This window comes from Ramlibacter sp. (genome assembly GCF_035627355.1).
Classification (GTDB): Bacteria; Pseudomonadota; Gammaproteobacteria; order Burkholderiales; family Burkholderiaceae_C; genus Ramlibacter.
On the sequence record NZ_DASPLW010000048.1, the window covers coordinates 1 to 57,671 of the forward strand.

General features: G+C 69.7%; 45 protein-coding genes and 1 pseudogene (1 of these 46 running past the window's edge). 27 read left to right on the forward strand and 19 right to left on the reverse strand.

Features of this window, described 5'->3' with window-relative positions; translation table 11 throughout:
- Positions 1 to 14,218 (reverse strand): DUF4347 domain-containing protein (locus VEC03_RS12060; RefSeq protein WP_324915503.1); only part of this gene is annotated, 14,218 nt, incomplete at its 3' end.
- A gap of 156 nt (positions 14,219 to 14,374) precedes the next feature.
- Between VEC03_RS12060 and gspF the strand changes: the two genes are divergently transcribed.
- On the forward strand, positions 14,375 to 15,592 hold the full coding sequence (gene gspF / locus VEC03_RS12065) for a type II secretion system inner membrane protein GspF (RefSeq protein WP_324915505.1): 1,218 nt from the start codon (positions 14,375 to 14,377) through the stop codon (positions 15,590 to 15,592).
- Between the two features lie 19 nt (positions 15,593 to 15,611).
- Positions 15,612 to 16,511: a 5'-nucleotidase gene (locus tag VEC03_RS12070; RefSeq protein ID WP_324915507.1), complete on the forward strand. Its 900-nt coding sequence runs from the start codon at positions 15,612 to 15,614 to the stop codon at positions 16,509 to 16,511.
- Positions 16,512 to 16,527: 16 nt separating this feature from the next.
- Here the strand turns inward: VEC03_RS12070 and VEC03_RS12075 are convergent, their stop codons facing one another.
- On the reverse strand, positions 16,528 to 17,475 hold the full coding sequence (locus VEC03_RS12075; protein ID WP_324915509.1) for a DMT family transporter: 948 nt from the start codon (positions 17,473 to 17,475) through the stop codon (positions 16,528 to 16,530).
- A gap of 339 nt (positions 17,476 to 17,814) precedes the next feature.
- Between VEC03_RS12075 and VEC03_RS12080 the strand changes: the two genes are divergently transcribed.
- Together VEC03_RS12080 and groL are read left to right on the forward strand one after the other, a co-directional pair.
- Complete coding sequence (locus tag VEC03_RS12080; protein ID WP_324915511.1) at positions 17,815 to 18,108, forward strand: co-chaperone GroES; 294 nt, start codon at positions 17,815 to 17,817, stop codon at positions 18,106 to 18,108.
- A gap of 89 nt (positions 18,109 to 18,197) precedes the next feature.
- Positions 18,198 to 19,841 carry a chaperonin GroEL gene (gene groL, locus VEC03_RS12085; RefSeq protein ID WP_324915513.1) on the forward strand — a complete coding sequence of 548 codons (1,644 nt, stop codon included), beginning with the start codon at positions 18,198 to 18,200 and terminating at the stop codon, positions 19,839 to 19,841.
- A gap of 160 nt (positions 19,842 to 20,001) precedes the next feature.
- On the opposite strand, the gene VEC03_RS12090 is transcribed toward groL, so the two are convergent.
- Genes VEC03_RS12090 through tal form a run of 3 tightly spaced genes read right to left on the reverse strand, consistent with a single transcriptional unit; the run spans position 20,002 to position 22,936 of the window.
- Positions 20,002 to 20,370: a DUF805 domain-containing protein gene (locus VEC03_RS12090; RefSeq protein ID WP_324915515.1), complete on the reverse strand. Its 369-nt coding sequence runs from the start codon at positions 20,368 to 20,370 to the stop codon at positions 20,002 to 20,004.
- A gap of 56 nt (positions 20,371 to 20,426) precedes the next feature.
- Positions 20,427 to 21,986, reverse strand: a complete 1,560-nt coding sequence (gene pgi, locus VEC03_RS12095; protein ID WP_324915517.1) for a glucose-6-phosphate isomerase — start codon at positions 21,984 to 21,986, stop codon at positions 20,427 to 20,429.
- A 2-nt stretch (positions 21,987 to 21,988) separates the two neighbouring features.
- On the reverse strand, positions 21,989 to 22,936 hold the full coding sequence (gene tal / locus VEC03_RS12100) for a transaldolase (protein WP_324915519.1): 948 nt from the start codon (positions 22,934 to 22,936) through the stop codon (positions 21,989 to 21,991).
- 124 nt (positions 22,937 to 23,060) lie between these two features.
- Here tal and zwf point away from each other — a divergent pair, with 124 nt between their 5' ends.
- Positions 23,061 to 24,521 carry a glucose-6-phosphate dehydrogenase gene (gene zwf / locus VEC03_RS12105; protein WP_324915521.1) on the forward strand — a complete coding sequence of 487 codons (1,461 nt, stop codon included), beginning with the start codon at positions 23,061 to 23,063 and terminating at the stop codon, positions 24,519 to 24,521.
- 89 nt (positions 24,522 to 24,610) lie between these two features.
- Here the strand turns inward: zwf and VEC03_RS12110 are convergent, their stop codons facing one another.
- From VEC03_RS12110 to VEC03_RS12150, 9 genes and pseudogenes are all read right to left on the reverse strand, one after another.
- On the reverse strand, positions 24,611 to 25,675 hold the full coding sequence (locus VEC03_RS12110; protein ID WP_324915523.1) for a dipeptide ABC transporter ATP-binding protein: 1,065 nt from the start codon (positions 25,673 to 25,675) through the stop codon (positions 24,611 to 24,613).
- Entirely contained in the window at positions 25,672 to 26,664 is a 993-nt protein-coding gene (locus VEC03_RS12115; RefSeq protein WP_324915524.1) for an ABC transporter ATP-binding protein, read from the reverse strand. The genes VEC03_RS12110 and VEC03_RS12115 overlap by 4 nt, the downstream gene beginning before the upstream one ends.
- Before the next feature lie 17 nt (positions 26,665 to 26,681).
- On the reverse strand, positions 26,682 to 27,593 hold the full coding sequence (locus VEC03_RS12120; protein WP_324915525.1) for an ABC transporter permease: 912 nt from the start codon (positions 27,591 to 27,593) through the stop codon (positions 26,682 to 26,684).
- Between the two features lie 68 nt (positions 27,594 to 27,661).
- Positions 27,662 to 29,236, reverse strand: coding sequence for an ABC transporter substrate-binding protein (locus VEC03_RS12125; RefSeq protein WP_414708488.1), 1,575 nt, complete (start codon positions 29,234 to 29,236; stop codon positions 27,662 to 27,664).
- 34 nt (positions 29,237 to 29,270) lie between these two features.
- Complete coding sequence (locus VEC03_RS12130; RefSeq protein ID WP_324915526.1) at positions 29,271 to 30,500, reverse strand: M20 aminoacylase family protein; 1,230 nt, start codon at positions 30,498 to 30,500, stop codon at positions 29,271 to 29,273.
- Positions 30,500 to 31,480: an ABC transporter permease gene (locus tag VEC03_RS12135; RefSeq protein WP_324915528.1), complete on the reverse strand. Its 981-nt coding sequence runs from the start codon at positions 31,478 to 31,480 to the stop codon at positions 30,500 to 30,502. The genes VEC03_RS12130 and VEC03_RS12135 overlap by 1 nt, the downstream gene beginning before the upstream one ends.
- A 202-nt stretch (positions 31,481 to 31,682) precedes the next feature.
- Positions 31,683 to 33,265 (reverse strand): annotated as a pseudogene (locus VEC03_RS12140) (ABC transporter substrate-binding protein).
- Between the two features lie 100 nt (positions 33,266 to 33,365).
- Complete coding sequence (locus VEC03_RS12145; protein WP_324915530.1) at positions 33,366 to 34,061, reverse strand: DUF3047 domain-containing protein; 696 nt, start codon at positions 34,059 to 34,061, stop codon at positions 33,366 to 33,368.
- Positions 34,062 to 34,225: 164 nt separating this feature from the next.
- Positions 34,226 to 35,314: a porin gene (locus VEC03_RS12150; protein WP_324915531.1), complete on the reverse strand. Its 1,089-nt coding sequence runs from the start codon at positions 35,312 to 35,314 to the stop codon at positions 34,226 to 34,228.
- A 295-nt stretch (positions 35,315 to 35,609) separates the two neighbouring features.
- Here VEC03_RS12150 and coq7 point away from each other — a divergent pair, with 295 nt between their 5' ends.
- Positions 35,610 to 36,227: a 2-polyprenyl-3-methyl-6-methoxy-1,4-benzoquinone monooxygenase gene (gene coq7, locus VEC03_RS12155; RefSeq protein WP_324915533.1), complete on the forward strand. Its 618-nt coding sequence runs from the start codon at positions 35,610 to 35,612 to the stop codon at positions 36,225 to 36,227.
- Here coq7 and VEC03_RS12160 read toward each other — a convergent pair whose 3' ends face one another.
- Positions 36,228 to 36,677 carry an OsmC family protein gene (locus VEC03_RS12160; RefSeq protein WP_324915535.1) on the reverse strand — a complete coding sequence of 150 codons (450 nt, stop codon included), beginning with the start codon at positions 36,675 to 36,677 and terminating at the stop codon, positions 36,228 to 36,230.
- Between the two features lie 229 nt (positions 36,678 to 36,906).
- On the opposite strand from VEC03_RS12160, the gene ilvA reads away from it, so the two are divergent.
- Complete coding sequence (ilvA, locus tag VEC03_RS12165) at positions 36,907 to 38,451, forward strand: threonine ammonia-lyase, biosynthetic (RefSeq protein WP_324915537.1); 1,545 nt, start codon at positions 36,907 to 36,909, stop codon at positions 38,449 to 38,451.
- A 12-nt stretch (positions 38,452 to 38,463) separates the two neighbouring features.
- On the opposite strand, the gene VEC03_RS12170 is transcribed toward ilvA, so the two are convergent.
- Entirely contained in the window at positions 38,464 to 38,922 is a 459-nt protein-coding gene (locus VEC03_RS12170) for a type II secretion system protein N (RefSeq protein WP_324915539.1), read from the reverse strand.
- A 41-nt stretch (positions 38,923 to 38,963) separates the two neighbouring features.
- Here VEC03_RS12170 and gspG point away from each other — a divergent pair, with 41 nt between their 5' ends.
- Genes gspG through VEC03_RS12220 form a run of 10 tightly spaced genes read left to right on the forward strand, consistent with a single transcriptional unit; the run spans position 38,964 to position 48,045 of the window.
- Entirely contained in the window at positions 38,964 to 39,404 is a 441-nt protein-coding gene (gene gspG / locus VEC03_RS12175; protein WP_324915541.1) for a type II secretion system major pseudopilin GspG, read from the forward strand.
- On the forward strand, positions 39,379 to 39,855 hold the full coding sequence (locus tag VEC03_RS12180) for a prepilin-type N-terminal cleavage/methylation domain-containing protein (RefSeq protein ID WP_324915543.1): 477 nt from the start codon (positions 39,379 to 39,381) through the stop codon (positions 39,853 to 39,855). Before gspG ends, VEC03_RS12180 begins: the two co-directional genes overlap by 26 nt.
- Positions 39,852 to 40,214: a type II secretion system minor pseudopilin GspI gene (gene gspI / locus VEC03_RS12185; protein ID WP_324915544.1), complete on the forward strand. Its 363-nt coding sequence runs from the start codon at positions 39,852 to 39,854 to the stop codon at positions 40,212 to 40,214. The genes VEC03_RS12180 and gspI overlap by 4 nt, the downstream gene beginning before the upstream one ends.
- A 1-nt stretch (position 40,215) precedes the next feature.
- On the forward strand, positions 40,216 to 40,917 hold the full coding sequence (locus tag VEC03_RS12190; RefSeq protein ID WP_324915546.1) for a PulJ/GspJ family protein: 702 nt from the start codon (positions 40,216 to 40,218) through the stop codon (positions 40,915 to 40,917).
- Positions 40,914 to 41,894: a type II secretion system minor pseudopilin GspK gene (gene gspK / locus VEC03_RS12195; protein ID WP_324915548.1), complete on the forward strand. Its 981-nt coding sequence runs from the start codon at positions 40,914 to 40,916 to the stop codon at positions 41,892 to 41,894. The genes VEC03_RS12190 and gspK overlap by 4 nt, the downstream gene beginning before the upstream one ends.
- A 54-nt stretch (positions 41,895 to 41,948) precedes the next feature.
- The gene (gene gspL, locus VEC03_RS12200) at positions 41,949 to 43,157 is read left to right on the forward strand and encodes a type II secretion system protein GspL (RefSeq protein WP_324915550.1); all 1,209 of its coding nucleotides are present in this window, start codon (positions 41,949 to 41,951) and stop codon (positions 43,155 to 43,157) included.
- Entirely contained in the window at positions 43,154 to 43,636 is a 483-nt protein-coding gene (gene gspM, locus VEC03_RS12205) for a type II secretion system protein GspM (protein ID WP_324915551.1), read from the forward strand. Before gspL ends, gspM begins: the two co-directional genes overlap by 4 nt.
- Positions 43,637 to 43,652: 16 nt before the next feature.
- Positions 43,653 to 44,447 (forward strand): type II secretion system protein N, encoded by a 795-nt coding sequence (gspN, locus tag VEC03_RS12210; protein ID WP_324915553.1) that lies wholly within the window; start codon positions 43,653 to 43,655, stop codon positions 44,445 to 44,447.
- Positions 44,448 to 44,452: 5 nt separating this feature from the next.
- Positions 44,453 to 46,651: a type II secretion system secretin GspD gene (gene gspD, locus VEC03_RS12215; protein WP_414708489.1), complete on the forward strand. Its 2,199-nt coding sequence runs from the start codon at positions 44,453 to 44,455 to the stop codon at positions 46,649 to 46,651.
- Entirely contained in the window at positions 46,651 to 48,045 is a 1,395-nt protein-coding gene (locus VEC03_RS12220) for a GspE/PulE family protein (protein WP_324915555.1), read from the forward strand. Before gspD ends, VEC03_RS12220 begins: the two co-directional genes overlap by 1 nt.
- A gap of 6 nt (positions 48,046 to 48,051) precedes the next feature.
- On the opposite strand, the gene VEC03_RS12225 is transcribed toward VEC03_RS12220, so the two are convergent.
- Positions 48,052 to 48,297: a hypothetical protein gene (locus VEC03_RS12225; RefSeq protein ID WP_324915557.1), complete on the reverse strand. Its 246-nt coding sequence runs from the start codon at positions 48,295 to 48,297 to the stop codon at positions 48,052 to 48,054.
- 174 nt (positions 48,298 to 48,471) lie between these two features.
- Here VEC03_RS12225 and VEC03_RS12230 point away from each other — a divergent pair, with 174 nt between their 5' ends.
- Positions 48,472 to 49,377, forward strand: coding sequence for an EamA family transporter (locus VEC03_RS12230; protein ID WP_414708490.1), 906 nt, complete (start codon positions 48,472 to 48,474; stop codon positions 49,375 to 49,377).
- Positions 49,378 to 49,405: 28 nt separating this feature from the next.
- On the opposite strand, the gene VEC03_RS12235 is transcribed toward VEC03_RS12230, so the two are convergent.
- Positions 49,406 to 50,164, reverse strand: a complete 759-nt coding sequence (locus VEC03_RS12235) for a hypothetical protein (protein WP_324915559.1) — start codon at positions 50,162 to 50,164, stop codon at positions 49,406 to 49,408.
- Positions 50,165 to 50,431: 267 nt separating this feature from the next.
- On the opposite strand from VEC03_RS12235, the gene VEC03_RS12240 reads away from it, so the two are divergent.
- Genes VEC03_RS12240 through VEC03_RS12270 form a run of 7 tightly spaced genes read left to right on the forward strand, consistent with a single transcriptional unit; the run spans position 50,432 to position 55,404 of the window.
- On the forward strand, positions 50,432 to 50,827 hold the full coding sequence (locus VEC03_RS12240) for a group III truncated hemoglobin (protein WP_324915561.1): 396 nt from the start codon (positions 50,432 to 50,434) through the stop codon (positions 50,825 to 50,827).
- A complete protein-coding gene (locus tag VEC03_RS12245) occupies positions 50,827 to 52,473 on the forward strand; it encodes a cbb3-type cytochrome c oxidase subunit I (protein WP_324915562.1) in 1,647 nt (548 codons plus the stop codon). Before VEC03_RS12240 ends, VEC03_RS12245 begins: the two co-directional genes overlap by 1 nt.
- On the forward strand, positions 52,463 to 53,074 hold the full coding sequence (locus tag VEC03_RS12250; RefSeq protein ID WP_324915564.1) for a cbb3-type cytochrome c oxidase subunit II: 612 nt from the start codon (positions 52,463 to 52,465) through the stop codon (positions 53,072 to 53,074). The genes VEC03_RS12245 and VEC03_RS12250 overlap by 11 nt, the downstream gene beginning before the upstream one ends.
- 18 nt (positions 53,075 to 53,092) lie before the next feature.
- Entirely contained in the window at positions 53,093 to 53,692 is a 600-nt protein-coding gene (locus VEC03_RS12255; RefSeq protein WP_324915566.1) for a cytochrome c, read from the forward strand.
- A gap of 16 nt (positions 53,693 to 53,708) precedes the next feature.
- Entirely contained in the window at positions 53,709 to 54,164 is a 456-nt protein-coding gene (locus VEC03_RS12260) for an Rrf2 family transcriptional regulator (protein ID WP_324915568.1), read from the forward strand.
- Positions 54,164 to 54,796, forward strand: a complete 633-nt coding sequence (locus VEC03_RS12265; protein WP_324915570.1) for an SCO family protein — start codon at positions 54,164 to 54,166, stop codon at positions 54,794 to 54,796. Before VEC03_RS12260 ends, VEC03_RS12265 begins: the two co-directional genes overlap by 1 nt.
- The gene (locus VEC03_RS12270; RefSeq protein WP_324915572.1) at positions 54,796 to 55,404 is read left to right on the forward strand and encodes a hypothetical protein; all 609 of its coding nucleotides are present in this window, start codon (positions 54,796 to 54,798) and stop codon (positions 55,402 to 55,404) included. The genes VEC03_RS12265 and VEC03_RS12270 overlap by 1 nt, the downstream gene beginning before the upstream one ends.
- Positions 55,405 to 55,651: 247 nt before the next feature.
- Here VEC03_RS12270 and VEC03_RS12275 read toward each other — a convergent pair whose 3' ends face one another.
- On the reverse strand, positions 55,652 to 55,870 hold the full coding sequence (locus tag VEC03_RS12275) for a hypothetical protein (RefSeq protein WP_324915574.1): 219 nt from the start codon (positions 55,868 to 55,870) through the stop codon (positions 55,652 to 55,654).
- 518 nt (positions 55,871 to 56,388) lie between these two features.
- Here VEC03_RS12275 and VEC03_RS12280 point away from each other — a divergent pair.
- Together VEC03_RS12280 and VEC03_RS12285 are read left to right on the forward strand one after the other, a co-directional pair.
- Positions 56,389 to 57,354 carry a radical SAM/SPASM domain-containing protein gene (locus VEC03_RS12280; protein ID WP_324915575.1) on the forward strand — a complete coding sequence of 322 codons (966 nt, stop codon included), beginning with the start codon at positions 56,389 to 56,391 and terminating at the stop codon, positions 57,352 to 57,354.
- Positions 57,351 to 57,671, forward strand: partial view of a phosphopantetheine-binding protein gene (locus tag VEC03_RS12285; protein WP_324915577.1) — the start only. It continues 672 nt past the right edge of the window; only the first 321 of its 993 coding nucleotides appear in the window; the start codon lies at positions 57,351 to 57,353; its stop codon lies beyond the right edge, outside the window. Before VEC03_RS12280 ends, VEC03_RS12285 begins: the two co-directional genes overlap by 4 nt.

The following is a 57,671-nucleotide window of genomic DNA, read 5'->3' on the forward strand; positions in this document are numbered from 1 at the left end:
CCGTCGCCCCAACGTCCGCAAACCCCACCGGGTTGTCCGAGGCGTCCGCGTCCGTGATCGTCAGCGTCCCGCTGGCCGTCAGCGTCCCGTCCTCGGCCACCGTGCCCGTCACCACGCCGCCCAGCACCGGCGCGTCATTGAGGGCAGTCACCCCTATCGACGAGACAACTCCTAAGCTTGTGGTGTCCAAACCGCCACTACCCACCCCCCCGCTATCCCTCAGCTGGGTGATCGTGAACGTCCGGCCCCCCTCCGTCGGCGAATCGACGTTGGTGTTCTGATACTGCAGCCCGTTCACCAGGGCCGACATGACGCTGGGCGAAACTCCCGCGGGCTTGCTCAGCACGATGGTGGCGGTGCCGCCACCGCCGAGGGTCACGGTGTAGCCGAAGCCGTTGGTGGCCGTGGTGCCGCTGCCGGTGGCGCCCAGGGAGATCTGGGTGCCGTCGATGTACAGCGTCTCGCCGCTGCCGTCCTGCAGGCCGGTGGCCGTCAGCGTCAGCTCGATGATGTTCTGGCCGCTCTCGACGGTGGACGTCACCGCGCCCGTGAACAGGTTGACCGCCGCGCCCTGGCTGCTGCCGGTGCCTTCGGTGAAGGTGCCGCCGCTGCCGCCCACGGTCAGCGTCGGCGCGTCGTTCACCGGCGTGACCGTGACCGTGCTGTCCAGCGCCGCGCTGGTGTTGCCATCCGCATCGGTGACCGTGAAGCGGATGGTGCGGCTGGCACCGGACGGGTCGTCGCTGTTGTTGTGGAAGGTGACCGAGCGCAGCACGGCCTGGTACTCGGCGAGGCTTCCCGTGCCGGAGAGCACCAGCTCGCCGGTCGATGCATCGAAGCTCCCGCTGATGGCACCGACGGCCGTGAAGTCCAGGACATCCTGACCCTGCACATACCCCGACGCGATGCGGATAACGGCGCCGTCGATGTCGGTGCCGTCATTGTCCGAGAGCGTGAGCACGCCGTTGACGACCTGGGGTCCCTGGCCTTCGATGAAGGCCAGCGTGCTACCGCCCGCCAGCACCGGCGGGTAGCTGTCGTAGGTGGCCAGCGTGAGCGTGCGCTCGGTGGTGTCGGTGTTCGCGCCGCCGGTGGAAGTATCCCCGTCGTCCCGCACCAGGAACTTGAAGCTGGCTGAGCCGGCCGAGGCGCCCGCCGTGTAGACCAGCTTGCCAGCCGCCAGGTCGGCGGCGGAGACCACCAGCGGGCTGCCGAGGGTCGCGGTGACCGCGACGCCATCGAAGGTCAGCGTGCCGCCCGCGAGCACCGAAGTGATGAGCACCGCGTCGAAAGCGTCGGCCGGGCTGTCGCCGGGGTCGCTGAAACCGAAATCCGCCGCGGTCAGCGGCCGGGCTTCGGCGACCAGCAGCGTGATGGTGCCGCTCGTGCCGACCGGCGCGTCGGCCACGGACGTCACCGTGATCGCCGCCGTCGCCGTCGCACTCGAGAACGCCGTCGTGCCGCCGTTGTTGGCGCCGCCGGTATCGGCCGTGCCGCCATTGCTGCCGCTGGTGCGATCCCAGGCGCGGAAGGTCACCGCCGGGTCGACCAGGCCGTTCAAGTCGGCACCCGGCCGGTAGTACAGGCGCGAGTTGCCGTCCGCCGCCAGCAGCAGCGCGGCCGCCTCGCCGGGCGCCGAGCCGACCTGCATCCAGCTCAGGCCGTTGTTGGTCGTGTAGTACCAGGTGCCGCCCTCCACCCCGGTGCCTCCCAGCGCGGTGATGGCGATGCCCTTCAGGGCCCCCGCGCCATCCACGTCGCTCTGGCCGGCCACGAGGTCGGCCACCGACGTGCCCACGGCGCCGCTGGGCGCGCCCGCGTCCTCCAGCACGCTGTCCAGCGAGAGCCCGGGCACGTCCGCGAGCGCCGGCGCGTCGTTGCGCGCGGCGACGGTGATGGACAGGTTGACGGTCGAGCTGTTGTTGGGCGTGGGCTCGTCGTCCTGCAGCACCACGCTGACCGTGCGGGTGGCTGTGCTCGGCGCGTTGCTCGTGTTCTGGTAGGTGACCGAGCGCAGCACCTGCTGCCACTCGACCTTGCTGGCCACGCCCGTCAGCGTGAGCGTTCCCGTGCCGGCGTCGAAGCTGCCGCCGATGTTCGCCGTGCCGGTGAAGGCCAGCAGGTCCTGGCCGTTGGCGTAGCCGCCGGTGATCGTGATGGTCGCCTGCTTCAGGCTGGCCGAATCGTCGTCGCTGACCGTCACCAGCGGCAGGATGCCGACCGCACCGTCATCCTCGGTATAGGCCGTGTTGCCGGCGCTGCCGAGCACCGGCGGGTCGCCGGCCGTGACCGAGATGCCCATCGTCCGGCCGACCGGATCGGTATCGACGCCGCCGTCCGCCGTGCCGCCGCTGTCGCGCACCTGGAAGCTGAACGACGAGGAAGCCGGCGTGCCCCCCGCGGTGAACCGCAGGTTGTTGCCGCTCATGTCGACGAAGTCGCCCACCACCACCGCGACCCAGCCCGACCCGTCCCACCGCTCCAGGGTGCCGCCCGCCGGAAGCGACCCGATCACCACGCCGGCGAAGCCATGGCCCTCGAGCGGGTCGCTGAAGCCGAACTCCGCCGGGCCGAACACGTGCTGGGTGCCCTGCTTGAGGGAGAACGCGTTGTCCGTGCCCGAAGGCGAGTCGTTCACCGGTGTCACGGTGATCGTGATCGCCGCACTGTCGCCCTGCTGCGGGCCGCCGGTCCCGGTGTTGCCGCCGTCGTTGAGCGTGTACACCACCGTTCGATCGGCGGTGGAGGGCGCATCCGAGACGTTGCTGTACGCGATCGCGCGCGCCAGCGCCTGGGTGGCGGCCACGCTCGCGCCGGCCGTCAGGTTGATGCGCAGCGACTGGCCGCCGACGCCATCGAGCGTGGCGTCGATGCTGCCGATGACGTTGCCTTCGTAGGTGATCGTGCTGCCGACCACGCCGATCTGGCCCGCTCCGGTGCCCGCATGCAGCACCGTGAGGCGATCCTCGGCGCCGCTGCCGGACGTGAAAGCCACCTGCAGCCAGCCGCCACCGAAGGTGAACGGAAGGTCCGGGTCCGCGATCACGATGCCCGTGTCGATCGCGGTCGGGGCCTGGTTCTCCACGTACGCCAGCCCACCGCCGGGCGCGGAGAGGGTCGGCGCATCGTTCTCGCGATCGACCGTGATGGTCGCGGTGACGACGTTGGAGTCCTGCGTGCCGTCGTTGACGATGAAGGAGATGAAGCGCTCGACCGTGTCCGGCGCGTCGCTCTGGTTGATGTAGGTGACGGCGCGGAAGGCCGCTTCCCACTGCGCGTGCGTGGCCGTGCCGCCGGCCGACGTGAGGTTCAGGATGCCGTTGACCTCGTCCCAGCTCGCCGTGATGTTGCCGTAGAGCGCGGGATCGTCATTGGTGAAGGCGAGCACGTCTTCGCCGGAGACGAAGCCCAGGCTCATGATCACCTGGCCCGACTCCAGCGTCGCGTTGTCGACGTCGAACACCGAGATGTTCGGGTTCACCACCTGCGGCACGGGCGGCGTCTGCTCCTCGTACACCAGGTTGTTGCCGCCCGACAGCGTGGGCGCCTCCTGGCTGCCCACGTTGAACAGCATGGCCCGCTCGGTGGTATCCAGGTCCACCCCGGCGTCCGCCGTGCCGCCGCTGTCCTGCACCTTGAACTTGAAGAAACCCAGGCCCAGCCCGGTTTCGCCGGGCGCGGCGGCGAACTTCAGCTTCCCGGCAGCGATATCGGCGGCCGAGACGAACTCGCCGGCGCCCACGGCCACCCAGCCCGAGCCCGTGTCCCGCAGCAGCGTGCCGGCGCCGGCGGCCGGCGCGACGGTGACCTGCACGGCCAGGAAGCCGTGGCCGGCACCCGGATCGTCCGGGTCGCTGAAGCCGAATTCGGCCAGGCCGAAGACGTGCTCGCCGTTCTTGGCGACCCAGATGACGTTGTCGGTGCCGACCGGCGCGTCGTTGACCGCCGTCACGCTCACGTCGATCACGTCGGTCGCCGCCGAGAAGGGGCTGCTGCCGCCGTTCACCGAGGCGTCGAAGCGGCCGCCGTTCACGCCGGCGCTGCGGTCCCAGGCACGGAAGGTCACGGCACCGGGCATGGCGCCGTTGAAGTGGTCGGCCGGGCGGAAGTACAGGCGGTTGCCGGCCTCCGCCGAAAGCAGCAGCACCGAGCCGTCGCTCGGCGCGGCCGTGATCTCGACCCAGCTGGCCCCGTTGTCGCTGGTGAAGTACCAGCGGCCGTGCGTGAAGTCCAGGCCGGTGATCGCCACGCCCTGCTGCGTACCGTCCACGTCGGTCTGCTGCCCGGCGACCAGGCTGGAGATGGCGATCCCCACCGCGCTGCCCGCGGGCGCGCCCGCGTCCTCCATCACGTCCAACGAGTGGCCGACCGGACTGAGCACGGGCGCGTCGTTCACGGCCGTGACCAGGACCGTGCCGGTGCGCACGTTGCTGCTGTCGGTGCCGTCCGTCACCTCGAAGGTGACGGTGCGCGGCGCCGTCGATGGGTCCTCGCTGGTGTTCGAGTACGTGATGGACCGCAGCGCGGCCTGGTAGTCGGCCACGCTGGCCACGCCGCTCAGCGTCAGCACGCCGGTCGCCGCGTTCCAGCTGCCGGTGATGCCACTCTGGTTGGTGAAGACCAGCTGGTCCTCGCCCGGCGTGAACCCCACGCTGATGCGGACGGTGGCGCCGGCCATCTGCGCGTCGTCCAGGTCCGACAGCGTGAGGGCGGAGTCCACCACCACGGCCGCGCCGTTCTCGGTGTAGCCCAACGGGGCCGACACGCCGCCCAGTACCGGGGCGTCGTTCACCGGCTGGACCGTCACCGTGGCCGTGACGGTGTTGGAGTTGCCCGAACCGTCGTTGACCGTGTAGCTGATGGTCCTGGCGGCGGCGGCCGGATCTTCGCTGCTGTTGCGGTAGGCGACCGCGCGCAGCGCAGCCTGCCACTCCTCGGGCGTGGCAGTCGCGCTGGCCGAGGTGAGCGTCAGCACGCCCGTCGCGGCATCGAAGCTGGCTGCGATGTTGCCCATGGTGCCGTCGTTGACGAACGACAGCACGTCCTGCGACGCCACGTGGCCCGCCGTGATGCTGACCGTGGCGCTGGCCAGCCCTTCGCTGTCCAGGTCGGCCACGGTGATCGATCCGTCGATCGGCGCCGCCGCCCCGTTCTCCACGTAATCCAGGTTTCCGCCACCGCCGCCGAGCACCGGCAGGTCGTTGGCCGGCGTGACGTTGACCGTGGCGGACAGCGTGTTGGAGGTCTCGGTCCCGTCGCTCACCTGGTAGCGGATGGCGCGCGGCGTCGCGGACGGGTTGTCGCTGCCGTTGGCGTAGGTGATGGACCGCAGTGCCGCCTGGTAGTCGGCCAGGCTGGCCGTGCCGGTCAGGGTCAGCACGCCGGCGACGGCGTCCCAGCTGCCGCTGATGCCGTTCTGGTCGACGAAGCCGAGCACGTCCTGGCCGGCGACGAAGTTCTGGATCCAGACCGTGGCCGATTGCAGGTTCGTTGAATCCAGGTCCGTCAAGCCCAGCGACGCGCTGATCGGCACCGGCGCGCCGTTCTCGGCATAGCCCACCGTGCCGCCGTTGGCGAGCACGGGGGCGTCGTTGACCGAGACCACCGCGACCGTGCTGCTGGCCACCACGTTGGAGGCACCGTCGGCGCCGCCGTCGTCGACCTGGAAGCTGATCGTGCGGCCGGCAGTGACCGGGTCCTGGCTGGCGTTGCGGTACAGCACCGACCGTAGCGCCGCCTGGTAGTTGGCGACCGACGAGCTCCCCGACAGGGTGAGCACCCCGGTTCCCGCGTCGTAGCTGCCGGTGATGCCGTTCTGGTCGGTGAAGACCAGAACGTCCTGGCCCGGCTGGAAACCGCCGGTGATGGACACCGTCGCACCCGAGAGATTGGCGTTGTCGGCATCCGAGAGGGTGATCACCGTGTTCACGGCCACCCCGGCGGCATCCTCGACGTAGGTCGCGGTCGTCGCATCGGACGCGACGATCGGGCTGTCGTTGGCGCCAACCACGTTCACGGTGAGCGTGCGGCTGTCCGAGCCGCCCGCGCCGTCGGAGACGGTGAAGCTGAAGTTCTCGCTCGGGTTGGCGCCGGCCTGCACCGCGTTGATGGCGGCGTCGTTGGGCACGAAGCTGTACGCACCCGTGGCGCTGTTCAGGTACAGCGTCCCGTAGGTGCCCACCCGCTCCACGTCCATGCCCGTCGGCGCGCCGGCACCGGCGGGCACGCCGCCCGCGATGCCGTAGATCGCATCCGGCCCGTCCGCGTCGGCGGCGGTCAGCACGCCCGTGACGGCGAAGAAATCCTGCGGAGCCTGGTTGTCGTTGAACGTCAGCGGGCTGGGCGCCGACAGCGTGGGCGCGTCGTTGACCGCGGTCACGTTGATGGTGCTGGCCAGCGGGTTGGACAGGCTGCCGTAGGCGGATCCGTCGCTGACCTGGAAGACCACGGTGCGCGCGGTCGTGTCGGGGTGGTCGCTGGTGTTCGCGTAACGGATGCTGCGCAGCGCCGCCTGGTAGTCCGCCACGGTGGCGGAGCCGCTCAACGTGAGCACGCCCGTGACGGCATCGAAGCTGCCGGTGATGCCGTTCTGGTCGGTGAAGGACAGCACGTCCTGGCCGGCCACGAAGTTCGCGATGCGGACGGTGGCGCCCGCCAGGCTGCTGCTGTCGCTGTCGGCGATCGTCAGCGATCCGCTGATGACCGCGGCCGGGTCGTTCTCGACGTAGTCGAGCGTCGCCGGGATCGACAGCACGGGCGGGCTCGTGCTCGCCGCCGCCGCACCGATGTTGATCGTGGTGGCGAGCGTGCCGGAGTTGGCCGTGCCGTCGTTCACCACGAAGTTGACCGTGCGCACCGTCGTGTCGGCGCCGCTGGCGTTGAACGTCACGGCCCGCAGCGCGGCTTCCCATTCGGCCAGCGTTGCGGTGGCGCCAAGCGAGCGCAAGGTCAGCACCGAGCCGGGGCTGCCCACCAGCTCGATGTTGCCCATGGTCGCGGCATTGATCGCGATGTCGAGCGTGTCGCCCGCCTGCGGGTTGGCCAGCGTGATGGTGGCAGTGGCGTTGTTGCCGGCCGTGGCGTCGTCCAGCCCCCCCTCGAGATCCGACAGGCGGATCCAGGGGTTGATCGGCGCCGGGCTGCCGGGGGTGTAGTCCAGCGAATCCGCGCTGCTGGTGAGCGTCGGCAGGTCGTTGAGGCCCGCGACGGTGAGGGTGCTGCCCACGGCAGCGCTCCAGTTGCCCTGGGCATCGTTGGTGAGCACCTGGACAGCGAAAGTTCGTGTCGCGGTATCCGGGCTCTCGCTGCTGTTGCTGTAGGTGACCGCCTTGATCGCGGCAGCCATCTGCGCGTTGGTGAAGCCGCTCGCCCGGAAGAGCGTCAGCGTCCCTCCGCTGTAGGTGACCGTGATCGTCCCCGCACCCATGGTGGTGGTGTTGTGGGTGAAGGACAGCAGATCCTGGCCGGGGACGAAGTTGGCCGTGATCCCGATGACGGCCGTGGTGTAGGTCGTGCCCGCCGAGAGGCTCACCGAGGCGTCGACCAGCGCCACGGCGGCCCCTCCCTCCGTGAACGCCTTCGCAGAAATATTGGTATTGGTCCAGGTGGGCGTCGTGAACCCGTTGTTCGTGATGGTGATCGTGGCTGACGATGAAGTGTTCGTCAGGGGATCGCCACTGTCGTCGCGCACCGTGAAGCTGATAGTGCCGGTCTTGCCGGCGCCGTTATGCGCCACGAAACGGAGACGGCCAAGTGCGATGTCTTCGTACGTGACCTCGGTGCCGGCCGTGTAGTTGCTGAAGTTGACGCCATCGCTGCTGTATTGCAGGAACCCGTCGCCAGAAGGCTGGGCAATCACGGCGTGAGGCTTGGAGTCGACGTCGTTGAACGGGAAGTCCGCCACGGTGAACACATAGGTGCCGCCCTTGCTCGTGCTGATCGTGCGGCCGGCGGTGGTGGGCGTGTCATTGACCGGTGCGACCGTGATGGTCGTCAGCGCCTCTCCCGACAGGTTGGAAACGGCCTGCCCGTCGTCCACCTGGAAACTGACGGTCCGGGCGCCAGCGGTCGGCGCTTGGGTATTGCTGTTCGCGTAGGTGATCGATCGCAGTGCGTCCTGGTAATTGGCGACGGACGCCGATCCCGTGAGCGTCAGCACCCCGGTGGTGGCGTCCCAGTTGCCGGTGATGCCGTTCTGGTCGGTGAACGCGAGGACGTCCTCGCCCGCCACGTAGCCGCTGATCCGCACCACGGCGCCGGCCAGCGTGCTGCCGTTGTCCGTGATGGTCAGCGCGTCGTTGACCGCGGTAGCCGAGTCGCCTTCGTTGAAGGTCCAGGCGTTCGCGCCGCCCAGCACCGGCGCTTCGTTGTACAGGAAGGTGTCAATCGACTGGCTGGCCAGCAGGTTCGAACTCGCCGCGCCGTCGTTCACGCGGAACGTCAGCGTGCGCGTGGCGGTACCGGGGTTGCCCGTGTTGTCGAAGGTGACCGAGCGCAGCGCCGCCTGCCACTCAGCCAGTATGGCCGTGCCGCCCGCCGAGCTCAGGCTCAGGACACCCGTCGCAGCGTCGTAGCTGCCCGTGATGTTGCCCATGGTCGACCCGTCGTTGCTGAACGAGAGTCGATCGTTGGCATCGCGGTTGGCGCTGATGCTGACGGTCGCGGTCGACAGCGTGGCGTTGTCCAGGTCGGAGACGAGCAGCGAACCGTTGACCACCAGCGGCGCGCCGCCCTGGACGTAGGCCAGGTCCACGGCCGGGCTGGTGAGCACCGGCGCGTCGTTCACCGCCGCCACGGTGACCGAACTGGACAGCGCTTCGGAGAACTCCACCCCGTCGCTGACGCTCCAGCTGATCGCGCGGGTCGCCGTCGAGAGGCTGTCGCTGCTGTTCGAGTAGGTGATCGAGCGCAGCGCCGCTTCCCAGTTGGCGCGCGTGGCCGACCCGCTGAGGGTCAGCACGCCGGTGGCGCTGTTGTAGACGCCGGTGATGCCGTTCTGGTCGGTGAAGTTCAGGACGTCCTGGCCGGGCGCGAAGTTGCCGCTGATGCGCACGATGGCGCCCGTCATGTTGGCCGAGTCCGGATCGGTGATCGACAGCGCGCCATGCAGCACGACGCCGGTGCCGTTCTCCACATAGGCCGCCGTCGGCGAGCCGCCACCCAACACAGGGGCCACGTTGAAGATGCCGACCTCCAGCGTCAGCACGTTCGACGTCGGGTCCGTGTCGACGCCGCCGTTGGCGGTGCCGCCGCTGTCGCGCACCTGGAAGCCGAAGCTGGCGGTGGCCGTCCCCGCGGGCGTGTACAGCAGTTCCCCGCTGGCCAGTTGCGCCGCCGTGACGAAGGTGACGCCGGCGACCACCGGCGAACCGTTCAGGGTCAGGGTGCCGGTCGCCGGCAGGCTGGTGATCAGCACGCCCGCCAATGCATGCGCGCCGCCGTCGGTGGCATCGCTGAACCCGAAATCCGCCGCCGCGAAGGCGTACGACGCCCCCTGCAGGATGGTGAGCGTGCGATCGGCGCCGGCAGGTGCATCGTTGACCGCCGTCACGGTCACCGTGCTGGTGAGCGGGTCGGAGTCGTTGATGCCGTCGGTGACCGTGAAGCGGACGGTGCGGTCGGCCGTGCCCGGCGCGTCGCTGGCATTGCGGTAGCTGACGCTGCGCAGCGCGGCCTGGTAGGCCGCGACCGAAGCCGTGCCGCTGAGCGTGAGCACGCCGGTGGCGGCGTCGTAGCTGCCCACGATGCCCGACTGGTTGGTGAAGGCCAGCACGTCCTGGCCCGCCACGAAGCCGCCGGTGATGGCGACGCTCGCGCCGGTCAGCATGGCGTTGTCGACGTCCGACAGCGTGATGGCCGTGTGGATCGCCGTCCCGGCTCCGTTCTCGACGTAGCCCGCAGTGGGGTTGCCTCCGCCCAGGGCCGGCGGCGCGTTCAGGGTGACGACGCGCACGGTGGACGCCAGCGCGAGGTTGGCCGTGTTGCGGTCGGGCAGCGTGCTGGATCCGCTGTCCTGCAACTGGGTGACGGTCACCGTGCGGTTGCCGCCGATCGGCGCGACCGCGTTGTTCGAGTAGGTGATGCCTTCGACCAGCGCCTTGGCGCCGGCCGGGGTCAGCGACAGCCCGCTGACGGTGACGGTGGCCGTGTTGCCGGAAACCACCACCGCGTACGTCACGCCGCCCACCGTGAGCGAGCCCGACGCCAGCCCGATGTCCTGGCCGTTGATCGACAGCACCTCGGAGGCGCCGTTGCGGACGTTGCCGACGGCCAGCACCAGCGCGCTGATGGCCTGGCCGGCTTCGATGGTGTCGAACGTGGCGTCGGCGAAGAGCGCGACGGGCGCCCCACCCTGGTTGAAGGTCGGGTTGCCGACCGTCAGCGTCAGCGTGGGCGCGTCGTCGACCGGAATGACATCGATGGCCAGGGTGGCGACCACGCTGTCGTCGCCCGCGCTGGACGCGACGAAGCTGAGGGTGCGCACCTGCGACGAGGGCGTCTCGCTGGTGTTGCGGTAGGTCACGGAGCGAAGCGCCGCCTGGTACTGCGCCAGCGAGGCGCTGCCCGTCAGGGTCAGCGTGCCGGTGACGGCGTCGAAGCTGCCGGTGATGCCCCCCTGGTCCACGAAGGCCAGCAGGTCCTGGCTGGGCTGGTAGTTGCCGGTGATCTGCACCGTCGCGCCTTCCAGCGTCGCCGGCCCGGACAGCGACAACAGCGGCGCCACGGCCGTGGCGGGGTCGTTCTCGACGTAGCCGAGGTCGGCCAGGCCGGAGATGCCCGGCACGGGACCGCGGATGTCCAGCGTCAGGACATCGGTGTCCTGGATGGGGACGCCGTTGATCGAGGCCTTGCCATCCGTCGTCTCCATGGTCACGGAGCCGGCGCCCTCGTAGCCGGCATCCGCCATGAAGCTCAGGGTGGCCAGTGCTGCGTTCAGCTGGGCCTGCGTCCCGGTGACCTGGACGATCGTGTCGTCGGTTCCGTCGCCGGCCGTGAACGTCAATCCGGTCACGGTGCCCAGGCTCAGCGTGCCCTGGGTCGCCGTGAGCGTGACCGTCAGCGTCGGGCTGTCCGAGTCGGCGACACCCGCCGCAATCGCCATCGGCAGGTTGTTGCCACCGGAGAGCAGCGCCGGCAGCGTGTTCACCGGCGCCATGTCGATGACCAAGTCCTTCTGGCCGCCCAGCGAGCTGGCGCTGCCCGGCGCCGGCAGCGCCAAGTTGGCGTTGTTGCCGGCCGAGTCCTTGATGCTCCCGCCGTTCAGCGTGAGCGAGCCGGCGCCCACGTAGTCCAGGTCGGGCGTGCTGTCGCCCGGCTGGATGGCGTACGAGAAGATCAGCGTGTCGGCGCCCGAGCCGCTGACGTAGTTGACCGTGCGGGTGACGCCGCCGGCCAGCTGCAACTGCAGCTGCGGCGTGCCGGTCACGTAGACCTGCTCGGAGAAGCGCACCGTCACGAAGATGGTGTCGCCCTGGATCCAGGTGCCATCCAGGTTGGCGGCCGACACGCCCGAAACCGTCGGCGCGACCGTGTCGACGCCGGTCTTGAAGTTCAGCGGATAGGCGCTGCTCACCCCCTGGTTCAGCGGCTCCATCCCGGCGTAGCGGTTGCCCGAGCCGTCCTGCAGGGCGGTGCCCTCGATCACCACGTAGTAGTCGGTGTTCTGGTCCAGGTCCGAGACCGGATTGATGGTGAGCGTCTTGCCGTCCGCGCTGTAGCCGACCTGCTTGGTGTCGGCGGAGCTGATGCGCGCCTCCAGCGCGCCGTCGGAGCTGCGCCGGATCTCGATGTAGCCGTTGTCCGGGAAGACCGCTTCGCTGAAGTTCAGCACCAGGTTGCTGGTGACGCTGACGTTGGTGGCGTTGTCGGCCGGGCTGGCCGTGCTGCCGTCCGAGCGGGTCAGCGCGGAGGACACCAGCGTCGGCGGCGTGCCGTCATTGAGCTGGTTGGAGCCGGTCGTGAAGTTCCACTTGTAGGTGGCGCCCGGGTCGGTGTCGTTGACGCCGGCCGGCGCGCCACCGGTCATCAGGGGGGCGCCGCCGGTGCTGTCCAGCGCCACGAAGGTATTGCCGGCCAGGTCCTGGAAGGCCGTTGCGCTGATCTCGACGTAGTACGCGGTTCCGGCGGCCAGGTCGAAGATGGGGTTGACCGAGACGGTGTTGCCGGAGAAGCGCACCTGGTCGCGGTCGTTGACGTCGATCTGGCGCACGATCGCGCCGGTGCCCGCGTGGCGGATGTAGATGTAGCCGGTCCCCGGCTGCACCGCCTCGCTGAAGCGCATGAACAGGTTGGCGTTCGGCGCGATCCCGGTGGCGCCGTCGGCCGGCGTGATGCCGGTGCGCAGGTCCAGTTCGGGACGGGTGTTGTCCGGCTCGGCGACGATGCTGACCAGCAGGTCCTGCGTGTCCAGGCCGCCTTTGGCCTGGGTGGCGCCCGCGTCGGAGTAATCGCGCACGCCGACCGTGACCTCGTAGCGGCCGTCGCCGTCGGCGTCGGTCGGCGCGGTCACGCTGGGTGTGAACGAGGGATGCAGGCTCAGCACCCCCGTGATCGCATCGATGGTGAACTTGCCGGCGTCCGCCCCGCCGGTGATCTCGTAGCGCAGCGTGTCGCTGCCGTCGGGATCCCGGGACGTGATGGTGGCAACCTGCGTCGCGCTGGCGGCGACGGTGTAGCTGGCCGTCTGGCCACCGCCGCCGCTGGTGATGATGGGCGGCGAGTTGGAGGCGCTGACGACGGGCGAGTACGCGCCCAGCTGCTCCCAGGTGAGCGTGGACTTATTGGCGCCGATCACGCCCCCGATGTCCCCGTTGAGCGAGTTGTCCTGGGTGGCGGTCGCGAGGATGAACCGCAGCGGCGAGAACCGGTCGATCGCGATGCCCTCGGCCGGGTTGCCGGTGACGTTGGTGCGAGCCAGTTCGGCCTTCAGGTCGGCGAAGCTGATGCGGAACGAGACGAAGTAGTCGAGCTTGCCGCCCTGGTCGATGTCGGTGTTCCCGTCCCAGGATTCGGGCGGCTCGCTTCCGGCGCCCACGGCCGTGAACGCGTAGTTGGACGCATCCAGGGTGTAGATGCGGCCCGGCGCCGCCGTGTAGCTGGTGGTGCTGGGCGACTGGTTCAGCCCGGCGCCCGGGTTGTACAGGCCGACGGTGGCACCCTGCTTGTCGTCGGCGATCAGGAAGATGTCGACGTCGCCGTTGAGGTCGGCGTCGATGCCGATGATCCCGTAGGCCCCGAAGCGCCCCTGGCTGTTCGGTCCGCTGACGCGGAAGCGGAACATGATGCCGTCGTCCGCCTCGCTGTCGGTGCCGCCGTCGTCGTAGGCATAGAACAGCGTCGGGTGGATGTGGTCGCCGACCACGTCGGTGCTGGCCGCGGCGGCCTGCATGTCGCCCGCGGGGTCCTGCCGGCTGCCATACAGCAGCGGGGTCCAGCCGGTGTTGCCGGCCAGGTCGATGGTCGGGAGCACCGCGCCGTAGGCGCGGCCGTCGGCGTCCGACAGGAACGGCAAGGCCGTGACGGCACCCGTGCTGTACTCGAACAGCCAGTTGCCGTTGCGTGCCGCCCCGCCGGTGGCGTCGCGGGAGGCCGCCACGTCGGCGCCGGTGAGCTGGCCCAGCCGGTCCACGTAGCGCTCGCCGACGGCCGTGGACGCGACATCGCAACCGTACAGCAACAGGTCGCCCGAGGCGGTGAGGCTGGCGCCGATGGCAGCGAGGTCGGCCGCGCGGCCTTCCAGTTGCGCGGCATCGAGGTTGGTGCTGCCCAGGCGGACGAAGCCGGGGGCGCCGTGGCTGACGATGTGCAGCACGTCGGCCGGCCGGCCGTCGGCGGCCAGGGCCTGCCGGATCTGGGCCAGCCCGTCGGCCGACGGGTCCAGCACCAGCACCTGCATGCCGGGACGGGCCTGGCTGGCCAGGGTGGAGGCGTCCGGCACGCGGCCGTCGATGATCAGCCACTCCACCGGGGCCGGCGCGCCGGTTGCGACGGGGGCCTCGCCCGCCGTCGCGAGCGCCAGTTGGGCCAGTGCCGCGAGGTCGGGGTGCAGGTCGGCGGGAAGGTCGGCGTGGGCAGCGGCGTCGGTGGCCTGGGCCACCTGGGCGGCATCCAGGGCCTTGGGCAGGGCCGCGGCGGTATCGACCAGCGCCCCGTCGAACAGGACGCGCGGTTCCAGGGCCAGAAGCCGGCTGCGCCGCTTCTTCGGCACCTTCTTCGACATGCTTACACTCCTCTCGGGGACCGGCCGATCCCCGGCGCTGATCTTGCAATACGCCGCAACGCACGGCAACGTTTTGAAACAATTATCCGACAGGTGAACCGATCCGCCGGAGGGACGGCTGGCTGGTCGTTTCGCTTGGCGCGATGGGATCCCTCAATGCCCGCGTACGCTTTCGAAGCACTGGACGCGCAGGGCGCCACCCGGCGCGGCGTCATGGAAGCCGATACCGCCAAATCGGCGCGCGGGCAGCTGCGCTCGCAGTCGCTGGTCCCGCTGGACGTGCGGCCCGTGGCCGCGGGCGGCACCGGCAGCGGGCTGGGCAGCCGCTGGCGCCGGCGGGTGTTCGGCGACACCCAGCTGGCGGTCTGGACCCGCCAGCTGGCCGGGCTGGTGGCGTCGGGCCTGCAGCTGGAGCGGGCGCTCACCGCGCTGTCCGAGGAAGCGCCGAGCGAGGCCGAGCGCCTGCTGGTGGCCGCCTTGCGGGCGGAAGTGAACGCAGGCTCCACGTTCGCCTCGGCCCTGGCCCATTTCCCACGCGAGTTCTCCGACATCTATATCGCGGTAGTCAGCGCCGGCGAGCAGAGCGGCCACCTGGGGATGGTGCTGGAGCGGCTGGCGGACGACCTGGAGAACCGGCAGGCGCTCAAGGCCAGGCTGACCGGGGCGGCGCTGTACCCGGCGATCGTTACGGTGGTGGCCCTGGCCATCGTCGTCTTCCTCGTCACTTACGTCGTACCCCAGGTGGCGAACGTGTTCGCCGGAACGAAGCGCGGGCTGCCGTTCCTGACCGTGGCCATGCTGGGTTTGAGTGCTTTCGTTCGCGAGTGGGGCTGGATCGTCGCGGTGCTGCTGCTGGGCGTGGGAATTGTCCTACGGACCCTGCTCAAGAATGAGCGATTTCGTGAGAGATTCGACGCCGGCTGGCTTTCGCTGCCGGTCCTGGGGCGTTTGTCCCGCGGCTACAACAGTGCGCAGTTCGGCAACACCCTGGCCATGCTCACGGCCGCCGGGGTGCCGATCCTGAGGGCGCTGCAGGCGGCCGCCGAAACCCTGAACAACCGAGCCATGCGAGCCGACGCCATGGATGCGCTGGTGCTGGTGCGCGAGGGCGCGCCGCTCGCCTCGGCGCTGGCGCAGAAGAAGCGCTTCCCTGGCCTGCTATCGATGTTCGCCCGCCTCGGCGAGCAGACCGGCCAGCTGCCGGTGATGCTGCAGCGGGCCGCCAACCAGCTCGGCAACGAGGTCCAGCGCCGCGCCATCCAGCTCGCCACCGTGCTGGAGCCGCTGCTGATCGTGAGCATGGGCCTGGTGGTGATGCTGATCGTGCTGGCCGTGCTGCTGCCCATCATCCAGCTCAACCAGCTGGTGCGTTGACGACGATCCGGAGGGGACCTTGAGCGTGTTTTCGGATGACCGGCTGGTGGTGGCGATCTCCTCCCGGGCGCTGTTCAACTTCGAGGAGGAGAACCGCATCTTCGAGAGCGGCGACGCCCAGGCCTACATGGCGCTGCAGCTCGAGCGGCTGGACCAGCCGGCACGGCCCGGCATCGCCTTCTCGCTGATCCAGAAGCTGCTGGCCTTCAACGACACCACGGCCCAGCGGGTCGAGGTGGTGATCCTGTCGCGCAACGACCCGGTCTCGGGCATGCGCATCTTCCGCTCCGGCCACGCCAACCGCATCAAGCTGGAGCGCGGCGTGTTCACCCAGGGCCGCTCGCCCTTCCGCTACCTGCGGCCGCTGCGCGCGCACCTGTTCCTGTCGGCCAACGCGGACGACGTGCGCGAGGCGCTGGCCGCCGGCTTTCCGGCCGCCCGGGTGCTGACCGAATCGGTGCAGGCCGGGCACAACCACCCGAACGAGGTCCGGATCGCCTTCGACGGCGACGCCGTGCTGTTCTCCGACGAGGCCGAGCGGGTGTTCCAGAGCGAGGGGCTGGACGCCTTCCAGCAGCACGAGTCGAGCAAGGCGCTGCAGCCGCTGCCCGAGGGTCCCTTCAAGCCGCTGCTGGCGGCGCTGCACCGGCTGCAGGCGGCCGGCACCCCGGCCATGAAGATCCGCACCGCGCTGGTCACCGCGCGCAGCGCGCCGGCCCACGAGCGCGCCATCCGCACGCTGATGCAGTGGAACATCCACGTCGACGAGGCCATGTTCCTCGGCGGCCTGCCCAAGGGCGAGTTCCTGCGCGAGTTCGAGCCCGACTTCTTCTTCGACGACCAGACCCGGCACGTGTCCCACGCGGCCCAGCACGTGCCCTCGGGGCACGTGGCCGGCGGTATCGCCAACCAGGCCTGAGGGCCGCCGCTCACGCTCAGGCCGGCGCGCGGCCGCGCGCCTCGCGCCGGGCGATCCAGACGGTGGAGGCACAGATCACCGCGCCGCCGGCCAGGGTCCAGCGGCTGGGCAGGTCGGCGAACACCAGCCAGCCGAACAGGGTCGCCCACACCAGGTCGAGGAACTTGATCGACTGCGTCGCCGAGATGTCGGCCACGCGGTACGAGCGCGCCAGGCAGTAGTGCCCCACGCTGCCGAGGACGCCGCAGGTGATGAACAGCACCCACTGCAGCGGGCCCGGCCAGCTCCAGTGCAGCAACGCCATCGGCAGGCTGAACGCGGTGACGCTGATCGCCTGCCAGGCCACGATGACCTCGGGCCGCTCGTAGCGGGTCAGCGCCTTGGTGATCAGGAACGAGGCCGCGAAGACCGGCGAGGAGGCCAGCATCACCAGCGCGTAGCTGCCGCCGCTGGCGGCCAGTTGCGGCGCCACCACCGTCAGCACGCCGGCAAAGCCCATCAGGGAAGCCGCCCAGCGCTCCCATCGCATCGGCTCCTTGAGCAGCAGCGCCGCGCCGAGCATGATGAAGATCGGCGTGGTGAACCCGATTGCGGTGGTGTCCGCCAGCGTGATGTGCGGCACGGCGATGAACCACAGGACGAGGCCGGCGGTGTGCACCGCGCCGCGGGTGAACTGGCCGCCGACGTTTCGCGGCCGCCAGGCGGCCCAGCCGCTTCGGGCCATCAGGGGCAGCATCACCCCCACGGCCGCCAGGTAGCGCAGGAACTGGGTCTGGAAGGGATCGAGCTCGATCGCCAGCTTGCGCATCAGCGTGTTCAGCAGCACGAACAGCAGGCCGGCGGCGGAGGACCACATCAGCCCGCGCAGCGCCGGCGGCCATCGTTGCGCTCGCCGTTGCACGAGCGTGGCGCGGCGCACCCAGGGGTGGCGTTGCCAGGCGCCGGCCCATCCTTCAGCCGGCATGCGATGTCTCCATGGGCGCCGACTATAGAGCGCGGCCGGGGGCACGCGCATGGGCCGGGGTCACCTCTCGCGTTGCGGCGCCAGCCGCCGCGAAGCCGGCGCCTCATGGTCGGCCGGGAGCCAGGCCGTCGCCGACTGTCGAGTGCCCCACCCGCCCGGTTTTCACCTCTTTTCAAGTGGGACCCGTCTTGAAACCACGTAGGAATGCCCTATCATTAGCACTCGCTGGAGATGAGTGCTAACAGATGAGTTGGCACGCTCCGCGGCAAGTTAATTGGCGCTAACTTTTGTTGGCGCTTTTTGATGTCCCAACCAAAGCTTTCCCTAGAAGGAGATGCAATGAAACTTCGTCCTCTGCACGACCGCGTGATCGTCAAGCGCCTGGAAAACGAAACCAAGACGGCCTCGGGCATCGTGATCCCCGACAACGCCGCCGAGAAGCCCGACCAGGGCGAGGTGCTGGCCGTCGGCCCGGGCCGCAAGAACGACAAGGGTGAGCTGTCGCCGGTGGGCGTGAAGGTCGGCGACCGGGTCCTGTTCGGCAAGTACAGCGGCCAGACCGTCAAGGTCGAAGGCGACGAGCTGCTCGTCATGAAGGAAGAAGACCTGTTCGCGGTCGTGGAAGCCAAGTGATCTTGCGGGACGGATCAGCTCGCTGCTCTGTCCCCGACTGACTAGTCCTCTTCATTAGTCACCCCCTCATTTATCCGGAGTCAATCAACATGGCAGCAAAAGACGTAGTGTTCGGCGGCGACGCCCGCGCCCGCATGGTCGAAGGCGTGAACATCCTGGCCAACGCGGTCAAGGTGACCCTGGGCCCCAAGGGCCGCAACGTGGTGCTCGAGCGCTCCTTCGGCGCCCCCACCGTGACCAAGGACGGCGTGTCCGTGGCCAAGGAAATCGAGCTCAAGGACAAGCTCCAGAACATGGGCGCGCAGATGGTCAAGGAAGTGGCTTCCAAGACCAGCGACAACGCCGGTGACGGCACCACCACCGCGACCGTGCTGGCCCAGGCCATCATCCGCGAAGGCATGAAGTACGTGGCCGCGGGCATGAACCCGATGGACCTCAAGCGCGGCATCGACAAGGCCGTGGCCCAGCTGACCGAGCAGCTGAAGAAGGCCTCCAAGCCCACCACCACCTCCAAGGAAATCGCCCAGGTCGGTTCGATCTCCGCCAACAGCGACGAGTCGATCGGCAAGATCATCGCCGACGCCATGGACAAGGTCGGCAAGGAAGGCGTGATCACCGTCGAGGACGGCAAGAGCCTGCAGAACGAGCTGGACGTCGTCGAAGGCATGCAGTTCGACCGCGGCTACCTGTCGCCGTACTTCATCAACAACCCCGACAAGCAGAGCGCGATCCTCGAGAACCCGTTCGTGCTGCTGTACGACAAGAAGATCAGCAACATCCGCGACCTGCTGCCCACGCTGGAGCAGGTGGCCAAGGCCTCGCGCCCGCTGCTGATCGTCGCCGAGGAAGTCGAAGGTGAAGCGCTGGCCACCCTGGTGGTCAACACCATCCGCGGCATCCTGAAGGTCGTCGCCGTCAAGGCCCCGGGCTTCGGCGACCGCCGCAAGGCCATGCTGGAGGACATCGCCATCCTGACGGGCGGCAAGGTGATCTCGGAAGAGACCGGCATGACGCTGGAGAAGATCACGCTGGCCGACCTGGGCCAGGCCAAGCGCATCGAGGTGGGCAAGGAAAACACCACCATCATCGACGGCGCCGGTGCCGCCGCTGACATCGAGGCGCGCGTCAAGCAGATCCGCGTGCAGATCGAGGAAGCCACCAGCGACTACGACCGCGAGAAGCTGCAGGAGCGCGTGGCCAAGCTGGCCGGCGGCGTGGCGGTGATCAAGGTCGGTGCCGCCACCGAAGTCGAGATGAAGGAGAAGAAGGCCCGCGTGGAAGACGCGCTGCACGCCACCCGCGCTGCCGTGGAAGAAGGCATCGTGGCCGGCGGTGGCGTGGCCCTGCTGCGTGCCCGCCAGGCCGCCGGCGAGATCAAGGGCGACAACGTCGACCAGGACGCCGGCATCAAGCTGGTGCTCAAGGCCGTCGAGGCGCCCCTGCGCGAGATCGTCGGCAACGCCGGTGGCGAGCCGAGCGTGGTGGTCAACCGCGTGCTGGAAGGCAAGGGCAACTTCGGCTTCAACGCCGCCAACGACACCTACGGCGACATGATCGAGATGGGCATCCTGGACCCGACCAAGGTGACCCGCACGGCGCTGCAGAACGCCGCCTCGGTTGCTTCGCTGATGCTCACGACCGAAGCCATGGTCGCCGAGGCGCCCAAGGACGAGGCCCCGGCCATGCCTGGCGGCATGGGTGGCATGGGTGGCATGGGCGGCATGGACATGTAATCCCGTTCACCTGCAAATCGCTCCGCGATTTGCAGGTGCTGTCCAGTCAGATGCAAAAGGCCGGAGTGAATCCGGCCTTTTGCATGGAGGGTTCGCGCTGCATGTTATTCCGCGCGAACCGGAAAAAACGCCCGCTGGATGCGGGCGTTTTTCGTTGAGCTCAGACGCCGGGCGGGATGCCCAAGGGGTCGTCCTTCGGCTGTTCCGGGCCCTCACCGTACTGGTTCGGCGGGCCGCTGGGCTGGACGGCCCAGTACAGCAGGATGATCCAGCCGATGAACGGGATGATCCACAGCAGCTGCAGCCAGCCCGATTTGCCGATGTCGTGCAGCCGGCGCGCACCGACGGCCAGCGACGGCAGCAGCAGCGCCAGGCCGACCAGCGCATTGAGCAGTTCGCTGACGATCGAGGCGGCAACGCTCACCAGCAGGTAGCCCAGCACGAACCACCAGTATTCCGAGCGGCTGGCGCGCCCCTCGAAGGTCGCGTACTTGCGCAGGCAGGTCTTGATCGCTTCGACGAAATCCATTCTCTTGTCCCTCCTGCGGGCACCTGCCCGCGAGCCGCATGATAGGGGGAGACGGATCAGGCCCGAAGGCGCGTCAACAAGGCGGCCGTGGAGCGATCCAGGCCGGCGGTGTCGCCCGAGGCCAGCCGCTGTGCGATGTCCTTGGCCAGCACCTTGCCCAGTTCGACGCCCCACTGGTCGAAGCTGTTGATCCCCCACAGCGCGCCGGCGCAGAACACCCGATGCTCGTACAGGGCAATCAATGCGCCGAAGCTGGCCGGGTCGAGCCGGTCCAGCAACAGCATCGTGCTGGGACGGTTGCCGGGGAAGTGCTTGTGGCCGCCGGGGTCGTCCTTGCCCTGCATCAGGGCCGCGGCCTGGGCCAGCACGTTGGCCAGCAGCTGCGGGTGGTGGTCGGCCAGTTCGTGCGCCGGCGTCTTCACCGCGATGAACTCCACCGGCACCACGTCCGTGCCCTGGTGCAGCATCTGGAAGTAGGCGTGCTGGCCGTTGGTGCCGGGCTCGCCCCAGACCACCGGCGAGGTGCCATAGGACAGCTCGCGGCCCTGCCGGTCGACGCGCTTGCCGTTGCTCTCCATCTCCAGCTGCTGCAGGTAGGCTGGCAGCCGGGCCAGTGCGCTGTGGTACGGAGCGACGCTGCGGCTGGCGAAGCCGTGGAAGTCGCGGTACCAGAGGTCGAGCAGCGCCAGGCGCAGCGGCAGGTTGCGCCCCGGCGGCTCGCTGCGGAAGTGCCGGTCCATCGCATGGGCGCCGGCCAGCAGCTCGCGGAATCGCGCCGCACCGATCGCGATCGCGACCGGCAGTCCGATCGCGGACCACAGCGAGTAGCGGCCGCCAACCCAGTCCCAGAAGCCGAAGGTGCGGTCGATGCCGAACTCCGCGGCCGCCTTCACGTTGGTGGTCAGCGCGGCGAAGTGGCGCGCGACGGCGGTCCCGCCCTGCTGCGTGAACCACAGGCGCGCCGAGCGCGCATTGGTCATGGTCTCCAGCGTGGTGAAGGTCTTGGAGGCGATGAGGAACAGCGTGTGCTCCGCCTGCAGCCCGCGCAGCACGCGATCCAGTTCGTGGCCATCGATGTTGGACACGAAATGGAAGCGCTTGCCGGGCAGCACGAACTCGTCCAGCGCGCGCACCGCCATCTGCGGCCCCAGGTCGGAGCCGCCGATGCCGATGTTCACCACGTCGGTGATCTGCCGGTCGGCTCGCACGGCCTCGGCGAAGTCCAGCATCGCGTCCAGCGTCTGGCGCACCTGCGCGAGCTCGCCGGCGATGCCGGGCGCCACCTTCTCGTCGCGCGGGGCGCGCAGCAGCCAGTGCATGACCTGCCGGCCTTCCGTCGCATTGATCGCCTCGCCGGCGAACATCGCGTCGCGCTGCGCCTCCACCCTGCAGTCGCGCGCCAGCTGCAGCAGCAGGCGCTCGCCCTCGGCATCGAGCAGGTTCTTCGACAGGTCGGCGAACACGTGCGGCGCCTGGATGCTGAAGGCGTCGACCCGGGCGCTGTCGTCGACAAACGCCCGCCGCAGGTCGAAGGTCCGCCCGCTTGCGACGAAGTGCCGCTGCAGCGCCTGCCAGGCCCCGGTCTCGTCGCAACGCGGCGGCAGCGGAGCGGCCATGCTCAGGCCTCCTTCATCAGCTTCTCGAGCTTGACCGCGTCGGCGGCGAAGGCGCGGATGCCCTCGGCCAGTTTCTCGGTCGCCATCGCATCCTCGTTGAGCGCGTAGCGGAAGCCCGCCTCGTCGTAGTTGACCGGCTGCAGGTCCATGCGGCGGGCCTGTTCGGGATCGAGCGCGCGCTCGACCGGCGCCTCGGTGGTCGCCAGCTGCGCCATCAGTTCCGGGCTGATGGTCAGCAGGTCGCAGCCGGCCAGCGCCAGGATCTGCCCGGTGTTGCGGAAGCTCGCGCCCATCACCTCGGTGCGGATGCCGAAGTGCTTGAAGTGCAGCCAGATCTGCCGCACCGACTTGACGCCGGGGTCGTTGGCGCCCGCATTGGCGGCTTCGTCCCAGGCCGCGCCGGCGCTCTTCTTGTACCAGTCGTAGATGCGGCCGACGAAGGGGGAGATCAGCTGCACCTTGGCCTGCCCGCAGGCCACCGCCTGGCAGAACGAGAACAGCAGCGTGAGGTTGGTGCGGATGCCGCGCTGCTCCAGCCGCTCGGCCGCCTGGATGCCCTCCCAGGTGGACGCCACCTTGATCAGCACCCGATCGACCGGCACGCCTTCCGCCTGGTAGAGCTCGATGATGCGTTCGGCCCGGGTGAGGGTCGCGTTGGTGTCGAAGCTCAGGCGCGCGTCGACCTCGGTCGACACCCGACCCGGGATCAGCGACAGGATCTCCCGGCCGAAGCGCACCAGCAGCCGGTCCATGGTCTCGTCCAGCGGCTTGTTGCGGAACTTCGCCATGGTCTCCTTCAGCAGCGGCGCGTAGTCGGGCTTCTGCACCGCCTTGAGGATCAGCGAGGGATTGGTCGTCGCGTCCTGCGGATGGAACTGGGCCAGCTGCCGGAAGTCGCCCGTGTCGGCGACCACCGTGGTGAACTGCTTGAGGGCATCGAGTTGGTTCATGCGGGAATTATGGGCTTGCGCTGGCCCGGCCATGGGCGCCTCCGCACCGTGGAGCTGGCCATGCAGTGCGCCCGGCGAAGGCGCGAACGCCAGTAAAGTAGGCCGCTCCATCTCCAGCCGATCCATGAGCTTCGACCTCGTCCTCTTCGGTGGCACCGGCGACCTCAGCTGGCGCAAGCTGATGCCTGCGCTGTTCCAGGCGTTCCGCCACGGCACCCTGCCGCGCGATGGCCGCATCGTCGGCGTCGCGCGCGACAGCCTGAGCGACGAGCAGTTCCGGCACCTGATCGAGGAGCGCTTCGCCCGCGTCGAGCTGGACAAGCGGCCGGGGCCGGACGAGTTCTGCCGCTTCGCGCAATTGCTGCACTACCAGCGGCTGGACCTGTCCAGACCCGAGGACTACGGCGCGCTCAAGGAGCGGCTGCAGCAGCGCAACGCCGGCACGGTGGTGATGTACCTCGCGACCTCGCCGGCGCTGTTCACCACGGTGTGCGAGCAGCTGGCCGCGGCGGGACTGAACACGCCGTCCACCCGGATCGTGCTGGAGAAGCCGCTGGGGCACGACCTCGCCTCCAACCGGGCGATCAACGACACGGTCCGCCGCGTCTTTCCCGAGCAGCAGATCTTCCGCATCGACCACTACCTGGGCAAGCCCTCGGTGCAGAACCTGTTCGCACTGCGCTTCGGCAACGCCTTGTTCGAGCCGCTGTGGCGGCGCGAGATCATCGCCAACATCCAGCTGACCATTGCCGAGGATCTGGGCGTGGAAAAGCGCGGCGCGTTCTACGACAGCACCGGCGCGCTGCGCGACATGGTGCAGAACCACGCGCTGCAGCTGCTGTGTGCGCTGGCGATGGAACCGCCGATCAGCTCCGACGCCGACGCCATCCGCGACGAGAAGCTCAAGGTGCTGCGCTCGCTGCAGCCCTGGTCCGGCGAGGCGATCGGCCAGCGCGCCATCCGCGGGCAATACGGCGCCGGCAGCGTACGCGGCGAGCCGGTGCGTGCCTACCGCGAGGAGCCGGGGGTTGCGCCCGACAGCACGACCGAGACCTTCGTGGCGCTGCGCGCCGAGGTGGCCAACTGGCGCTGGGCCGGCGTGCCCTTCTACATCCGCACCGGCAAGCGGCTGGCGGCGCGTGACGCGCACATCGTCGTCAACTTCCGCCCGGCACCGCACGCCATCTTCCGCACGCCGCTGGGCGCGGCCAACCGGCTGGTGATCAACCTGCAGCCGCGCGACGGGCTGGAGCTGCACCTGCTGGCACAAGGCCAGCAGCAGGGGCGGCCCGTGCAGTCACAGCCGCTGGTGCCTGTGCACCTGAACCTGGACTTCGACCAGCGTTTCGGCTCCCAGCGCGTGGGGGCCTACGAGCGGCTGCTGCTGGACGTGATCGACGGCCGCCTCAACCTGTTCGTGCGCAGCGACGAACAGGAGGCCGCCTGGCGCTGGGTCGAGCCGCTGCTGGATGCGTGGCGCGGCAACGAATCGGGGCTGCGCACCTATGCGGCCGGCAGCTGGGGGCCGAGCGCGGCCAGCGCCATGATCGCGCGCGACGGGTTCTGCTGGAGCGAGGAGCAGTAACGTCGTCATTCCCGCGAAGGCGGGAATCCAGTGCTTTCAGGAACGCTGCCGCTCGCCGCGCCGTGCCCCTGAGTCGCGTTAGCGACGACCTAGATCCGCCCTTCCTCCACCGCGTGGCAGGCCACCTTGACGCCGCCCAGGGTCAGCAGGGCCGGCCGTTCGGTGCGGCAGCGGTCGTTGGCATGCGGGCAGCGCGGGTTGAAGGCACAGCCGGTCGGCGGGTTCAGCGGGTTGGGCACCTCGCCCTGCACCGGCGTGCGCGCGCGGCCCGTGTCGTGCATCTTCGGGATCGCGTCCAGCAGCATGCGCGTGTACGGGTGCCGCGGCTGGCCGAACAGCTGGTGCTTGCCGGCCAGTTCCACCAGCCGGCCCAGGTACATCACGCCGACCTGGTCGGACACGTGGCGCACCACGGCCAGGTTGTGCGAGATGAACAGGTAGGTCAGGCCCTGCTTGCGCTGCAGGTCCTTCATGATGTTGAGCACCTGCGCCTGCACCGAGACGTCGAGCGCGCTGGTCGGCTCGTCGCACACCAGGAACTCGGGCTCGGTGGCCAGCGCCCGCGCGATCGAGATGCGCTGCCGCTGGCCGCCGGAGAACTGGTGCGGATACTTGAGCATGTCCAGCGGCGACAGTCCCACCCCTTGCAGCAGCTGGCCGACGCGCTCCTTCAGCTGGGCGGAGTCGGTCAGGATGCCGTGCTCGCGCAAGGGTTCGGCCACGATGTCCTCCACCTTCCAGCGCGGGTTCAGGCTGGCATAGGGGTCCTGGAAGATCATCTGGATGCGCCGGCGCAGCTTCAGCCCTTCGCGGCTCTTGAACACCTTGTGGGCCTCGATGCCGTCGAACACGAGGTCGCCCCGCGTCGGCTCGTACAGGCCCACCAGCAGCCGCGCCACCGTGCTCTTGCCGCAGCCGGATTCGCCGACCAGGGCCAGTGTCTGGCCGCGGGGAATCTCGAAGCTCACCCCGTCCACGGCATGCAGCAGCTGGCGCGGCTTGCGCTCCAGCACCCGGTTCAGCCAGGGCGCCGAGACGTCGAAGGTCTTGGCCAGGTCGCGGGCCTGCACCAGCGGCACGGTGGCGGCGGCTGCTGCCGTGCCGGCCGGCTGTCGCGCGGACCCTGCCGCCAGTTCGGATGCAACGGCACTCATGCGGGAACTCCTGCAGGGGCGGCGGGTTGCCGCACGTCGTGCAGCCAGCAGGCGGCGCGGGTCACACCGGCCGGCAGCAGGTCCGGGCGCTCGCGCGTGCAGCGGTCGAACACGCGCGGGCAGCGCGGGTTGTAGGGACAGCCCGGGGGAATGGCATTCAGGCGCGGCATGGCGCCGTCGATCTGGTTGAGCCGCTCGCGGTCGCTGTCCATGTCGGGGATCGACGCCATCAGCCCCATGGTGTACGGGTGGGCCGGCGTGTTGATCACCTCGTGCACCGGGCCGATCTCGGCGATGCGGCCGGCATACATCACCGCCACCCGGTCGCAGGTTTCCGCGATCACGCCCATGTCGTGCGTGATCAGCATGACGGCCGCGCCGTGCTCGCGACAGATGCGCTTGAGCAGCTGGATGATCTGGGCCTGGATCGACACGTCCAGCGCCGTGGTCGGCTCGTCGGCGACGATCAGCTTGGGTTCGGCCGCGAGCGCCAGCGCGATCACGACCCGCTGGCGCATGCCGCCGGAGAACTGGTGCGGGAAGTGGTCGATGCGCTCGGCGGCCGCCGGGATGCCGGTGTCTTCCAGCAGGCTGATGGCGCGCCGGCGCGCCTCGGCCGCATCCACCGGCAGGTGGGTCTGGATGGTCTCCACCAGCTGCCGGCCGATGGTGTACAGCGGGTTCAGCGAGGTGAGCGGGTCCTGGAAGATGGCGCCGATCTTGCGGCCGCGGATGTGCCGCATCTGCTCGGCCGGCAGGTTGTCGATGCGCTGGCCCTCCAGCAGGATCTGGCCCGAGGCCACGCGTCCGGGCGGCTCCAGCAGCCCGATGATGGACGCGCCGGTCAGGCTCTTGCCCGCGCCGGACTCGCCCACCACGCCCAGCACCTCGCCGGGCGCGATGGAGAAGGAGATGTCGTCCAGTGCCCGCAGCGTGCCGCGGCGGCCGGGGAACTCGACGACCAGGTTCTTGACTTCGAGAAGGCTCATGGGAATGTGCGCCCCGCCTACTGCAACCGGGGATTGAGGGCGTCGCGCAGCCAGTCGCCCAGCAGGTTCACGGACAGCGCGATGAGGACCAGCATGGTCCCCGGGAAGATGGTGATCCACCACTCGCCCGAGAACAGGTAGTCGTTGCCCACCCGGATCAGGGTGCCCAGCGAGGGCGAGGTGGGCGGCACGCCCACGCCCAGGAAGGACAGCGTGGCCTCGGTGATGATGGCCGTGGCCACGTGGATGGTCGCCAGCACCAGCACCGGGCCGGTGACGTTGGGCAGCACGTGCCGCACCATGATGCGCAGCGGCGCCACCCCGGTCACGCGTGCCGCCTGCACGTATTCCTTGTTGCGCTCCACCAGCGTGGAGCCGCGCACGGTGCGCGCGTACTGCACCCAGCCGGTCAGCGTGAGCGCCACGATCAGCACGCCGAACGCCACCGTGTTGTGCGCATCCGGGAACATCGCCCGGCCGACCCCGGCGATCAGCAGCGCGACCAGGATGGCGGGGAAGCTCAGCATCACGTCGCACAGGCGCATCAGCAGACCGTCCACCCAGCCGCCCTTGAAGCCGGCCAGCAGGCCCAGCGCGACGCCGATCACCATCGACAGGAACACCGAGGCCAGGCCCACCACCAGCGAGATGCGCGAGCCGTACATCAGCGCCGAGAGGATGTCCCGGCCCTGGTCGTCGGTGCCCAGCAGGTACTTGCTGCTGCCGTCCGGCAGCCAGGCCGGCGGCAGGCGCGCGTCGGACAGCACCAGCGTTGTCAGGTCGAAGGGGTCGTGCGGCGCCACCCAGCCGGCGAAGGCCGAGCAGAACGCGCAGACGAAGGCGATGAGGGCCGCGACGATCGCCATGGGCGAGGTGCGGAAGCTGTAGCCGATGTCGCTGTCGAACCAGCGCGCGAGGGTCTGTCTCATGGAGCTTCCCGGGAAAACGAACGCCGCGGGGCCGGGGCCGCCGCGGCGCTCGTGCCCCTACTGGCGAGTTACTTCGAAACCGTGATCCACTTGAAGTCGAGGTAGTTGTCGCCGCGCTGGACCACCTTGACCTTCTTGCTCACGCCCCAGGCCAGCGACTGCTGGTGCAGCGGCAGGTGGCCGACGTCGTTGGCGTGGATCTCGAACGCCTGCTTGATCATGGCGTTGCGCTTGGCCTTGTCGGTCTCCGATTGCACCGCGCGCGTCAGCTTGTCGAACTCGGGGTTGCAGTAGCTGCCCAGGTTGAACTGGCCGGCGCCCTTGTCGTTCGGGCAGGCCATCAGCGCGTTCATCGCGTTGTGCGCGTCATACGTGCTGGGCGTCCAGCCGAGCAGGTAGAAGCTGGTGTCGCGGCGCAGGATCTTCGGGAAGTAGGTGCCCTTGGTCTCGGCCTGCAGGTTGATCTTCACGCCGATGCGCGACAGGTTGGCCGCCACCGCCTGGCAGATGCGCGCGTCGTTGACGTAGCGGTCGTTCGGGCAGTTCATGGTGACCTCGAAGCCGTTGGGGTAGCCGGCTTCGGTCAGCAGCTTCTTGGCGGCATCGGGGTCGTAGGGCAGGCGCTTGTTCTGCTCCTGCGTGAAGCCGTTGATGCCGGGGCCCACCATCAGCGCCGTGGGGAGCGAGACGTTGCGCATCACCGTGCGCTTGATGCCCTCGATGTCGATGGACTGGTAGAAGGCCTGGCGCACCCGCTTGTCCTTGAAGGGGTTCTTGCCCTTGACGCTGGAGTACAGCAGCTCGTCGCGCTTCTGGTCCATGCCCAGGAAGATGGTGCGCAGCTCGGGCGCCACCAGCGCCTGCGCGTTGGGGGAGTTGCGCACGCGGTCGATGTCCTGCACCGGCACCGGCTCCATCACGTCCACTTCGCCGGACAGCAGCGCGGCGACGCGCGTGGCATCGTTGCCGATGGGGGTGAAGATCACCTCCTGCACGTTGCCCTCGATCTTGCCCCAGTAGTTGCCGTTGCGAACGAAGGTGGTGCGCACGCCGGGCTGGCGCTCGCGCAGGCGGTACGGGCCGGTGCCGTTGGCGCGGAAGGAAGCGGCGTTCTCGACGCCCTTGCGGCGGTCGACCGGGCGGGTGGCCTGGTTCTCCTCGCACCACTTCTTGCTCATGATGAAGACCTGTGACAGCACGTCCGGCAGGATGGGGAACGGGTCGTTGGTCTCGATCTCGACCGTGTGGTCGTCGATCTTGCGCACCGCCTTCACGTCGTTGGTGTAGCTCTTCATGTCCGAGCCTTCCACCTGGGTGCGCGCCATGGTGAACAGCACGTCATCGGCGGTGAACGGGGTGCCGTCGTGGAACTGCACGCCCTTGCGCAGTTCGAAGCGCCACACCGTCGGCGAGGTCTGCTTCCACGAAGTGGCCAGCGAAGGCGCCAGCGAGAGATCCTTGTTGCGGCCCACCAGCGGCTCGTACACGTTGCTGGTCACCGACAGCTGCAGCGACTCGTTGAGCGAGTGCGGGTCCATCGACAGGGCATCGCCCTGGTTGGCGACGCGCACGGTCTGCGCCGAGGCTGCGCCAGCCAGCACGCACAGCAGGGCCGCATGGATCAGGGTTGTCTTCATTTTCATGGGTGAGCTCCTTGGTGAGCGGGTGGGAAACGGGTCAGGCCGGCTGCAGCGGCATGGACTGCTCGACCAGGCTGGCGTGCAGCGCCGAGCCGAGCGGCAGGATGTCGTCGTTGAAGTCGTAGCGGCTGTTGTGCAGCATGCAGCTGCCCTCGCCGCCCTGCCCGATGCGCATGTAGGCGCCGGGCTTGACCTGCAGCATGAAGGAGAAGTCCTCCGCGCCCATGCTGGGGTCGAGGTCGCGCACCACCTGCTCGGCGCCGACCAGCGACTGCGCCACGTCGGCGGCGAACATGGCCTCGCGCAGGGTGTTGGTGGTGGCCGGGTAGATGCGCTCGTAGTTGACCTTGGCCGTGGCGCCGAAGCCCAGCGCGATGGCGCTGCACAGTTCCGTCAGGCGCCGCTCGACCAGCTCCTGCACTTCGGCGGTGAAGGTGCGCACCGTGCCCACCAGCGTGGCCTTGCCCGGGATCACGCTCATGGCGTGGACGTCGCCGGCCTGCATGGCGCACAGGCTGACCACGGCGCTGTCCAGCGGGCGCACGTTGCGCGAGACGATGCTCTGCACGGCGGTGATGATGTGGGCGGCAACCAGCACCGGGTCAGTCGCCAGATAGGCGTGGGCGCCATGGCCGCCCTTGCCGGTGATCTCGATGGTGACCTTGTCGGCTGCCGCCATCATGGGCCCCGGCGTCAGGCCGATCTTGCCGGGCCGCAGGCCGGGCCAGTTGTGCATGCCGTAGACGGCCTCGACCGGGAAGCGTTCGAACAGGCCGTCCTCGATCATGGCGCGGGCGCCGGCGAAGCCCTCCTCGCCCGGCTGGAAGATCAGCACCGCGGTGCCGTCGAAATTGCGCGTCTCGGCCAGGTAGCGCGCCGCGCCCACCAGCATGGCGGTGTGCCCGTCGTGGCCGCAGCCGTGCATCATCCCGTTGCGCGTGGACTTCCAGGCGAACTCGTTGTGCTCCGTCATGGTCAGGGCGTCCATGTCCGCGCGCAGCCCGATCATGCGGCCGCTGGCGCGGCCCTGGCCGTGGACGATGCCCACCACGCCGGTCTTGCCGATGCCGGTGTGGATCTCGTCGACGCCGCACACCCGCAGGGCTTCCTGCACGCGGGCAGCGGTGTAGACCTCCTCGAAGCCGAGCTCGGGGTGCGCGTGCAGGTCGCGCCGCAGCGCCACCAGTTCCGGGTGGTACTGCGCGATGTGCGCGAAGGCGCGGCCGTTGGCCTTTAGGCGCGGAGCGGTGACGGCCGGCGCCAGCATCAGTGGCCCTTGGCGCCGCCCAAGCGTAGGCGCGGATCGACGGCGAAGTACAGCAGGTCCACCACCAGGTTGATCACCACGAAGATCAGGGCGATCAGGCACAGGTAGGCGGCCATTACCGGGATGTCGGCAAAGGTCACGGCCTGGATGAACAGCAGCCCCATGCCGGGCCACTGGAACACGGTCTCGGTGATGATGGCGAAGGCGATCAGGCCGCCCAGCTGCAGGCCGGTGATGGTCATCACGGGGACCAGGGTGTTCTTCAGAGCGTGGCCGAAATGGATGGCGCGGCTGGACAGGCCGCGCGCGCGGGCGAACTTGATGTAGTCGGTGCGCAGCACTTCCAGCATCTCGGCGCGCACCAGCCGCATGATCAGCGTGAGCTGGAAGATCGCCAGCGTGATGCCGGGCAGCACGATGTGGTGCCAGCCCTTGGCGGTCAGCAGGCCGGAAGACCACCAGCCGATCTGCACCGTGTTGCCGCGGCCGAAGCTGGGGAACCAGCCGAGGGTGACCGAGAACACCAGGATCAGCAGGATGCCGATGAGGAAGGTCGGCAGCGACACGCCCAGCAGCGAGATCGTCATGAAGGTCTGGCTGAGGAAGGTGCCGCGACGCAGCGCCGAATAGACGCCCATGGGAATGCCCACGGCGAGCGCCAGCACCGCGGCCACCAGCGAGAGCTCCAGCGTTGCAGGGAAGCGCTCCGCGATCAGCCGCGAGACCTTGGCGCCCTGGCGCAGGCTCAGGCCGAATTCGCCCTGCGCCGCATTGACCAGGAAATGCCAGAACTGCACGAAGAAGGGCTGGTCCAGTCCGAGCGCGGAACGCAGCTCGCGGATCTGCTGGGGCGTGGCGTCCTGCCCCAGCAGGAAGACCACCGGGTCCCCGACGTACTGGAACAGCAGGAAGGCGATGAACGCCACCGTGACCATGACGACCACGGCCTGCAGCAGGCGGCGAAGGATGAAGGCGACCATGGGTAATGCAAGAGGCCGGAGGATGCTAGCAGAGCACCCGCGCGGCCAGCTACGGTGGAAACGAGTGGGCGAAAGCGGGTTTCGGAGGCGTGCGCGTCGCCCGTTTGCAGCGGGCGGAACGGCTCGTTTGCGCGCGGTACCGGACGTGAATCCGCCGCTGCCGCCCCCGCTTGCGCGGGAGCCCGCTTCGCCACCCGCGGCCTCAGTTCACCTTGATCAGGCGCCAGTCGAGGCGGTTGTCCGGCCGGTGCACGACCTCGACGTTCTTCTTCATCGCCCAGGGGATGATCTGGTTGTGCAGCGGGATGTGCGAGAAGTCGTCCTTGCTCATCTGCAGCGCGTCCGCCAGACGGCGATTGCGCACCAGGGTGTCGGTCTCGACCTTGGCACGGTCGATCACGGCATCGACCTGCGGATTGCTGTAGCGGCCCACGTTGTAGTTGCCGTCGCCGCCGGTGCCCACGGAGCGCACGAGCGACTGCAGGCTGTACATGGCGTCGAAGGTCGGCACGCCCCAGCCCAGCATGTAGATGCTGGCCTCGTAGCGCTGGATCATCGGGAAGTACGTCACCAGCGGCATGGTGCGCAGCTTGGCCTTGACGCCGATGCGCGACCACATGGCGGTGACGGCCTGGCAGATCTCCTCGTCGTTGATGTAGCGGTTGTTGGGGCAGGCGAAATCCACCTCGAAGCCCTGCGGGTAGCCGGCCTCGGCCAGCAGCTTCTTGGCGCCCTCGAGGTCATGGGGCATCCGCTTGTGCAGGTCTTCGTTCCAGCCGTTCACCTGCGGCGCGATCAGCGTGCCGGTGGCCTGGCCGAGCCCGCGCATGGTCACGCGCATCAGGCTGTCGATGTCGATCGACTGGTACAGCGCCTTGCGCACGCGCTGGTCCTTCAGTGGGTTCCTGCCCTTCACGCTGGAGCCCGGGAGTTCGTCGCGGAAGGTGTCGAGGCCGAAGAAGATGGTGCGGCTTTCCACGCCGTCGATCACCTTCAGGTTGGCGTTGTTGCGCAGCCGGCCCAGGTCCTGCGGGCTGGGATCCAGCAGCAGGTCGATCTCGCCGGACAGCAGCGCGGCGACGCGGGTCGCCTCGGACTTGATCGGCGTGTAGACGATCTCGGTCAGGTTGCCTTCGAGCTTGCCCACCAGTTCGGGTTGGCGGCCAACACCATGCGCTGGTCCGGCACCCACTGCTTCAGGATGAACGGCCCCGTGCCCATCGCATTGCGGTTGGCGAAGGTCTCCTGGTTGACGTTGCGGATGTCCTTGGGCTCCACCGAGTTGTTCTTCTCGGCCCAGGCCTTGCTCATCATGCGCAGCTCGGTGAGCTGGTTCAGCAGCACTGGATTGGGGCTTTTGGTGAAGATGTCGATCGTGTTGTTGTTGACCTTGACCACGCGGTCGATGCCGGCCGTGTAGGGCGTGAAGTTCGACGTCTTCATCATCCCGCGGTGCAGCGAATAGACGGCGTCGTCGGCCGTGAACGGGCTGCCGTCGTGGAACTTGACGTTCTGGCGCAGGTTCAGCCGCAGCTGGGTGGGCGTCACCTGGGTCCAGGAAGTGGCCAGCACGGGCTCCAGCTTGAAGGTGCGGCTGTTGTAGTAGACCAGCGACTCGTACACGGCTGCGTGGATGCCGTTCTGCAGCGCGTTGTTCTGGGAGTGGATGTCCCAGGTGGAGATCTCGCCGGCGCTCGCCCACCGGAACGTCTTGGCCTGCAGGGCAGGCGCGGCCGCCAGTGCAGCCGCCGCCGCGGCGCACAGGAGTGCGGTCTTGAATCGCATCGGGAACCTCTAGAGGGGTGTTTGGGAACGCGCGACTATGCAGAGGCGTCCGTAGCCCGTCAAAAGGGTTTCCACCGGCTTGGGGCCGAGCTGTTCTGGCTTAACGCGCGGCTTGCGCGTCGCCTCGCGACTCCAGGCGAACCGGCCCGTACCAGGCCTTCACCGAAGTGCGGGTGTTGTCGCTGTCGGTCATGACGGCGATGCCGACCAGCGGGCCGGGGGGTTCGCCGAAGGCACGCTCGAAATCGGCGCGAACGTCCCGTTCGTAGTCGAGCCACTGGCCCAGCCGGGCGGGGCCGGACTCGGCGGCGATCTTGCGGATGCGCCCGGTCCGCGGGCTGTGCACCAGGCTGTCGACGGGCTGCTGGTTGGCCCAGACGTACATCAGGGTGGCGTAGGGCATCTCCTCGCCCGTGACCGCCCGGACCAACTCGGCCAGCATGGCGTCCTTGGCCGAAAACCGCGATCGGTCGCCGTCGAAGGTGAGCACGATGCGCACGGGTGCATCCGCGACCTCGCGCGCGGCCAGGTCCGCGCCGGCGATCAGTTCGGGCACCTTCCAGGAAAAGCGGACCAGCCCGAGTGCCTCGGGCTCCACCCGGACCTTGCGGCGCACCACGCTGGCCGCGGCGTCGGCGCTCGCCGCCAGGGCGTGGCGCCCATTGACGGTGACGGGAACGAAACGGACTTCGGCCTTGCCGGGCAGCCGCCAGTGCCGCCAGGCGTCGGCCGAGCCGACAACGCCCGCCACGGTGGATGCGCCGGCCCAGGGGCTGTCGGCGATCGTCGGCGGCACGGCGGGCGGCATCGACGTGCAGCCCACGAGCAGCAAGACCGCGGCAGGCCAGGCAAGGGCGCCTGGCCGCCCGCGGGGGTACGGGTTCGTCGGCAACATGAAAAAAGCCGCCCGAAGGCGGCTTTCAAGTTTCTTTTTCTCAGGCTGGTTGCCCAGCCCTTGAATTAGAAGCTGTGGCGCAGGCCGAGGTCGAAACCGCTGGACGAGGCGCCCAGGCCGGTCGTGGCACCGTTCAGGCCGACAGCCGACAGGCTGTTGTTGCGAACGCGGGCGTACGTGGCGTACACGGCGGTGCGCTTGGACAGGTTGTGCACGTAGCCCAGGGCGAGCTTGCGGGCACGCGACTCCAGGCCAGCGCCGGCGTCGAGCTCGTAGGTCGAGTAGGACAGGCGGATCTCGCCGGCGCCCATGGGCACCAGGCCACCGATCAGCCAGCCCGTGCCGTCAACCGTACCGATTTCGTCGTTGGCGTAGTGAGCCATCAGCTTGGCCACACCGAAGTCCCACTGGCCGCCGATGTTGTTCTGCTTGATGTCGCCAGCGGCGTACTTGGTGTTGCTCAGAGCCACGGCCACGTTGAAGGGGCCGGCGGCGTAGCCGACGCGGAGACCGAAGCCACGGCCGTCGTCATCCGTCGCGGCGCCGGTTTCGGCGTTCTCACCCAGGTAGTACTGGGCTTGGCCGTAGAAGCCGCCCAGCTTGGCCGGCAGGAAGTAGCCGAAGGTGTTGGAAGCACGAACCGCGGTCGGGTTCAGGGCGGCGATGGCGGCCGTCTGGGTGGTGCCCACGCCGTTGAAGCCGTACGGATCGAAGACCGCCAGGTTCCAGAATTGCGGGGTGTAGTCACGGCCCAGGCGCAGTTCGCCCCAGTTGCCAGCCAGGCTGACGGTCGAACGGCGGTTGAAGGTCAGGCCTTGGGTGCCCGGACGGACGGCAGCGTTGGCGCCGGTGACGGGGTTGAACGCGCCGACAGCTTGGTTGTTGGCGTTGGACGCGGCGCCGGTGCCGTCGTCGTTGTTGATGCCGGCTTCCAGCCAGAAGGAAGCGGACATGCCGCCACCCAGGTCTTCCGTGCCACGGAAGCCGAGGCGCGAGCTGTTGTAGCCGGAGTTGCCCAGGGCGGTGCGGTCGGCCACGCTACCCTTACCGATCTGCAGGGTGGCGTCGACGATACCGAACAGCGTGACAGACGACTGAGCCGAAGCGGTGCCGGCGGCAGCCAGCACGGCCAGGGCGATCAGGGACTTTTTCATGCAAGTTTCTCCAAGGTTAAACATAGGGCTCCGGTTCGAAGGGTTCAGCTCATGCAGGCACTTGCGTGTTCCCACCGGATCCCCGGGCCAACCTCCTTTTGGGAAGTTGGCGCTATTGCACCAGAGCGGGTTTTCTTTCGCAAAGTATTTAGCCCCGTGAACGGAGGTTTCGTTGCACACGGACAACATGGCCGATCGGCCAGTGGGCGACACGCAACACAACCTTGCGGCAAGCTCGACCGCACGTGAAAAGCTTGGCAATCCGGGACTGCGGCGGCCGTCCTACACTTGCCGGATGGACCGTCTCCTGGGCGCTGCCGACAGCGCACTGCGCACCCTTTTCGCTCACCACCGTTCGGCCCGGCCCTGTCCCACCGTTCCGGGTGATGAGACAGCGCTCACTTTGCCGCAACGCCGCGAGGCGGCTGCCCTCATGCGGGTGAATCACGTCGGCGAGGTGTGCGCGCAGGCGCTCTACACTGCGCAGGCGGCCGCCACGGCCAACCCGGCGCTGCGGCAGCACTTCGAGCGGGCCGCGCGCGAGGAGACCGACCATCTGGCCTGGACCCGGGGCCGGCTGGAGGAACTGGGCTCGCGCCCCTCCCTGCTCAACCCGCTCTGGTACGCCGGCGCCTTCACCCTCGGCCTGGTGGCCGGCCGCCTGGGGGATCCGATCAGCCTGGGCTTCGTGGTGGAGACCGAGCGGCAGGTGGAGGCGCACCTGGCCGGCCACCTGGAGCGCCTGCCCGAGTCCGACCACGCGTCCCGCGCCATCGTCGCCCAGATGAAGGAGGACGAGGCCGGCCATGCGGCGCAGGCCAGTGCCGCCGGCGCGGCGGAACTGCCGGCCGTGGCCAAGGGGCTGATGCGCGCGGCCGCCCGGGTCATGACGACCACCGCGCACTACATCTGATCAGTCTTCCACCAGCTCGAAGCTGGTGGTGATTGCCGCCGTCTTCGCCAGCATGGCGCTGGCGGAGCAGTACTTCTCGTGGCTCATGGCAATGGCTCGTTCCACAGCCGCCGGCGGCAACGACTTGCCGCGTACCGTGAAGTGCATGTGGACGCTCGTGAAGACCTTGGGATCGGTGTCGGCCCGCTCCGCCTTCAGCTGCACGGAGCAACCACTCACTGCGTGGCGACCCCGCTTGAGAATGAGGACCACGTCATAGGCGGTGCAGCCGCCCGTGCCAGCCAGCACGGTCTCCATCGGTCGCGGCGCCAGGTTGCGACCGCCGTTCTCGGGCCGCGCCTCGTCGGGTGCGCCGTCCATCGCGAGCACGTGACCGCTGCCAGTCTCGGCGACGAATCCCATGCCGGAGCGGGTTCCCGCGGCGCCGGTCCAGGTGACGGTGCATTCCATGGTGCTTGTGTTCCTGCGGCGACACGCCGCGTCCAATTCGACCTGCTATCGAGCCGTCTTGCTGCGACGCAGCATTGTCCAGCTATACTCCTGGACAAGCATAACGAATCGCGTTGTGCGGACGCTTGTCTCCTCCACCTCTCGTTTGGTGGACTTGGCCCCCGGACCGCAAGGCGCCGGGGGCTTTTTTCATGCCGGAGCCCGCCGACGCCGCTCCTATGATCAGCTCATGAACAAGCCCCTGAAGCCGGCGGATTACCTCAAGAAGATCCTGACGGCGCGCGTCTACGACGTGGCGGTGGAGTCCCCGCTGGAGCCGGCCCGGTCACTGAGCCGTCGCCTGCACAACAAGGTGCTGCTCAAGCGCGAGGACCAGCAGGCGGTGTTCAGCTTCAAGTTGCGCGGCGCCTATAACAAGATGGTGCAACTCGCGCCGGAGGACCTGCGGCGCGGCGTGATCTGCGCGTCGGCCGGCAACCACGCCCAGGGCGTGGCGATGGCCGCGCACCGGCTGGGTACCCGCGCGGTGATCGTGATGCCGGTCACCACCCCCCAGCTGAAGATCGAGGGCGTGAAATCGCTCGGCGGCGAGGTGGTGCTGCACGGCGACAGCTATTCGGACGCCTACGGCCACGCCACCGCGCTGTGCGAGCGCGAGGGGCTGACCTTCATCCACCCGTTCGACGATCCGGACGTGATCGCCGGCCAGGGCACCATCGGCATGGAGATCCTGCGCCAGAACCAGGGGCCGCTAGACGCCGTGTTCGTCGCCATCGGCGGCGGCGGGCTGGTGGCCGGCGTGGGCTCGTACATCAAGGCGGTGCGGCCCGGCGTCCGGGTCATAGGCGTGCAGATGGACGACTCGGACGCGATGATGCAGTCGGTGCAGGCCCGCGAGCGCGTGAGCCTGGCCGACGTCGGCCTGTTCTCGGACGGCACCGCGGTCAAGCTGGTGGGCGAGGAGACCTTCCGGCTCGCGCGCGAGCTGGTGGACGAGTTCATCACGGTCGACACCGACGCCGTCTGCGCCGCCATCAAGGACGTGTTCGTCGACACCCGCAGCATCGTGGAGCCGGCCGGCGCCATGGCAGTGGCCGCGATCAAGCAGTACGTGGCCCGCAACAAGACGCGCGGCGAGACCTACGCGGCCATCCTGTGCGGGGCCAACATGAACTTCGACCGGCTGCGCTTCGTGGCCGAGCGCGCCGAGGTCGGCGAGGAGCGCGAGGCGCTGTTCGCGGTGACCATGCCGGAGGAACGCGGCAGCTTCCGGCGCTTCTGCGAGCTGGTCGGCTCGCTGCCGGGCGGGGCGCGCAACGTGACGGAGTTCAACTACCGCATCAGCGACGCGGCCACGGCCCACGTGTTCGTCGGCCTCACCGCCCACGGCAAGGGCGAGTCGGCCCGCATCGCGGCCAGCTTCACCCGGCACGGCTTCCAGGCACTGGACCTCACCCACGACGAACTGGCCAAGGAGCACATCCGCCACATGGTCGGCGGCCCCTCGCGGCTGGCGCACGACGAGCGGCTGCTGCGCTTCGAATTCCCGGAGCGGCCGGGCGCGCTGCTGCGCTTCCTGTCCCACATGCAGCCGAACTGGAACATCTCGCTGTTCCACTACCGCAACCAGGGCGCCGACTACGGGCACATCCTGGTCGGCCTGCAGGTGCCCGCGGCCGACGACCAGGCCTTCCAGGCCTTCCTGGACACGCTGGGCTATCCCTACGTCGAGGAAACCGCCAACCCGGCGTACCGCCTGTTCCTGCGCACCTGAGCCCGAGCAGGGTCAGCGCGGTGGGGCCGGGAGTTCCAGCGTGACCGCCGGCTCGGCCTGCATGGACTCCGCCAGCACGGCGCGGCGCGGCTGCACCGACTGCAGCAGCAGGCCTTCGTCGACCCGGTTGCCCACGCGGTAGGGCTTGGCAGGCTTGCCGTCCACCACGATCAGCGCGGCGCCGTGCTGCGACCGGTCGGCGACGACGCCGACCAACTGGAACCGGCTGGCGGCACTGGGCTGGGGGCCGGATGCCTGGGCGGCCGCACCGCCGCCGCTCGCCCCCAGCAGCCGGGCGACGGCCACCGGATCGGCCGCTGCCGGCTGGCGCGATCCCGCCACCGGCACCGGGCCGGCGGCGCCCTGGCCGGACATCTTCAGGCCCCAGTAGGCGGCGCTCGCCGCGGCCGCGGCCCACACGAGGAAGGTCACGCCCTTCACTGTCCAGTTGGCCGCGCCGCTGCTCACCATGCGGCCATTATCATGGCAAGCGATTTGCCTCGGGACCCTCGATGACGACCCTGTTTCCCGCTTCGCGCCGCCTGCTGCAGCGCGGCTTCACCCTGATCGAACTGATGGTGGTGCTGGTCATCATCGGCGTGCTCGCCGCGCTGATCGTGCCCAACGTCCTGGACCGCGCCGACGACGCCCGCGTCACCGCCGCCCGCACCGACGTCAACAACCTGATGCAGGCGCTCAAGCTCTATCGGCTGGACAACCAGCGCTATCCCACGGCCGAACAGGGCCTGCAGGCGCTGGTCGCCAAGCCCACCGCCGGTCCGACGCCGCCGAACTGGAAGCCTTACCTCGAACGGCTGCCCAACGACCCCTGGGGCCGGCCCTACCAGTACCTCAACCCTGGCATCAAGGCCGAGATCGACGTGATGTCCTACGGCGCCGACGGCCAGCCGGGCGGCGAGGGCAAGGATGCGGACATCGGCTCCTGGCAGTAAGGCCGGCCACCACCCCGCCGGCGTGCCGCGTGCGGCCGGCTTCACCTTGATCGAACTGCTGGTCGTGGTGGCCATCATCGCGGCCGCCACGGCCGGCGTTAGCCTGGCCTTCCGCGACAACTCGGGCGCCCAGCTCGAACGCGAAGCCCGGCGCCTGTCGGCGCTGTTCGAGTCGGCGCGCGCCCAGTCGCGCAGCAGCGGCCGCCCGGTCGTGTGGCACGCGACGCCGGACGGCTTCCGTTTCGAGGGATTGCCCGAGGGCACGCTGCCCGCACAGTGGTTGGAGACCGGCACCGTCGTCCAGGACGGCACCCGGGTGGTGCTCGGGCCCGAGCCCATCATCGGCCGGCAGGAGGTGGTCATCGCCTCGTCGGCCGCGCCGGGGCGCAGCCTGCGGATCGCCACCGACGGCGTGCGCCCCTTCGCCATACGCGAACAGGACTCGCCATGAGCGCGCGGCGCGGGGCGGGCTTCACGCTGATCGAGGTGCTGGTGGCCCTCGGCATCGTGGCCATCGCGCTGGTGGCCGGGCTGCACGCGACGGCCGCGCTCACCTCCACCGCCATGCGCCAGTCCAGCGTGCTGCTGGCCCAGCTCTGCGCCGAGAACGAACTGGTGGCCGTACGCCTTTCGCGCCAGATGCCCGGCGTGGGTACCCGGCGCGCCGCGTGCCGGCAGGGCAACGTCGATTTCGAGGTGGCGGTCACCGTGGCGCCGACCCCCAACCCGAACTTCCTGCGGGTGGACGCGCAGGTATTCGAGGCCGCATCCCCGGTGCTGCGGCTGTCCACCGTGGTCGGGAGGTACTGAGGTGCGCAGCGCCCGTCGCAGCCGCGGCTTCACGCTGGTGGAGCTGCTGGTGGCGCTGTTCGCGCTGGCCCTGATCGCCATGCTGAGCTGGCGCGGCCTGGACGGCATGGTGCGGGCGCAGCAGCAGACCGAGGCCCGCGCGGACGAAGTGCACTCGCTGCAGGTCGGCCTGGCCCAGTGGCGCACCGACCTCGACGCGCTCGTGCAGTTGCCGCAGCTCACGGCGCTGGACTGGAACGGCCGCGTGCTGCGGCTGACCCGCCATTCGTCCACGGCGCAGGCCGAGGGCGTGGTGGTCGTCGGCTGGAGCCGGCTGGCCGAGGGGGGCGCCAGCCGCTGGATGCGCTGGCAGTCGCCGCCCCTGACGACCCGCGGCCAGGTCGAGCAGGCCTGGGCCCGCGCCGACGCCTGGGCGCAGCAGCAGTCCGGCGGCGACAACGGCAGCGCCGTCGGCATCACCGGCCTGCAGGACTGGCAAATCTTCTTCTTCCGGGGCAATGCCTGGACCAACCCCCTGTCCAGCGACGCCATCCAGGAGCAGGCCGCGGTCCAGCGCCGGACCGGGCCGGGCGGTGTTCCCCAGGCCGCGCAACTGCCCGACGGGGTGCGCATCGTCCTGACGCTCTCGGGCGGACAGGCGATCACGGGCGACCTGGTCCACGACTGGGTGCGGCCGACCGTCGGCGGAGGCAAGTCCTCGTGAAGCGGACGGCCCAGCGCGGCGCCGCCATCCTGACGGCCATGCTCACCGTGACGCTGGTGGCCAGCTTCGCGGCCGCCGCCCTGTGGCAGCAATGGCGCAACGTGGAGGTCGAAGCGGCCACGCGGGCGCGGCTGCAGGCGGCCTGGATATTGACCGGCGCCCTGGACTGGTCGCGGCTGATCCTGCGGGAGGACGCGCGGGCCGGCGGCGCCGACCACCTGGCGGAGCCCTGGGCGGTGCCGCTGCAGGAGGCACGGCTGTCGACCTTCCTCGCGGCCGACAGCAGCGGCAGCGGCGAGGCCCTGACCGATGGCGACAACGTGTTCCTGTCCGGCCAGATCACCGACCAGCAGGCGCTGCTCAACCTCAACAACCTGGTCGAGGCCGGTCGCATCTCGGAGCCTGGCATGCGCAGCTTCCAGCGCCTGTTCGAGCTGCTGGGCCTCCCGCCTGCCGAGCTCAGCCGGCTGGCCGAGAACCTGCGCTTCGCCTCCGACATCAGCACCGACAACCGCTCCGCCCTGCAGGCACCGCTGATGCCGCAGGAGGTGGAGCAACTGGCCTGGCTGGGAGTATCCGACGCGACCGTGAGGGCGCTCGCGCCCTATGTGACGCTGCTTCCCGCCCGCACGCCGGTCAACCTGAATACCGCGGCGCCCGAGGTCATCTTTGCGGCAGTGCCCGGCATCACCCTCGCCGAGGCCCAGGAACTGGTGGCGCGCCGTTCGCTGTCGCCCTTCCGCGGGATTGCCGACGTGTCCCGGTTGATGCCCCAGCACGCCGGCAGCCTCACCGAGGGGACGGTGGGCGTGTCCTCGCGCTTCTTCGAAGTGCGCGGCCGCCTGCGCATGGACGCGCTGCTGGTGGAAGAGCGTTCGCTGGTGCAGCGACAGGGACTGGACGTGCGCACCCTCAAGCGCGAGCGTGGCGTGCTGGATTCGCCGCCCGCACCGGGCCTGCCGGACGCCTCGCGCTGAAGCACCAGGGGAGCAGCCGCAGAGTTGCTGCGCTCCCTACAATCGTCTACTCCCATGAGCTCGCTCTACGTCCTGCTTCCGGCATCGCCTGTCACGGCGCAGACCGAGCTCGCATACGTGCTGTCGCCGGACGGCCGCGGCATTGCCCGCCACGGCGTCGCGCAGGCCTCGCTGCTGCCGCCGGCCAGCGGCGCCGGCAGCGAAGTGGTGCTGCTTGCCCCCGCCACCGCGCTGTCGTGGCACCGAGTCGAACTGCCCAAGGGCGCGGGCACCCGTTCACCGCGGCTGCGCGCGGTGCTGGAAGGCGTGCTCGAGGAGCGCCTGCTGGACGAACCCGAGAACCTCCACTTCGCACTGGAACCGGCGCCGGTCGCCGGCGCGCCCTCCTGGGTCGCGGTGTGCGATCGCGCCTGGCTGCGCCAGGCACTGCAGGTGTTCGAATCCATCCAGCGGCCGGCCACGCGCGTGGTGCCCGAGTTCGCGCCCGAAGGCGAGACGGCGCTGTACGCCCTGGGCGAGCCCGAGAATGCGCGCCTCGTCTGCGCCGGCGCCGACGGCGTTTTCCTGCTGCCGCTGGCGGCCACGTCGCTGGCGCTGCTGCCCTCGTTGCCCGAGTCCGCGCCCCTGGTGTCCGAACCGGCGGTGGCGGCACAGGCCGAGCAGTTGCTGCAGCACACGCCGCAGCTGCAGCAGCCGGCCGAGCGCTGGCTGGCGGCGGCGCGCAGCCGCTGGGACCTGGCGCAGCTGGAGTTCGCCAGTACCGGCCGCACCCGCACCTTCAAGAAACTCTCCGCCGCCTGGGCCGAGCTGGGACGCGCACCGCAATGGCGACCGGCGCGATGGGGCGCCGCGCTGCTGGTGGCCGTGCAGCTGGTCGGCCTGAACGCCTGGGCGTGGAAGGAGCGCGCCGCGCTGGCCGACAAGCGCGATACCGCCCGCTCCATCCTCACCCAGACCTTTCCGCACGTGCGCGCGGTGGTCGACGCTCCGGTACAGATGGAACGAGAGGTCGCGGCACTGCGACAGCTCACCGGCGCCCCTTCCGCGCGCAACCTCGAATCGCTGCTGGGAGCCGTGGCTTCGGCGGCCCCGGCCGGCCGCGTGGCCACCGGCCTGGACTACAACGGCAGCGAACTGCGGCTCCGCGGCGTGGCCGCGAACGAAGCCGAAGCGCGGCCCCTCATGGAGAGCCTGCGCGGCCGTGGTTACGTCGCCGCCTGGCAGGGCGATGCGCTGGTGGTGCGACCGGAGGCGCAGCCATGAAGCTGCCCGCGCAGTGGCGTGCCGTGTGGGAGCCGCTGGCTCCGCGCGAGAAGCTGCTGATCGCCGGCGCCGCGACGCTGCTCGTGCTGGCGCTCGTCTGGGGGCTCGCGGTCGCGCCGGCCCTGTCGGTCGCGCGCTCGTCGGCGGCACAGCACCGCGAAGTCGACGCGCAGCTGGCCCACATGCGCACGCTGCAGCAGCAGGCCCAGGCGCTCAAGGCCCAGCCCAAGCAGGGCTACGACGAATCGCTGCGCCTGCTGGAATCCTCGGTGCGCGAGCGGCTGGGCACGACGGCGCGCATGGTGGTGGCCGGCGACCGCGTCACGCTGACACTCACGGGTACCCCGGCCGACGCGCTCGCCGCCTGGCTGTCACAGGCCCGGGTCAACGCCCGGGCCATTCCCAACGAGGCGCGCCTGACCCGCACCGCCGCCGGGGGCTGGGACGGCACCCTGGTGCTGGCCCTGCCTCCGCGCTGAGAGAGGGCGGGCACGGGTGGCACGCAACCGACTGGCTTCCGCCCCCGCAGCGCCTTGGCGCTGGGCCGGCGGCGGCCTGTTGCTCGGCCTCGTGTTCGCGCTGCTGCTGTTCGCGCCGGCACAGTGGCTCGCGGCGCGGGTGGCCGGTGCCACCGGCGGCCAGGTGTTGCTGCAGGACGCCCGCGGCACGATCTGGAACGGCTCGGCGCGGATGGTGCTCACCGGCGGGCCGGGCAGCAGCGATGCCGCCGCCCTGCCCTCGCGCCTGCAATGGCGGCTGCGCCCCGCCGCGACCGGTGCCCACGTGGTGCTGACCACTGAATGCTGCACGCCCGAGCCGCTGGCACTGGACTGGCGCTTCGGCTGGAACGCCCGCACGCTGCGGGTGGCCGACGGCCGCTCGCAGTGGCCCGCCTCGCTGCTCACCGGACTGGGAACGCCCTGGAACACGCTGCAACTGGAAGGCCAGCTGGACCTGCGGACCGAATCGCTGCTGCTGCAATGGGCCGAAGGCCGGCTGTCCGTGGCCGGCCAGGCGGTCCTGACGGCCGAGCGCGTCGCCTCGCGCCTGACCACGCTGCGGCCCATGGGCAGCTATAAGCTGGCGCTGACCGGGGGCGACGTGCCCGCGCTGCGGCTGTCGACGCTGGACGGGCCGCTGCGCCTGTCGGGCAACGGCCAGTGGGTCGCCTCGAAGCTGCGCTTCACCGGCGAGGCCAGCGCCGAACCCGAACGCGAAGCGGCCCTGTCCAACCTGCTGAACATCATCGGCCGGCGCGACGGCGCCCGTTCCATCATCACCCTAGGCTGACCATCATGAACCTCCACCGAGCCCTGGCCACCCTTGCCGCCTTCGTGATGCTGGCCGCTGGCGGCGCTGCCGTGCATGCACAGCGCGCCCGCGAACCGGTGACGCTGAACTTCGTGAACGCCGAGATCGACGCCGTGGCACGCACCATGGCCGCGATCACCGGGCGCAACATCGTGGTGGATCCGCGGGTCAAGGGCACGATGTCACTGTCCACCGAGCGGCCGGTGCCGCCGCAGACGGCGTTCAACCAGTTCGTGTCCACCCTGCGCCTGTCGGGCTATACGGTGGTGGAGTCGGGCGGGCTGCTCAAGGTGGTGCCGGAGGCCGACGCCAAGCTGCAGGCCGGCACGGTCTCCATCGGCTCGCCCCCGGGCGGCGCCCAGATCGTCACCCAGATCTTCCGGCTGAACCACGAGACGGCGAACAACCTGGTGCCCATCCTGCGACCGCTGATCAGCCCCAACAACACGATCAACGTGAACCCCGGCAACAACTCGCTGGTGATCACCGACTACGCGGACAACCTGCAGCGCATCGGCCGCATCGTCTCGGCGCTGGATATCCCGAATGCCACCGGCGTCGAGGTCATCACGCTGCAGCACGCGCTGGCGCCCGACCTGGCCCCGGTGGTGCAGCGGCTGGTCGACAGCGGCGGCGCCGGCCCGGTGCCGGCCGCGGCGCAAGGCCAGGCCGACACCTCCTTCCGCACCACCGTCATCCCGGAGGTGCGCAGCAACAGCCTGATCGTGCGCGCGGCCAATCCGGCGCGCATGAACCTGGTGCGCAGCATCATCGAGCGGCTGGACCAGCCCGGCTCCCAGAGTCCCGGCGGCAACATCCACGTGGTCTACCTGAAGAATGCCGAAGCGGTCCGGCTGGCCACCACGCTGCGGGCGGCCCTGGCCGGCACGGCGACCGGCGGCCAGGCGGCCACGGGCGGCACCACGCCGGTGTCCATGGTCAGCGGGTCCGCATCCGCGACCACCGCGGCGGGCACCACGGCCGGGACGAATCCGGCCACCGCCGCCGCCCAGCCCCTGGCCGAGCCCTCCACCGGCGGCCAGATCCAGGCCGACCCCGCCACCAACTCGCTGATCATCACTGCGTCCGAGCCACAGTACCGGCAACTGCGCGCGGTCATCGAGCAGCTCGACTCCCGCCGCGCCCAGGTCTACGTCGAAAGCCTGATCGCCGAGGTGAATGCCGACAAGGCGGCCGAGTTCGGCATCCAGTGGCAGAACGCGTTCGGCAACCGCGGCGACAAGAACATCGGCCTGCTGGGCACCAACTTCGGCACTGGCGGGGCCAACATCATCAACCTGCAGCTCGGTGCCGCCACCGGCAACCTGAGCGCGCCCTCCACCGGCATCAACCTGGGCGTGCTGCGCAACATCGGCGGCACCTACGTGCTGGGCGCGCTGGCGCGCTTCCTGGAGACCAACGCCGACGCCAACATCCTGTCCACGCCCAACCTGCTGACCCTGGACAACGAGGAGGCCCGCATCGTGATCGGCCAGAACGTGCCGTTCGTGACCGGGCAGTTCACCAACACCGGCGCCACCAACGGCTCGGTCAACCCGTTCCAGACCATCGAGCGCAAGGACGTGGGCCTCACGCTGCGCGTGCGGCCGCAGATCAGCGAGAACGGCACCGTCAAGCTGCAGATCTTCCAGGAGACCTCCAGCGTGCAGCCGGCCTCGATCAACTCGCCCACCGGCCTGATCACCAACAAGCGCTCGATCGAGTCCAACGTACTGGTGGACGACGGTGCCATCGTGGTGCTGGGCGGCCTGCTGCAGGACGAGTACGCGGGCAACCAGGAAAAGGTGCCCGGCCTGGGCGACGTGCCGGTGGTCGGCAACCTGTTCCGCAGCGAGACGCGCTCGCGCCGCAAGACCAACCTGATGGTGTTCCTGCGCCCGGTGGTGGTGCGCGACGCCGCCCAGTCCGACGAACTCTCGCTGGACCGCTACGACCTCATGCGACTGAAGCAGGAGGCCGCGCAGCCCAAGCCCAGCATCGTGGTGCCGGTCAACGCCGGTCCGGTGCTGCCGGTGCCGGCCGCGCGCGTGCCTGCGGCCGCGCCCGCCAGCTTCGGCCCCGCCGATGCCGTTCCGCCCGGCACGCCGGTGCCGGTGGCGCCTGCACCGGCACCGGCGCCGCTCGCCCCAGCCCCTGAACCTGCCACCGCTCCGGCCCGCTGATGCCCTCCCGCTACCCGCTGCCCTACAGCTTCGCCCGCGCGCAGCAGCTGCTGCTGGAGGACGACGGCCAGGCGCTGACCCTGTGGCACGGCGCCGCCCCGGCGCCCGGCGCCTGGAGCGAAGTGATGCGCAAGTACCCGGTGCGCGCGCTGCAGCAGCTGGACCCGACCGCGCTGGCCCAGCGCATCACAGCCGCCTACGCACAGGGCGAGTCGAGCGCGGCCACGGTGGTCAGCGAAGTGCAGAACGACGCCGACCTCTCGCGCATGATGCAGGAGCTGCCGGCAGTGGAGGACCTGCTGGAGACCAGCGACGACGCGCCCATCATCCGCATGCTCAATGCGCTGCTGACGCAGGCGGCGCGCGACGGCGCCAGCGACATCCACATCGAGCCCTACGAGCGCCACTCGTCGGTGCGCTTCCGGGTCGACGGCACGCTGCGCGAGGTAGTGCAGCCCAATCGCGCGCTGCACGCGGCGCTGATCTCGCGCCTGAAGATCATGGCCGACCTGGACATCGCCGAGAAGCGGCTGCCGCAGGACGGTCGCATCTCGCTGCGCATCGGCACCCGCGCGGTGGACGTTCGCGTGTCCACCCTGCCCAGCGCGCACGGCGAGCGCGCCGTGCTGCGCCTGCTGGACAAGAGCGAGAGCAAGCTCAGCCTCGAGTCGGTGGGCATGACCGGCGACACGCTGCAGCGCTTCCTGGGCCTGATCGGCCAGCCGCACGGCATCATCCTGGTGACCGGCCCCACTGGATCGGGCAAGACCACCACCCTCTATGCGGCGCTGTCGCGGCTGGACGCGGCCAGCAGCAACATCATGACGGTGGAGGACCCGATCGAGTACGAGCTGCCGGGCATCGGGCAGACCCAGGTCAACGCCAAGATCGACCTCGACTTCGCCAAGGCGCTGCGGGCCATCCTGCGCCAGGACCCGGACGTGATCATGATCGGCGAGATCCGCGACTACGAGACCGCGCAGATCGCGATCCAGGCTTCGCTCACCGGCCACCTGGTGCTGGCCACGCTGCACACCAACGACGCGCCCAGCGCGGTGACGCGGCTGACCGACATGGGCGTGGAACCCTTCCTGCTCAGTTCCTCGCTGCTGGGCGTGCTGGCGCAGCGGCTGGTACGCAAGCTGTGCCCGCACTGCCAGGGCCGCGGCTGCGGCGAGTGCGGGCAGAGCGGCTACCAGGGCCGCACCGGCGTGTTCGAGCTGATGCTGGCCGACGATGCGATCCGGGCCCTGATCCACAACCGGGCGCCGGAAGCGCAGATCCGCGAGGCGGCGATGGCCGCCGGCATGACGCAGATGCGGGAGGACGGCGAGCGGCTGGTGCGCGAGGGCATCACCTCGCCGGAAGAAGTGCTGCGCGTCACCCGCGACTGAGGGCCCTCACCCGCGATTGAGTTCGCTGTCGCTCTCGCCCGGCGAGGGCTTGACGGCATCCTCCGGCGCGGCCGTGGGATCCTCGACGACGTCGGCCGCCATGACGCGCGGGTGTTCCGGCAAGGGCGGACGGCGCGCGACCTCGGACTGGTCCAGCGAGCCCGCGGCCGGTTTTTCCCGGGCCTGCGGGATCCGCTGCTCGGCGGGTGCGCGCTCCATGTCGCGCGGGTCTGGGGTGGTGTCGGCGGGCATGGCGTCCTCCTGTTCATGGTCTCCGCCTTCATGCTGGACGGGGCGGCGCCCGCGGGCATCGGCCCTGGGCCCGCATTCCTGTCAGCACAGGCCGACAGTGGCTCGGCCAGGCGCATCAATGCGCCTCGCACCTTGCATCAATGCGGTCGGGCCCAGGCCGTATGCTGTGCGGCGATGTCCCGCATCTCTCCCGCCCACGCGCTGCTCGCGCTCGCCGTCGTCGCGGTCTGGGGCACCAACTTCGTCGTGATCCGCGAGGCGCTGGATGCGCTGCCGCCGCTGCTGCTGGCCACGCTGCGCTTCTCGCTGGCCCTGGTGCCGGCCTTCCTCTTCCTGCCTCGACCGCGGGTGGCGCTGTCCAACCTGGCCGGCTACGGGCTGCTGATCGGCGCCGGCCAGTTCGGGCTGCTCTACATCGCCATGAACGGCCACATCTCGCCCGGGCTGGCTTCGCTGGTGGTGCAGACCCAGGTGTTCTTCACCATCGGGCTGGCCATGTGGCTGACCGGCGAGCGGCTGCAGACATTCCAGCTCGTGGCCGTGCTCGTGTCGGCGGCCGGGCTGGCCGTGGTGGGCTGGCACACGGATGCGAGCACCACGGTCGGCGGCCTGCTGCTGGTGCTGGGCGCGGCCGCCACCTGGGCCGGCGGCAACATCCTGACCAAGCGCGCCGGCAGCATCAACATGGTGGCCTACGTGGTCTGGTCGTCCGCGTTCGCGGTGCCGGTGCTGTTCCTGCTGTCGCTGGCCCTGGAAGGCTGGGATGCCATGGTGGCCGGGGTGCGGCAGGCCACGCCGGGCGTGTGGGTGGCCGTGGCCTGGCAGTCCTGGGCCAATTCGCTGTTCGGCTATGCCGCCTGGAACTGGCTGCTCTCGCGCTACCCGGCGGCCACCGTGACGCCGCTGGCGCTGCTGATCCCGGTGTTCGGCATGGGCGCTTCCGCGATCTGGCTGGGCGAGCCGCTCCCGGCCTGGAAGCTGGTCGCGGCCGCGCTGGTGATCGGCGGGCTGGCGATCAACCTGTGGTGGCCGCGTTCGGCCGCGGCGGCTGCCCCGGCGGCTGGCGATCCCGTTCGCTGAAGCAGAGCCCGGTCCCGGACCCGCGCCTTCAGCCGATCCCGTCGGTGCCCGGTTCCGGCGCCCGCATCTCGAGCCGGCCGAAGTCGTGGGCCCCCGCAGCCGGCGGGGGAAAGCCAACGCGGGCCGTGATGTCGCGGCCGGCCAGCACGCGCAGCGTCAGCCCGTTCGCCCATACCGCCTGCTGCAGCAGCAGCAACTCGAGCCCGTCGTCCAGCCGGCGGCGCCGTGGCAGGCCCGAAGCGGCCGGCGGTGGGGCCGTCCGCTCGATGCTGGCCGTCAGCACCGGCCCGCCGGCGCCCCGGCCCGGCACCGTCTGCAGGGTGAGTTCGCGGCCGTGCACCAGCAGCCAGCCCAGCAGGCACTCGACCACGGTGTAGGCAACCGCTGGATCGATGAACGCCTCGGCCGGCTGCAGGTCCAGTTCGGACACCGGTCCGCCGGAGCCGGAGGGGATGCCGAGGTCGGCCAGCACCGCGAGCACCAGGTCGGCCAGGTCGATGCGCTCGCGGAACTGGCGCACGCGGCCGCTGGCCAGGCGCGCGATCTGCTGGGCGCGCCGGGTCGTGCGCTGCACGCGCTCACAGGCGGCGCGCAGCGCCTGGAGCGCCTCCCCGCCCTGGAGCGCCTGGAGGTCGCAGGCCTGGATCGCGCGCAGGAGTTCGGACTGTTCGTCCGCCAGCACGGACACGAGCAGGGGCCAGCGATCGCCCATGCTCCACGGCCCACCGGGCCCCGGCGCGCCGGCATCCGCCCAGCGGCGCCGCCGTGCCGCCCGAACCTGCTCCATGCCAGCCTCCCGCTGCGACTCAGCCTGCCACGGTCTCAGGATCCCGGGCACCCGGAAGTAGGCGGGCGCTAGCGCCGTCCGTAGGCGTTCTTCAATGCTCCCGCTCCGGCCTGTTCGGGCGCGCACGCGCGACTACCGCAACCCGGCCCCGGGTGCCAGCGGCGCCCGGAATATCCCGAATGCCCCGAATGCCCGCGCTTGGAGGGGTGGCTCTTAGAAGATGAATGTTTGACGAATCTTAAAATGCACCCCCGAGGAAACCCGTATATGCCCACTCCCGATCTCTGCACCGAGGAAGAGGTGCACCGCCTGGTCCACGGCTTCTACGCCCAGGTCCGGCAGGACCCCGAACTCGGGCCCGTGTTCGACGCCCACATCCGCGACTGGGACCCGCACCTGGCCAGGATGGTCGATTTCTGGTCCTCGGCGCTGCGCGGCACCGCGCGCTTCCGCGGCACCCCCATGCCCAAGCACGTGGCGCTACCCGACCTGAACGAAGGCCTGTTCCAGCGCTGGCTGGCGCTGTTCGGCAGCACCACCGCCGCGCTGGGCAACCCGGCCATGAAGGCGCGCGCCGATCTGCTCGCGCACCGGATTGCCGACAGCCTGTGGTACGGCTGGCGGATCAGCCGCGGCATGGACGTGGCCGAGGGGCTCGCGTGATGGACAGCGCCGTCATCAGCCTGCTCGGGGCCTTCCTGCTGTCCATCATCGGACTGTTCGTCTTCATCTGGTCGCTGCGCAAGGGCCTGCTGGTGGAGAACCCGACGGCCGCGTCGGTGATCTTTGCGCGCGGCGAGGTCGGCCGGGTGGACGACCCGGCGCTGCGCGAGGAAGGCCAGCGCGAACTGCAACAGGCGGCCCATCCGGAGCCGCTGCCGCACACCGATCCCACCGACCTGCAGGCGCGGGTGGTGGCCGACCAGTCGACCGCCTTCCCGGTCTTCATGTTCGCGGCCTTCGCCTGCTTCTGGCTGCTGCTGGGCTCCATGGCGGGCCTGACCGCATCGATCAAGCTGCACGCACCCGACTGGCTGGTGCAGCAGCCCTGGCTCACCTTCGGCCGCATCCGCACCGTCCACCTGCAGGCCGTGCTGTACGGCTGGATCACCAATGCCGCCATCGGCATGATCCTGTGGCTGCTGCCGCGCCTGCTGCGCACCCACCTGCACGGCGCAGTCTGGACCCTGCTGGGCGGCGCGCTGATCAACACCGGCATCGCCGCCGGCGTCGGCGCCATCGCCGCCGGCTGGAGCGACGGCATGGAGTACCTGGAGATCCCCTGGCAGGTCGGCCTGTTCATCGTGGCCGGCTTCGTGATGATCATCCTGCCGGTGCTCTACACGCTGGTGAACCGCAAGACCGAGCACCTGTACGTCAGCGCCTGGTACATGGTGGCCGGCCTGCTGTGGATCACGTTGCTGTACCTGGTGGCCAAGCTGCCGGGCGTGCACACCGGCGTGCAGCAGGCGACCATGAACTGGTGGTTCGGCCACAACGTGCTGGGCCTGTGGTTCACGCCGGTCAGCGTGGGCGCGATCTACTACTTCCTGCCCAAGATCATCGGCCGGCCGGTGCGCTCGTACAACCTGTCGATCCTGGGCTTCTGGACGCTGGCCTTCTTCTACGGCCAGGTCGGCGGCCACCACCTGATCGGCGGCCCGGTGCCGGGCTGGCTGATCACGCTGTCCATCGTGCAGAGCCTGATGATGGTGATCCCGGTGATCGCCTTCACCATCAACATGGGCCTGACGCTGCAGGGACGCATGCACCTGGGGCGCTGGTCGCCGACGCTGCGCTTCATGATGTTCGGCGGGCTGATGTACATGGCGTCCTCGCTGCAGGGCTCGATGGAGGCGCTGCGCAGCGTCAACGCGGTCGCCCACTTCACCCACTACACCGTCGGCCACGCGCACCTGGGCGCCTACGGCTTCGTCAGCATGGTGCTGTTCGGCGCGATCTACTTCATGATGCCGCGCGTGCTGAACTGGGAGTGGCCGTTCCCGAAGCTGATCACGGTGCACTTCTGGTTGTCGGCCATCGGCATCGGCATCTACTTCACGTCGCTGACCATCGGCGGCTGGATGCAGGGCACCGCCATGCTGGATCCGGCGCGCGCCTTCATGGAGTCGGTGACCCTCACCATCCCCTACCTGCAGTGGCGATCCATCGGCGGCGGCCTGCTGGTGCTGTCGCACCTGGTCTTCGTCGGCCACTTCATGGCGATGGCGCTGCGCTTCGGCCCGATGCGCACCGGCGCCGCGCTGTTCGGCGCCCGCCACCACCTGGAACCCGTGTATGGAAAATGAAGTCAAGCTCGCCGCCGGCGCGATGGTGGCCCTGGGCGTCGCCACAGCGGCCCTGGTGGTGCTGCCCTACGTGCAGGCGCGCGACATCACCCCGCCGCCCAAGCTCAAGCCCTATACCGACGCGCAGTTGCGCGGCCGCGAGGTCTACATCGCGAACGGCTGCGTCTACTGCCACAGCCAGCAGCCGCGCGACCGCTCGCTGGCACCCGACTTCGAGCGCGGCTGGGGCCGCGCCTCGGTGCCGGGCGACTACGTCTACGACAAGCCGCACCTGCTGGGCAGCATGCGCACCGGCCCCGACCTGTTCAACATCGGCGCCCGCCAGCCCAGCAAGGACTGGCACCTGGGCCACCTGTACCAGCCGCGCGCGTACGTGAAGGACTCCATCATGCCGGCCTACCCCTACCTGTTCCGCATCAAGGACGAGGAGGAGGCCAAGCGCGAGGGCGACCAGCCGATCACGCTGCCGCCCGGCTACGGACCGCAGGTCGGCCAGGTGGTGGTGCCCACGCCCGAGGCGCTGGACCTGGTGAAGTACATGCAGGGCCTGGACCACACCTACCCGGTGCTGCCCGCCCCGGCCAAGACGGCCGGGCGCTGAAATCGAAGGAGGCATCGCATGGCGACCCAAGCCCCCCCGCCCACCCCGGCGCAGCTGCGCGAAGAAGCCGAACCCACCGAGCGCAGCCAGCCGATCCCCCTGATCGTGGCCGGCATCACGCTGGCCATGGTGCTGGCCGGTGCCGGCTACATCCTGTTCTCGGAGCCGTTCGGTGCGCCCGCGCTGGGCGACCAGCGCACCGTGGCCGACCTGTCGGGCCCGCCCGTCGGTGCCGCCGTCGACGGCAAGCAGGTCTACACGGCCAACTGCGTGGCCTGCCACCAGGCCACCGGCGCCGGACTGCCCAACGTGTTCCCGCCGCTGGACGGATCCGAATGGGTCACCGGCGAGCCGCGCGTGCTGGCCAACATCCTGCTGCACGGCGTGACCGGCGAACTGACGGTCAAGGGCGCGACCTACAAGGGCGCCATGCCGTCCTTCGCACAGCTCGGCGATGCGGAGCTGGCCGCCGTGGCCAGCTACGTGCGGGCCAGCTGGTCGAACAAGGCCGAGCCGGTCGACGCCGAGCTGGTGGCTGCTGAGCGCAAGGCGGTGGTGCGCGACAAGCCGTTCAACGGCGACGCCGAGCTGAAGACGCTGGCCGCCGGCGGCAACTGATCGTCGAGGCAGCGCCATGCGGCTCGCGCACATGACCGACTACGCCGTGCGCCTGCTGATCTACGTGGCGCAGCATCCCGAACGGCGCTGCCACATCGCCGAGGTCGCCGCCGCCTACCAGATCTCCGAGACGCACCTGATGAAGATCACCCACCAGCTCGCGCTGGCCGGATGGCTGGAGACCACGCGCGGCAAGGGCGGCGGCATCCGGCTGGCCCGTCCGCCGGAGCAGATCCGGCTGGGCGACGTGGTGCGGACCATGGAGCCCGACTTCTTCATCGTCGAGTGCTTCTCGACCGGGAACACCTGCTCGCTCACGGGCCATTGCCAGCTCACCGGCATCATGGATGGCGCGCTGCACCGGTTCATGGATCACCTGGACTCGCACACGCTGGCCGACGTGCTGCCGCCGGAACCGGGCGCGCCCCGGCCCGTCCTCCTGCACCCGCCCGTGAAGGCCGGAGCCGCCTGATGCTGCGCACCGCCATCGCCTGCGCCATGCTGGCGCTGGGCGCCGGCTGGGGCGCCAGCTGGCTCACGCACGGCTTCCAGGTCTGGACCGCCGAAGGCGCCCGGCGGCTGGAGGTGGTGCAGCAGCCCATCGCGGCGCCGGCCATGGCGATCGAAGGACCGCAGGTCGCCGAGCGCGACCTGCGCCAGCTGCTGGCGGGCAACGGCCACGTCACCATCGTCGACTTCGTCTACACCCACTGCGAGAGCCTGTGCCTGGCGCTGGGCAACACCTTCCAGCAGATGCAGGCGGCGCTGCTGGCCGAGCCGGATGACGCCGGCGTGCGCCTGCTGTCCATCACTTTCGATCCCCGGCGCGACACGGTGGAGCGCCTGCGCTGGTACGCGACGACGCTCATGAAGGCCGATCCTGCGCTGTGGCGCTTCGTGCGCGTGCCGGACGCATCGGACATGCAGCGCCTGCTGGACCTGTTCCAGGTGGTGGTGGTGCCGGACGGCCGGGGCGACTTCCAGCACAACGGCGCGCTGCTGGTGGTCGATGCGCAAGGCCGGCTGGTGCGCATCTTCGACCTGGCGGAGCAGCAGATGGCGCTGGACTACGCGCGGTACCTGGCCGCGCAGGGGCAGCTGTGATGGCGCGTCGCAGGCTTCAGCGGCCATGGCCGCAACTCGCGGCGATCGGCCTGCTGGCCGTGCTCGCGAGCCCGCCCCTGCGCGGGCTGCTGGAAGCGAGCATGAGCCTGCACATGCTGCTGCAGTTTCCGCTGCTCGTGCTGGCGGGCCATGTGCTGGCCGGCGGGCTGCAGCCGTCCGTTGCAGAGAAGTTGCAGCGCTGGAACGCGCACGGCCTGACCGGCCTGCTGGCGGCGGCCCTGCTGCTGTCGCTGCTGATGATCCCGCGCCTGCTGGACCTGGCGCTGGTGGACCTGCGCTTCGAGGTCGCCAAGTGGCTGGCGTTGCTGGCCACCGGCGCGGCATTGCGCCTGTCGTGGAACAGGGCGGGCCTGCTGGGGCAGTTCTTCTTCCTGGGGAACATGCTGCCGATGACGGCGATGGCGGGCTCGCTCTTCATCGACTCGCCGCTGCGCGTCTGCAACGCCTACCTGCTGGACGACCAGATCCGCGTCGGCCAGGGACTGATCGTGGCCTGCGTCGTCGTGGCCACCGCGTGGCTGGTCATGGCCACGCGCGTTCTGGCCCGGCAGGCCGAGCCGCAGATGCCTGCGTCAGCCGCCGAATAGCCAGATCGCCAGCAGCAGGACCCCGGCAATGCCGGCGGCCAGCGGCTCCGAATCCAGCAGCAGCGGCGTGAAACGCGCCCAGAACCGGTTCATGGTGCGTACGGGAGAGTCCTGCTGCATTGTGCGCGTCGCTGCCGGGTCCGGCCAGCACCTCCCTGCGTGCAACGTGGTGAGCAAAGGAAAGCCGGGTTAGCAAGGGCGGCATCGGGAGCCGGAGCCACTCGACGGTGGCACGCCGCCCTCCGGCTCAGAACTGCTCCGGCAGGTCCACGATCGTCGCCCGCGCCTTCTCCGCGTCGAACTGCAGGTAGACCAGGGCCAACTCGGCTGGTGGCGCCACGAGCGCACTCGCGATCCGTCCCGCGTCGAGGGCCTGCGCACGCTCCGCCCCGGGATCGTCGGTGCATGCGGCAGTCGCCACGATGAACGAAGACAGTGCCAGCCAGCAAGGAACGTGTTCGGCCATGGTGCAGCTCCGGCAAGGAGAAAACGGGCCGCAGGTGTAGGCGCGCCGCGGGCCATGCGCAAGCTGCGCCGCGCGCATTGGTGTGCATCTGTACGAGAGTCCTGCCAACCTGCGCGGGCGTGCCCCGCATGCTGCCTGGCTGGCGCCACGTTCGACGTCTCCGCACCCTGCGGCGCTCAGCGCCATTCGGCATTGCCTGCGGATTTTTGTTGCGGCGCTCGGCCATCGCCGTGCAGCGACGAAGGCGCGCCGGAGACCCCGGTGCGTTCCGTCTGAAATCGCCACCGATCACCGAAACCCATCGATGGCACGCGCACTTGCCCATGAGTTCTCACTGCTGGGTTGTGCGTCCGCTCCATGCGACGAATCGCTGATGGAGATCAAACAACCGGCTCGAAAGCGGCCTGCCATGAGCCCACCGCGATCGACGAATTGCTTAGCCTGATTCACGCGCCGGGATGGACAGGCAGGTCCTCCGGCACCAGGGCGTCACCTTCCACCTTTTCATGGAGATGCACATGCCTCCTGTCGAACTCGAGACCCTCGCCGCCACGCTCGGCAAGTTCGCCTTCCCCCGGAAATTCGCCGTCGAGATCTGCGCCGAATGCAACCTCGCCTGCTCGATGTGCCATCACCCGTCCATGAAGCGGGCCAAGGGCACCATGCCCTTCGAGCTGTGGCGCAAGTGCGCCGACGAGATCGCGGCCGTCTCGCCCCGGACCGAATGCTGGTTCTCGTTCTGCGGCGAGCCCCTGCTGGAGCCGGAACTGCTGCTCAGGTGCCTGGACTACGGCCGGTCGGTGGGCCTGGAGTCGCTGAACATCAACACCAACGGCATGTTGCTCACGCCCGATCTCGACGATGCCGTCCTCGGTTCGGGCGCCCACCTCATCGTCTTCGGCGTCGACGGCTTCTCCAAGGCCTCGTTCGAGAAGTACCGGGTCAAGGCCGACCGCGACGTCGTCTATCGCAACGTGGAGCGCCTGCTGGCCCGGCGCGACGCGACCGGCTCCAAGCTGGCCATCCAGGTGCAGTTCATCACCATGGAAGACAACGCCCACGAGGTCGATGCCTACAAGGCCCACTGGCTGGCGCGCAATGCGGTCGTGAAGGTACGGCGCCAGCTCAGCTGGGGCGGCCAGTTCGAGACCGGCCTGGGCATCTCCAACGACGAGCGCATTCCCTGCCCTTGGGCCGTGACCATGATGCACGTGTTCTGGGACGGCCGGGTGCCGCGCTGCCCCGGCGACACCGAATGCGAGGAAGGTGCCGGCAACGCGTGGGACGACAGCCTCGCCAACCTGTGGGCCCGACTCGGCCGCTATCGAGAGCTGCACCTGGAGCGCCGGTTCGGCGAGCTGCCGGAACGCTGCCACAAGTGCACCGACTGGATGACCGGCGCCGCCGAACGGGTGCGGCCGGAAGCCGCAGTGGTCCCGGTCGAACCCACCTGGCAAGGGCTGAATGCGGTGGAAGCCCGATGAGAACGCTCTACCTGTGCGGCGTGGGCAACGGCGAGGGCATCCGGCTGGCTCTTCAGGTCAACCGCGCGACCGAACGCTGGCGTCGCATCGTGCTGCTCGACGACGACACCGGCCAGCACGGCAGCATGCGCCTGGACCTGCCGGTGGCCGGCTCGTTCGAGTTGCTGCGCGCAGCCGATCCGGGGCTGGACGAAGTCGTGAACCTGGTCACCCGCACCACTGCGGGCCGCGCCCGCGCGCGCGAACGAATCGCCGGCTTCGGCATCCCCTTCGCGTCGCTGGTGCACCCCGGCGTGGACCTGATCGGCGTGCAGCTC

Coding starts and splice junctions, on each gene's coding strand:
- gspF (WP_324915505.1), top strand. CDS start 14,375: ATGCCCGCGTACGCTTTCGAAGCACTGGACGCGCAGGGCGCCACCCGG.
- VEC03_RS12075 (WP_324915509.1), bottom strand. CDS start 17,475: ATGCCGGCTGAAGGATGGGCCGGCGCCTGGCAACGCCACCCCTGGGTG.
- VEC03_RS12080 (WP_324915511.1), top strand. CDS start 17,815: ATGAAACTTCGTCCTCTGCACGACCGCGTGATCGTCAAGCGCCTGGAA.
- groL (WP_324915513.1), top strand. CDS start 18,198: ATGGCAGCAAAAGACGTAGTGTTCGGCGGCGACGCCCGCGCCCGCATG.
- VEC03_RS12090 (WP_324915515.1), bottom strand. CDS start 20,370: ATGGATTTCGTCGAAGCGATCAAGACCTGCCTGCGCAAGTACGCGACC.
- pgi (WP_324915517.1), bottom strand. CDS start 21,986: ATGGCCGCTCCGCTGCCGCCGCGTTGCGACGAGACCGGGGCCTGGCAG.
- tal (WP_324915519.1), bottom strand. CDS start 22,936: ATGAACCAACTCGATGCCCTCAAGCAGTTCACCACGGTGGTCGCCGAC.
- zwf (WP_324915521.1), top strand. CDS start 23,061: ATGAGCTTCGACCTCGTCCTCTTCGGTGGCACCGGCGACCTCAGCTGG.
- VEC03_RS12110 (WP_324915523.1), bottom strand. CDS start 25,675: ATGAGTGCCGTTGCATCCGAACTGGCGGCAGGGTCCGCGCGACAGCCG.
- VEC03_RS12115 (WP_324915524.1), bottom strand. CDS start 26,664: ATGAGCCTTCTCGAAGTCAAGAACCTGGTCGTCGAGTTCCCCGGCCGC.
- VEC03_RS12120 (WP_324915525.1), bottom strand. CDS start 27,593: ATGAGACAGACCCTCGCGCGCTGGTTCGACAGCGACATCGGCTACAGC.
- VEC03_RS12125 (WP_414708488.1), bottom strand. CDS start 29,236: ATGAAAATGAAGACAACCCTGATCCATGCGGCCCTGCTGTGCGTGCTG.
- VEC03_RS12130 (WP_324915526.1), bottom strand. CDS start 30,500: ATGCTGGCGCCGGCCGTCACCGCTCCGCGCCTAAAGGCCAACGGCCGC.
- VEC03_RS12135 (WP_324915528.1), bottom strand. CDS start 31,480: ATGGTCGCCTTCATCCTTCGCCGCCTGCTGCAGGCCGTGGTCGTCATG.
- VEC03_RS12150 (WP_324915531.1), bottom strand. CDS start 35,314: ATGAAAAAGTCCCTGATCGCCCTGGCCGTGCTGGCTGCCGCCGGCACC.
- coq7 (WP_324915533.1), top strand. CDS start 35,610: ATGGACCGTCTCCTGGGCGCTGCCGACAGCGCACTGCGCACCCTTTTC.
- VEC03_RS12160 (WP_324915535.1), bottom strand. CDS start 36,677: ATGGAATGCACCGTCACCTGGACCGGCGCCGCGGGAACCCGCTCCGGC.
- ilvA (WP_324915537.1), top strand. CDS start 36,907: ATGAACAAGCCCCTGAAGCCGGCGGATTACCTCAAGAAGATCCTGACG.
- VEC03_RS12170 (WP_324915539.1), bottom strand. CDS start 38,922: ATGGTGAGCAGCGGCGCGGCCAACTGGACAGTGAAGGGCGTGACCTTC.
- gspG (WP_324915541.1), top strand. CDS start 38,964: ATGACGACCCTGTTTCCCGCTTCGCGCCGCCTGCTGCAGCGCGGCTTC.
- VEC03_RS12180 (WP_324915543.1), top strand. CDS start 39,379: ATGCGGACATCGGCTCCTGGCAGTAAGGCCGGCCACCACCCCGCCGGC.
- gspI (WP_324915544.1), top strand. CDS start 39,852: ATGAGCGCGCGGCGCGGGGCGGGCTTCACGCTGATCGAGGTGCTGGTG.
- gspL (WP_324915550.1), top strand. CDS start 41,949: ATGAGCTCGCTCTACGTCCTGCTTCCGGCATCGCCTGTCACGGCGCAG.
- gspM (WP_324915551.1), top strand. CDS start 43,154: ATGAAGCTGCCCGCGCAGTGGCGTGCCGTGTGGGAGCCGCTGGCTCCG.
- gspD (WP_414708489.1), top strand. CDS start 44,453: ATGAACCTCCACCGAGCCCTGGCCACCCTTGCCGCCTTCGTGATGCTG.
- VEC03_RS12220 (WP_324915555.1), top strand. CDS start 46,651: ATGCCCTCCCGCTACCCGCTGCCCTACAGCTTCGCCCGCGCGCAGCAG.
- VEC03_RS12225 (WP_324915557.1), bottom strand. CDS start 48,297: ATGCCCGCCGACACCACCCCAGACCCGCGCGACATGGAGCGCGCACCC.
- VEC03_RS12230 (WP_414708490.1), top strand. CDS start 48,472: ATGTCCCGCATCTCTCCCGCCCACGCGCTGCTCGCGCTCGCCGTCGTC.
- VEC03_RS12235 (WP_324915559.1), bottom strand. CDS start 50,164: ATGGAGCAGGTTCGGGCGGCACGGCGGCGCCGCTGGGCGGATGCCGGC.
- VEC03_RS12240 (WP_324915561.1), top strand. CDS start 50,432: ATGCCCACTCCCGATCTCTGCACCGAGGAAGAGGTGCACCGCCTGGTC.
- VEC03_RS12245 (WP_324915562.1), top strand. CDS start 50,827: ATGGACAGCGCCGTCATCAGCCTGCTCGGGGCCTTCCTGCTGTCCATC.
- VEC03_RS12250 (WP_324915564.1), top strand. CDS start 52,463: ATGGAAAATGAAGTCAAGCTCGCCGCCGGCGCGATGGTGGCCCTGGGC.
- VEC03_RS12255 (WP_324915566.1), top strand. CDS start 53,093: ATGGCGACCCAAGCCCCCCCGCCCACCCCGGCGCAGCTGCGCGAAGAA.
- VEC03_RS12260 (WP_324915568.1), top strand. CDS start 53,709: ATGCGGCTCGCGCACATGACCGACTACGCCGTGCGCCTGCTGATCTAC.
- VEC03_RS12265 (WP_324915570.1), top strand. CDS start 54,164: ATGCTGCGCACCGCCATCGCCTGCGCCATGCTGGCGCTGGGCGCCGGC.
- VEC03_RS12270 (WP_324915572.1), top strand. CDS start 54,796: ATGGCGCGTCGCAGGCTTCAGCGGCCATGGCCGCAACTCGCGGCGATC.
- VEC03_RS12275 (WP_324915574.1), bottom strand. CDS start 55,870: ATGGCCGAACACGTTCCTTGCTGGCTGGCACTGTCTTCGTTCATCGTG.
- VEC03_RS12280 (WP_324915575.1), top strand. CDS start 56,389: ATGCCTCCTGTCGAACTCGAGACCCTCGCCGCCACGCTCGGCAAGTTC.